52 protein-coding genes, 1 tRNA gene and 3 pseudogenes are annotated in these 55,775 nt (G+C 63.2%); 31 read left to right on the top strand and 25 right to left on the bottom strand.

Annotated features, from left to right (window positions below; translation table 11 throughout):
• The coding region (locus H4I92_RS08550) for an EAL domain-containing protein (RefSeq protein WP_077530181.1) at positions 1-2,109 on the top strand (2,109 nt) is incomplete at its 5' end.
• Here the strand turns inward: H4I92_RS08550 and argH are convergent.
• Complete coding sequence (argH, locus tag H4I92_RS08545; RefSeq protein ID WP_077530180.1) at positions 2,106-3,527, bottom strand: argininosuccinate lyase; 1,422 nt, start codon at positions 3,525-3,527, stop codon at positions 2,106-2,108. The two genes, H4I92_RS08550 and argH, sit on opposite strands and share 4 nt — an antisense overlap.
• 81 nt (positions 3,528-3,608) lie before the next feature.
• Here argH and H4I92_RS08540 point away from each other — a divergent pair, with 81 nt between their 5' ends.
• From H4I92_RS08540 to H4I92_RS08515, 6 genes are all read left to right on the top strand, one after another.
• Positions 3,609-4,658, top strand: a complete 1,050-nt coding sequence (locus tag H4I92_RS08540; RefSeq protein WP_077530179.1) for a sensor histidine kinase — start codon at positions 3,609-3,611, stop codon at positions 4,656-4,658.
• Complete coding sequence (locus tag H4I92_RS08535; protein ID WP_077530178.1) at positions 4,655-5,380, top strand: LytR/AlgR family response regulator transcription factor; 726 nt, start codon at positions 4,655-4,657, stop codon at positions 5,378-5,380. Before H4I92_RS08540 ends, H4I92_RS08535 begins: the two co-directional genes overlap by 4 nt.
• Before the next feature lie 84 nt (positions 5,381-5,464).
• Positions 5,465-6,403 carry a hydroxymethylbilane synthase gene (gene hemC, locus H4I92_RS08530; RefSeq protein ID WP_077530177.1) on the top strand — a complete coding sequence of 313 codons (939 nt, stop codon included), beginning with the start codon at positions 5,465-5,467 and terminating at the stop codon, positions 6,401-6,403.
• A complete protein-coding gene (locus H4I92_RS08525; protein ID WP_077530176.1) occupies positions 6,384-7,178 on the top strand; it encodes a uroporphyrinogen-III synthase in 795 nt (264 codons plus the stop codon). The genes hemC and H4I92_RS08525 overlap by 20 nt, the downstream gene beginning before the upstream one ends.
• A 9-nt stretch (positions 7,179-7,187) precedes the next feature.
• Complete coding sequence (locus H4I92_RS08520) at positions 7,188-8,276, top strand: uroporphyrinogen-III C-methyltransferase (RefSeq protein WP_077530175.1); 1,089 nt, start codon at positions 7,188-7,190, stop codon at positions 8,274-8,276.
• Positions 8,273-9,535: a heme biosynthesis HemY N-terminal domain-containing protein gene (locus H4I92_RS08515; protein WP_077530174.1), complete on the top strand. Its 1,263-nt coding sequence runs from the start codon at positions 8,273-8,275 to the stop codon at positions 9,533-9,535. Before H4I92_RS08520 ends, H4I92_RS08515 begins: the two co-directional genes overlap by 4 nt.
• 4 nt (positions 9,536-9,539) lie before the next feature.
• On the opposite strand, the gene H4I92_RS08510 is transcribed toward H4I92_RS08515, so the two are convergent.
• From H4I92_RS08510 to rho, 3 genes are read right to left on the bottom strand one after another with little or no spacing between them, the layout of a single operon-like run.
• Entirely contained in the window at positions 9,540-10,271 is a 732-nt protein-coding gene (locus H4I92_RS08510) for a ferredoxin reductase domain-containing protein (protein ID WP_077530173.1), read from the bottom strand.
• 33 nt (positions 10,272-10,304) lie between these two features.
• Positions 10,305-11,771 (bottom strand): 4-hydroxy-3-polyprenylbenzoate decarboxylase, encoded by a 1,467-nt coding sequence (gene ubiD, locus H4I92_RS08505; RefSeq protein ID WP_077530172.1) that lies wholly within the window; start codon positions 11,769-11,771, stop codon positions 10,305-10,307.
• A 1-nt stretch (position 11,772) separates the two neighbouring features.
• Positions 11,773-13,035, bottom strand: coding sequence for a transcription termination factor Rho (gene rho / locus H4I92_RS08500; RefSeq protein ID WP_077530171.1), 1,263 nt, complete (start codon positions 13,033-13,035; stop codon positions 11,773-11,775).
• 312 nt (positions 13,036-13,347) lie between these two features.
• On the opposite strand from rho, the gene moaB reads away from it, so the two are divergent.
• Genes moaB through H4I92_RS08480 form a run of 4 tightly spaced genes read left to right on the top strand, consistent with a single transcriptional unit; the run spans position 13,348 to position 15,862 of the window.
• Positions 13,348-13,923, top strand: coding sequence for a molybdenum cofactor biosynthesis protein B (moaB, locus tag H4I92_RS08495; protein ID WP_077530170.1), 576 nt, complete (start codon positions 13,348-13,350; stop codon positions 13,921-13,923).
• Entirely contained in the window at positions 13,923-15,143 is a 1,221-nt protein-coding gene (locus H4I92_RS08490) for a molybdopterin molybdotransferase MoeA (protein ID WP_077530169.1), read from the top strand. The genes moaB and H4I92_RS08490 overlap by 1 nt, the downstream gene beginning before the upstream one ends.
• Positions 15,136-15,396 carry a molybdopterin converting factor subunit 1 gene (moaD, locus tag H4I92_RS08485; protein WP_077530168.1) on the top strand — a complete coding sequence of 87 codons (261 nt, stop codon included), beginning with the start codon at positions 15,136-15,138 and terminating at the stop codon, positions 15,394-15,396. Before H4I92_RS08490 ends, moaD begins: the two co-directional genes overlap by 8 nt.
• Before the next feature lies 1 nt (position 15,397).
• Positions 15,398-15,862 (top strand): molybdenum cofactor biosynthesis protein MoaE, encoded by a 465-nt coding sequence (locus H4I92_RS08480; protein WP_077530167.1) that lies wholly within the window; start codon positions 15,398-15,400, stop codon positions 15,860-15,862.
• On the opposite strand, the gene mobA is transcribed toward H4I92_RS08480, so the two are convergent.
• On the bottom strand, positions 15,848-16,450 hold the full coding sequence (gene mobA / locus H4I92_RS08475; protein WP_077530166.1) for a molybdenum cofactor guanylyltransferase: 603 nt from the start codon (positions 16,448-16,450) through the stop codon (positions 15,848-15,850). The genes H4I92_RS08480 and mobA overlap by 15 nt on opposite strands.
• 41 nt (positions 16,451-16,491) lie before the next feature.
• A complete protein-coding gene (gene trxA, locus H4I92_RS08470) occupies positions 16,492-16,818 on the bottom strand; it encodes a thioredoxin TrxA (RefSeq protein ID WP_077530165.1) in 327 nt (108 codons plus the stop codon).
• Between the two features lie 184 nt (positions 16,819-17,002).
• Between trxA and ppx the strand changes: the two genes are divergently transcribed.
• Positions 17,003-18,517, top strand: a complete 1,515-nt coding sequence (ppx, locus tag H4I92_RS08465; RefSeq protein ID WP_077530164.1) for an exopolyphosphatase — start codon at positions 17,003-17,005, stop codon at positions 18,515-18,517.
• On the opposite strand, the gene H4I92_RS08460 is transcribed toward ppx, so the two are convergent.
• A complete protein-coding gene (locus tag H4I92_RS08460; protein WP_077530163.1) occupies positions 18,508-20,445 on the bottom strand; it encodes an ABC-F family ATP-binding cassette domain-containing protein in 1,938 nt (645 codons plus the stop codon). The two genes, ppx and H4I92_RS08460, sit on opposite strands and share 10 nt — an antisense overlap.
• Before the next feature lie 25 nt (positions 20,446-20,470).
• Between H4I92_RS08460 and H4I92_RS08455 the strand changes: the two genes are divergently transcribed.
• Positions 20,471-20,977, top strand: a complete 507-nt coding sequence (locus H4I92_RS08455; RefSeq protein WP_179105663.1) for a DUF2390 domain-containing protein — start codon at positions 20,471-20,473, stop codon at positions 20,975-20,977.
• Positions 20,977-21,711 carry a BamJ family beta-barrel-assembly machinery protein gene (locus H4I92_RS08450; RefSeq protein WP_077530161.1) on the top strand — a complete coding sequence of 245 codons (735 nt, stop codon included), beginning with the start codon at positions 20,977-20,979 and terminating at the stop codon, positions 21,709-21,711. Before H4I92_RS08455 ends, H4I92_RS08450 begins: the two co-directional genes overlap by 1 nt.
• 9 nt (positions 21,712-21,720) lie before the next feature.
• Here H4I92_RS08450 and H4I92_RS08445 read toward each other — a convergent pair whose 3' ends face one another.
• Both H4I92_RS08445 and H4I92_RS08440 read right to left on the bottom strand, forming a co-directional pair.
• Positions 21,721-22,194, bottom strand: coding sequence for an Rsd/AlgQ family anti-sigma factor (locus H4I92_RS08445; protein ID WP_077530160.1), 474 nt, complete (start codon positions 22,192-22,194; stop codon positions 21,721-21,723).
• A 105-nt stretch (positions 22,195-22,299) separates the two neighbouring features.
• On the bottom strand, positions 22,300-22,812 hold the full coding sequence (locus tag H4I92_RS08440; protein ID WP_143512641.1) for a disulfide bond formation protein B: 513 nt from the start codon (positions 22,810-22,812) through the stop codon (positions 22,300-22,302).
• A 101-nt stretch (positions 22,813-22,913) separates the two neighbouring features.
• Here H4I92_RS08440 and H4I92_RS08435 point away from each other — a divergent pair, with 101 nt between their 5' ends.
• Entirely contained in the window at positions 22,914-23,423 is a 510-nt protein-coding gene (locus H4I92_RS08435; protein ID WP_077530159.1) for a flagellar basal body-associated FliL family protein, read from the top strand.
• A gap of 310 nt (positions 23,424-23,733) precedes the next feature.
• Here H4I92_RS08435 and gshA read toward each other — a convergent pair whose 3' ends face one another.
• Both gshA and H4I92_RS08425 read right to left on the bottom strand, forming a co-directional pair.
• Entirely contained in the window at positions 23,734-25,272 is a 1,539-nt protein-coding gene (gene gshA / locus H4I92_RS08430; RefSeq protein ID WP_077530158.1) for a glutamate--cysteine ligase, read from the bottom strand.
• Between the two features lie 13 nt (positions 25,273-25,285).
• Positions 25,286-27,634, bottom strand: coding sequence for a Tex family protein (locus tag H4I92_RS08425; RefSeq protein WP_077530157.1), 2,349 nt, complete (start codon positions 27,632-27,634; stop codon positions 25,286-25,288).
• Between the two features lie 243 nt (positions 27,635-27,877).
• Between H4I92_RS08425 and H4I92_RS08420 the strand changes: the two genes are divergently transcribed.
• The 5 genes from H4I92_RS08420 to pstB all read left to right on the top strand — a co-directional run bounded on the left by H4I92_RS08420 (position 27,878) and on the right by pstB (position 33,550).
• Entirely contained in the window at positions 27,878-28,960 is a 1,083-nt protein-coding gene (locus tag H4I92_RS08420) for a porin (protein WP_077530156.1), read from the top strand.
• A gap of 140 nt (positions 28,961-29,100) precedes the next feature.
• Positions 29,101-30,117 (top strand): substrate-binding domain-containing protein, encoded by a 1,017-nt coding sequence (locus tag H4I92_RS08415; protein WP_077530155.1) that lies wholly within the window; start codon positions 29,101-29,103, stop codon positions 30,115-30,117.
• A 73-nt stretch (positions 30,118-30,190) separates the two neighbouring features.
• Entirely contained in the window at positions 30,191-31,441 is a 1,251-nt protein-coding gene (pstC, locus tag H4I92_RS08410; protein WP_077530154.1) for a phosphate ABC transporter permease subunit PstC, read from the top strand.
• A 10-nt stretch (positions 31,442-31,451) separates the two neighbouring features.
• Complete coding sequence (gene pstA / locus H4I92_RS08405; RefSeq protein WP_179105662.1) at positions 31,452-32,666, top strand: phosphate ABC transporter permease PstA; 1,215 nt, start codon at positions 31,452-31,454, stop codon at positions 32,664-32,666.
• 71 nt (positions 32,667-32,737) lie between these two features.
• Positions 32,738-33,550 carry a phosphate ABC transporter ATP-binding protein PstB gene (gene pstB, locus H4I92_RS08400; RefSeq protein WP_179105661.1) on the top strand — a complete coding sequence of 271 codons (813 nt, stop codon included), beginning with the start codon at positions 32,738-32,740 and terminating at the stop codon, positions 33,548-33,550.
• A gap of 17 nt (positions 33,551-33,567) precedes the next feature.
• On the opposite strand, the gene H4I92_RS08395 is transcribed toward pstB, so the two are convergent.
• Entirely contained in the window at positions 33,568-33,855 is a 288-nt protein-coding gene (locus H4I92_RS08395; protein WP_077530152.1) for a PAAR domain-containing protein, read from the bottom strand.
• A gap of 184 nt (positions 33,856-34,039) precedes the next feature.
• On the opposite strand from H4I92_RS08395, the gene rep reads away from it, so the two are divergent.
• Positions 34,040-36,055 carry a DNA helicase Rep gene (gene rep / locus H4I92_RS08390; RefSeq protein ID WP_077530151.1) on the top strand — a complete coding sequence of 672 codons (2,016 nt, stop codon included), beginning with the start codon at positions 34,040-34,042 and terminating at the stop codon, positions 36,053-36,055.
• Here the strand turns inward: rep and narL are convergent.
• Both narL and H4I92_RS08380 read right to left on the bottom strand, forming a co-directional pair.
• Complete coding sequence (narL, locus tag H4I92_RS08385; protein ID WP_077530150.1) at positions 36,050-36,724, bottom strand: two-component system response regulator NarL; 675 nt, start codon at positions 36,722-36,724, stop codon at positions 36,050-36,052. The two genes, rep and narL, sit on opposite strands and share 6 nt — an antisense overlap.
• Before the next feature lie 35 nt (positions 36,725-36,759).
• Positions 36,760-38,592, bottom strand: a complete 1,833-nt coding sequence (locus H4I92_RS08380; protein ID WP_218668181.1) for a type IV pili methyl-accepting chemotaxis transducer N-terminal domain-containing protein — start codon at positions 38,590-38,592, stop codon at positions 36,760-36,762.
• A 171-nt stretch (positions 38,593-38,763) separates the two neighbouring features.
• On the opposite strand from H4I92_RS08380, the gene H4I92_RS08375 reads away from it, so the two are divergent.
• The 8 genes from H4I92_RS08375 (at position 38,764) to moaA (ending at position 48,891) form a co-directional block, all read left to right on the top strand.
• Positions 38,764-39,345 (top strand): hypothetical protein, encoded by a 582-nt coding sequence (locus tag H4I92_RS08375; protein WP_077530149.1) that lies wholly within the window; start codon positions 38,764-38,766, stop codon positions 39,343-39,345.
• 155 nt (positions 39,346-39,500) lie between these two features.
• Positions 39,501-43,250, top strand: a complete 3,750-nt coding sequence (locus H4I92_RS08370; RefSeq protein WP_077530148.1) for a nitrate reductase subunit alpha — start codon at positions 39,501-39,503, stop codon at positions 43,248-43,250.
• 1 nt (position 43,251) lies between these two features.
• On the top strand, positions 43,252-44,805 hold the full coding sequence (narH, locus tag H4I92_RS08365; protein ID WP_077530147.1) for a nitrate reductase subunit beta: 1,554 nt from the start codon (positions 43,252-43,254) through the stop codon (positions 44,803-44,805).
• Positions 44,806-44,815: 10 nt separating this feature from the next.
• Positions 44,816-45,547: a nitrate reductase molybdenum cofactor assembly chaperone gene (gene narJ / locus H4I92_RS08360; RefSeq protein ID WP_179105660.1), complete on the top strand. Its 732-nt coding sequence runs from the start codon at positions 44,816-44,818 to the stop codon at positions 45,545-45,547.
• Positions 45,548-45,564: 17 nt separating this feature from the next.
• Entirely contained in the window at positions 45,565-46,248 is a 684-nt protein-coding gene (gene narI, locus H4I92_RS08355) for a respiratory nitrate reductase subunit gamma (protein WP_077530145.1), read from the top strand.
• A 156-nt stretch (positions 46,249-46,404) separates the two neighbouring features.
• Positions 46,405-47,217 carry a peptidylprolyl isomerase gene (locus tag H4I92_RS08350; protein WP_077530144.1) on the top strand — a complete coding sequence of 271 codons (813 nt, stop codon included), beginning with the start codon at positions 46,405-46,407 and terminating at the stop codon, positions 47,215-47,217.
• 218 nt (positions 47,218-47,435) lie between these two features.
• A complete protein-coding gene (locus tag H4I92_RS08345; RefSeq protein ID WP_077530143.1) occupies positions 47,436-47,882 on the top strand; it encodes a hypothetical protein in 447 nt (148 codons plus the stop codon).
• 10 nt (positions 47,883-47,892) lie between these two features.
• Entirely contained in the window at positions 47,893-48,891 is a 999-nt protein-coding gene (gene moaA / locus H4I92_RS08340) for a GTP 3',8-cyclase MoaA (RefSeq protein WP_077530142.1), read from the top strand.
• Positions 48,892-48,954: 63 nt separating this feature from the next.
• On the opposite strand, the gene H4I92_RS08335 is transcribed toward moaA, so the two are convergent.
• The 4 genes from H4I92_RS08335 to H4I92_RS08320 form a co-directional block, all read right to left on the bottom strand.
• A complete protein-coding gene (locus H4I92_RS08335; protein WP_077530141.1) occupies positions 48,955-49,416 on the bottom strand; it encodes an Rrf2 family transcriptional regulator in 462 nt (153 codons plus the stop codon).
• A 68-nt stretch (positions 49,417-49,484) separates the two neighbouring features.
• Complete coding sequence (locus tag H4I92_RS08330) at positions 49,485-49,898, bottom strand: c-type cytochrome (protein ID WP_077530140.1); 414 nt, start codon at positions 49,896-49,898, stop codon at positions 49,485-49,487.
• Between the two features lie 66 nt (positions 49,899-49,964).
• Positions 49,965-50,456 carry a bacterioferritin gene (gene bfr / locus H4I92_RS08325; RefSeq protein WP_077530139.1) on the bottom strand — a complete coding sequence of 164 codons (492 nt, stop codon included), beginning with the start codon at positions 50,454-50,456 and terminating at the stop codon, positions 49,965-49,967.
• A gap of 95 nt (positions 50,457-50,551) precedes the next feature.
• Positions 50,552-50,758, bottom strand: a complete 207-nt coding sequence (locus H4I92_RS08320) for a bacterioferritin-associated ferredoxin (RefSeq protein ID WP_077530138.1) — start codon at positions 50,756-50,758, stop codon at positions 50,552-50,554.
• A gap of 259 nt (positions 50,759-51,017) precedes the next feature.
• Between H4I92_RS08320 and H4I92_RS08315 the strand changes: the two genes are divergently transcribed.
• Positions 51,018-51,094: transfer RNA gene (locus H4I92_RS08315), tRNA-Arg, on the top strand.
• Positions 51,095-51,263: 169 nt separating this feature from the next.
• Positions 51,264-51,551: pseudogene (locus tag H4I92_RS08310) on the top strand (IS66 family transposase zinc-finger binding domain-containing protein); the annotation flags it as partial.
• Between the two features lie 18 nt (positions 51,552-51,569).
• On the opposite strand, the gene H4I92_RS08305 reads toward H4I92_RS08310, so the two are convergent.
• The 7 genes and pseudogenes from H4I92_RS08305 to H4I92_RS08280 all read right to left on the bottom strand — a co-directional run bounded on the left by H4I92_RS08305 (position 51,570) and on the right by H4I92_RS08280 (position 55,681).
• Entirely contained in the window at positions 51,570-52,940 is a 1,371-nt protein-coding gene (locus tag H4I92_RS08305; RefSeq protein ID WP_077531710.1) for an IS5 family transposase, read from the bottom strand.
• A gap of 114 nt (positions 52,941-53,054) precedes the next feature.
• A pseudogene (locus H4I92_RS08300) lies at positions 53,055-53,873 on the bottom strand (RHS repeat domain-containing protein); the annotation flags it as partial.
• Positions 53,864-54,092, bottom strand: a pseudogene (locus H4I92_RS16875) (hypothetical protein); the annotation flags it as partial. The pseudogenes H4I92_RS16875 and H4I92_RS08300, both read right to left, overlap by 10 nt.
• A 224-nt stretch (positions 54,093-54,316) precedes the next feature.
• The gene (locus H4I92_RS08295) at positions 54,317-54,775 is read right to left on the bottom strand and encodes a hypothetical protein (protein WP_077530135.1); all 459 of its coding nucleotides are present in this window, start codon (positions 54,773-54,775) and stop codon (positions 54,317-54,319) included.
• A gap of 3 nt (positions 54,776-54,778) precedes the next feature.
• Positions 54,779-55,039, bottom strand: a complete 261-nt coding sequence (locus tag H4I92_RS08290) for a hypothetical protein (protein ID WP_143512639.1) — start codon at positions 55,037-55,039, stop codon at positions 54,779-54,781.
• Between the two features lie 53 nt (positions 55,040-55,092).
• Positions 55,093-55,314: a hypothetical protein gene (locus H4I92_RS08285; RefSeq protein ID WP_077530134.1), complete on the bottom strand. Its 222-nt coding sequence runs from the start codon at positions 55,312-55,314 to the stop codon at positions 55,093-55,095.
• Between the two features lie 7 nt (positions 55,315-55,321).
• The gene (locus H4I92_RS08280; RefSeq protein WP_143512638.1) at positions 55,322-55,681 is read right to left on the bottom strand and encodes a hypothetical protein; all 360 of its coding nucleotides are present in this window, start codon (positions 55,679-55,681) and stop codon (positions 55,322-55,324) included.
• Positions 55,682-55,775: the final 94 nt, after the last annotated feature.

Raw genomic sequence — 55,775 nt, 5'->3', positions numbered from 1 at the left:
CCCCCCCGCGTTTCCCGCCGGGCCAAACAGAGGGGCGGTCCCGGCATCGGGGAGATGGCCCCGGACTTCAACCGCCTGCACTGGTCTGAGGGCCTGTATCACCTGCTGGACCTTCCTCCGGGCAATCAGCTCGATCCTGAACATGTCCTGTTCTACTTCCAGGAACACCAGAGCCAGGTCCGCCGGGCCATTCTCCAGTGCCTGCGCCAGGGCGAGCCGTTTTCCATGGAAGTGCCCATACTCACCGCCAACCAGAACCACCGCTGGCTGCGGCTCACCGGGCGCAGCCTGGACGAGTCCGGCAAACGCCGCCTGATCGCCGGCAGCGCTGTGGACATCACCGCCCGCCGCGCGGATGCACACTCCGCCCAGGTCTGGAAGTACCGCACCGAAAGCGTTCTGGCGGCCTCGAACGACCTGATCGTCATCATGAACCCGGAGCTGGAGATCGTCGCGGTCAACCAGGCCTACAGCGATGCCTTCCAGGCCGCGTTCGGCATCATCCCCAATGTGGGCGACCAGCTCACGGATCTGCTCGCGGACCACCCGGAAGAGCGGCGCCTCTATGCCCGCCTATGGGAACGCGCCATGAGCCAGGAAGGCTTCTGCATCGAGATGCCGCTGGCCCAATCCGAGGAACAGCAGACCGTCTATGAGATCCAGTTCAACCGGATCTTCTCGCCCGCCGGAGAACTGTTGGGCGCGGCCCACGTCGGCCGCGACAAGCGTGTGGCCCAGCTCGACGGCGAGGATCATGTGCATTACCTCAACCGCCACGATCCACTGACCGGGCTGCTCAACCGCCGCGAGATCCTCCAGCGTCTGCACCGAGCGCAGAACCTGCAGCGCGAGGCCGGCACGCCCCACGCCCTGGTGCACCTGGACCTGGACGGCTTCAGCACCCTCAACGCCCGCTTCGGCTCCGGCGGCTGCGACCGCTATCTGCGGGAACTCAGCAGCATGATGTCGGGCCGCCTGCGTCAGCGCGATGCCATTGCCCGGGTGGCCAGCGACCAGTTCGTGATCATCCTGGACAACTGCGGCACGGAGGAAGCCGTCAAGGTCTGCCACAGCCTGCGCGATGCCATCAGCGTCTTCGAATTTGAGTGGCGGGGGGACACCATCCGGACCACCGTCAGTGCCGGCCTCCTGCCCCTGCACCAGGTACCCGACGAGTCACCGGAACAGTGCCTCACCCTGGCTGGGGATCTGTGCGAGACGGCCAAGGCCACCGGCCCCTGCAGCCTCAACCTCTACCGCACCGGTGCCGAAGGCGGCGACGAAACCGCCACCCGCGAGGACCTGGCGCAGCTGATGTACGCCATCACCACCGATGCCATCGAGCTGCACTTCCAGGCACTGCGCCCTATCGCCAGCGCCACCTGGGGCGACCATGTGGAGGTGCTGGCACGCCTCTACCGGGAGCCGGACGATCAGGGCCAACGCGCGGAGGAACTCTGGCGCCCGGCCTCCTTCATGCCCCTGGCGGAACGCTTTGATCTGGGGTACGCACTGGACCGGCGGGTCATCACCCGTGCCCTGGCCTGGCTGGAGCAGAACCCCCTGATGCAGCCACGGCTCAAGATGATCAGCTTCAACCTGTCCGCCAGCAGCCTCCTGGATGACAGCTTTGCGAACGAGGTAGCGCGCCAGATCGAGGCCAGCTCCTTTGAGGCCACCAGCTTCTGCTTTGAGATCCGTGAAGCCCATGCATGCCGGTACCCGGATGAGGCCCGGCGAAGCGCCGAAGCACTGCGGGCGGTGGGCTGTCGCATCGCTCTGGACGCCGCCGGCGTCAGCGGCAGGACCCATAATCTGATGGGTGATCTGGGGATCAGCATCGTCAAACTGGATGAAAGCCTGGTGCATAACCTGGCGGACAACCCGCTGCAGGTGATCATGGTGGAGGCCATACACCGGATGGCGCTGCTGTGTGAGGCGGTGACCGTCGCCCCCTTCATCGAGGACGACGCCACCCTGCGCAAGGTAAGGGAACTCGGGCTGCATTTCGGTCAGGGCTACCGCCTGACCAGCCCGGAACTCCTGGACCAGCTCGCACCCCCGCCCAGGCCCGGCAGCCGGGGCGGATTCTTCCGGGTACGCAGTTAACCCGCGGCGCCCCCCTGGTTCAGCCTGTCCAGCCGCTGCGCCGCCTCCCGGGCCGCCTCACGCACCCGTGCCGGCGCCGTACCGCCCACATGGGCCCGGGCGCTCACGGAACCATCCAGGGTCAGAACCTCATAGACGTCCTCGCTGATGGTCCCGCTGAACTGCTGGAGCTCGGCCAGCTCCAGGTCCTCCAGATCCCGGCCATCCCTGTCCGCATAGGCCACGGCCTGGCCCACCACCTCGTGGGCGTCCCGGAAGGCCAGGCCCTGGCGCACCAGGTAGTCCGCCAGGTCGGTGGCGGTGGCAAAGCCGCGCCGGGCCGCTGCCCGGGTGTTGTCCCGGCGCACGGAAAGCGCCGGCATCATGTCCGCATAGGCGCGCAGGCAGCCCTTGACGGTATCCACGGTGTCGAACAGCGGCTCCTTGTCTTCCTGATTGTCCTTGTTGTAGGCCAGCGGCTGACCTTTCATCAGGGTCAGCAGGGACATCAGGTGGCCGTTCACCCGGCCGGTCTTGCCGCGCACCAGCTCGGGCACATCCGGATTCTTCTTCTGGGGCATGATGGAGGAACCGGTGCAGAACCGGTCCGGCAGATCCACAAAGCTGAACTGGGCGGAGGTCCACAGCACCAGCTCCTCGCTGAAGCGGGAAAGATGGGTCAGGAGCAGCGCGGCGAAGCTGCTGAACTCAATGGCGAAATCCCGGTCGCTGACCGAATCCAGTGAGTTGGCGGTGGGACCATCAAAGCCCAGCAGCTCGGCGGTGTAATGGCGGTCAATCGGGTAGCTGGTGCCGGCCAGGGCTGCGGCCCCGAGCGGCAGGCGGTTGACCCGCTTGCGGCAGTCCAGAAGGCGCTCATGGTCGCGCTGCAGCATCTCGTTCCAGGCCAGCATGTGGTGGCCGAAGGTCACCGGCTGGGCACTCTGGAGATGGGTGAAGCCGGGCATGATGGTATCCGCCTCACGCTCGGCCAGCTCAATCAGGCCGGACTGCAGGCGGCCCAGTTCAACGGCGATGGCGTCGATCTCGTCACGCAGGTAGAGGCGGATGTCGGTAGCGATCTGGTCGTTGCGCGAGCGCCCCGTATGGAGCTTTTTGCCGGTAACACCAATACGTTCGGTCAGCGCCGCCTCGATGTTCATGTGCACGTCTTCAAGGCTCACCGACCACTCGAAGCGCCCGGCCTCGATATCCGCGTGCACTGCCTCCAGTCCCTCGACGATCTGGCGTTCCTCGTCTTCCGTGAGAACACCAACCTTCGCGAGCATGCGTGCGTGGGCAATGGAGCCGCGAATGTCATGGTGGTAGAGGCGCTGATCAAACCCCACCGAGGCCGTGAACCGCTCCACAAAGGCATCCGTGGGCTCGCTGAACCGCCCGCCCCAGAGTTTGGCCGCCGCTTTCCGCTCGTCGCTCATGGTCTATCCTGTTGTCATGGAATCAAATGCACCCGCAGGCCGCGCAGTATAACAGCCTTCCAATCCGGCGCCCTATTCACCATGAACGCGACCCAGGAGTCACAAAACGACGGCGGCTTCATCCCGGATCTCTGCCAGGTCCGCGCCGTCTTCCTGCTGGTTCTCACCACCGAGCTGGTGGTGCTGCTGTTCGCACTGGCCCGGCCTTCCAGTGGCCTGCTGGACTGGCACTACCTGGGCCTGGCCTCGCTGCTGGCCCAGTGGGTCACCCTGACCGCCGCCGGCCTCATCTGCGCCCTCAGGCGCCAGCTCGAGGCCCTGGGCGTGCCACTGGCCTCCGTCGCCATCACCGTGCTGGTACTGGTGGACACCGCCGCCTTCACACTGCTCGGCCAGTGGCTTCTCCACCCCGCGCTCTCACCGCTGGACGCCCCGTTCACGTTGCTGCGCAACCTGCTCATGGCGGCGCTGATCACCCTGATGGCGCTGCGCTACTTCCACCTGCAGTACCAGCGCCGCCGCCAGGAGGAAGCAGAAGTCGAGGCCCGCATCGCCGCGCTCCAGGCGCGCATCCAGCCCCATTTCCTGTTCAACAGCATGAACACCATTGCCAGCCTGATTGCCTCCGATCCGGAGCGCGCCGAGGAGGTGGTTCTGGACCTCTGCGACCTCTTCCGGGTCAGCCTGAATACCGCCGGGACCCGCCTGATTCCTTTGTCCGAGGAGCTGCGCCTGTGCGAACGCTATCTCGCCATTGAAAAGCTGCGCCTGGGGTCGCGCCTGGACGTGGACTGGCATCTGGATGACAGCGCCAGCGACCTGCCGGTACCGCCGCTGATCCTGCAGCCCCTGCTGGAGAACGCGGTCTACCATGGCATCCAGCCGCTGACCGGCGGCGGCATCATCCGGGTGGAATCGGAACGGACCCGGCGCTGGCTCTACATACTGATCCACAACCCCCTGGCCAGCGACCAGGCAGGCCACCACCAGGGCCAGCGCATGGCACTGGAAAACATCCGTGCCCGGCTGCAGGCCGTCTACGGAGACACCGCGGCACTCAAGGCCAGCCAGGGCGGCGACCACTTCACGGTGACGCTGAGACTGCCAGGCAACAGGGAGGGCGACGCATGACGCAACACCGCATCCTGATCGTGGACGACGAGGCCCCCGCCCGGGACCGACTGCGGCGGCTGCTGGAAGCCATGGAGGACTGCCGGGTCTGCGCCGAGGCCGGCAACGGCACAGAGGCCCTGGAAAAGGCGGCGGAACACCGCCCCGACATCGTGCTCATGGACGTACGGATGCCGGGCATGGACGGAATGGACGCGGCCCGGGAGCTGACGGCCCAGGCCACGCCGCCGGCTGTGATCTTCTGTACCGCCTACGACGACTATGCCCTCAGCGCCTTCCGGGTGGATGCCACGGACTACCTGGTCAAACCCGTCCGCCGTGAAGCCCTCGCCAATGCACTGGCCGGGGCCGCCCGCGTTAACCGCGTACAGAGCCGGCAGCTTGCTCCCGAGGAAAAACCTGCCATCGTGATCCGCAACCAGGCCGGCGTGGAGCGCGTCGAGCTGGACCGGCTCTACTACGCCAGTGCCGACAACAAGTACGTCACCCTGGTCCATGACCGTGGCGAAACCCTGTGCGACTACAGCCTGCGTGAACTTGAGCAGGCCCACGCTGAGCACCTGCTGCGCATCCACCGCCACACCCTGGTCAACCGCCGCTACCTGGAGGCACTGACCCGCACCCAGTCCGGCCACCAGGCCCAGCTTTCGGACGCGGAGGGCACCCGCCTGCGCGTCAGCCGCCGCCACGCCAGCAGCGTGCGCGAGCACCTCCAGGGTTGAGACGGCAACGGGCGACAACGGCCCCTTGAAACGCTACCCTAGGGAACCCCTGACACCATCCACCCACTGAGGAAGTGCCACTCCATGGCCCGAGACACCCTGCGCATCGCCACCCGCCGGAGCCAGCTGGCCCTGTGGCAGGCCGAACACATCAAGAGCCGGCTGGAACAGGCCCATCCAGGGCTCAGCGTTGAACTGGTGGGCATCAAGACCCGGGGCGATAAGATCCTGGATGTGCCGCTGGCCAAGATCGGCGGCAAGGCCCTGTTCGTTAAGGAACTGGAAGAGGCCATGCTTGATGGGCGCGCGGACATAGCGGTGCATTCCATGAAGGATGTGCCCATGGTGTTCCCGGAAGGGCTGGGCCTGATGGCCATCTGCGAACGCGGCGCGCCCACGGACGCCTTCGTCAGCAACCACCATGCGGACGTCGACGCTCTGCCCGAGGGCGCCGTCATCGGTACCTCCAGCCTGCGCCGCCAGGCCCAGCTCGCAGCCCACCGGCCCGACTGCCGAATCGAAACCCTGCGCGGCAACGTCAACACCCGCCTGGCCAAACTCGATGACGGCCAGTACGACGCCATTGTACTGGCCACCTCCGGCCTGCACCGGCTGGGCTTCGACGAACGCATCCGTTACGAGATCCCGCCGGAAATCAGCCTGCCGGCGGTCGGCCAGGGCGCGCTGGGCATTGAGTGCCGCACCGACGATGGCGAGCTCATCGCCATGCTGGAACCGCTGATCCATGCCGATTCCCGGGACCGGGTCCTGGCGGAGCGGGCCCTGAACACACGCCTGGAAGGCGGCTGCCAGGTACCCATCGGCGCCTACGCGGAACTGGAAGGGGATGAGCTCCACCTGCGTGGCTTGGTGGCTTCACCCGACGGCAGCCGGGTTCACCATGTTGAGGGGCGCGCCCATCGACGCGAAGGCGAAGCCCTTGGTCGTCGCCTGGCCGAACAGCTTCTTGAAAAGGGCGCCGGCGCCATCCTGGCCGAGGTCTATGGCTACGAGCCCGAATAACACGCCACTGGCCGGGCGCCGGATCCTGGTGTCCCGCCCCGAACCCAAGGCGGAGGAAACGCGCCAGGCACTTGAGCAGGCCGGTGCCTGCAGCCGTGCGTTGCCGCTGATCGCCATCCAGCCCCGTACGCTGGATGGCCGTGAACGCAGTCTGATTCAGGAACTGGACAACTTCGGTAAGATCATCGCGGTCAGCCCCAACGCCGCCCGTCTCCTGCTGGAGCAGGCGGATGACTGGTGGCCGCAGTGGCCCGTGGGCCTTGAATGGTGGGGGCCCGGCGAGGGCACCGCCCGGGTGTTCCGCGATGCCGGCCTCCCCGGCCAGGCGCCGCCCAACGGCCATGATTCCGAGGCCCTGCTCAACTGCCCCTCATTCCAGCCGGAGGCGGTGGCCGGCGAAAAAGTCCTGATTGCCCGCGGCAACCAGGGCCGGGAACTGTTACGCGATACCCTGACGGATCGCGGCGCCCGTGTTGAGGTCCTCCCGCTGTACGAGCGCACCCCCATCGAATGGCCCGAGGCCACGCTCCGGGAACACCTCACCACCTTTGACCCGGACACCGTGCTCGCGCTTTCCGCGGAAACATTGAAGCGCCTGCTCGAGGTGGGTCAGAATGCAGATTCGAAGCTGCGGGAACGCTGCCTCGTGGTACCGGTGGAACGGGTGGCCCAGCAGGCCCGGGACGCCGGCTTTCGCGAGGTCCGGGTAGCCCCGGCCATGAGCCCGGACGGGCTGATCGACGCCTGCGGGGCGTCCCCCTCAAACGCGGAGTAACGGACACTCGTGAACGACAACAGCAAACAGCTCCCGGCGACTACCACGCCCAACCCCCAGCCCGGCCGCGTACGGCTATGGCCGCTGTGGCTGGTCATCATCCTCCTGGCCGCGGGCCTGCTCGGCGCCGGCTTCATGCTGTGGGAGCAGCACCGCACCCAACAGCAGCTCGGGAACCGCCTCGACACCCTTAACAGCATCGCCTCCGACCTGCGCGAGACTCAGCGATCCGGCAGCGAGGCCCGCGCGCAGCGGCTCAACCGGCTTGAGGGGAAACTCGACGAACAGGCCGATGCACTGGACACCCAGTCCCGCCAGATCGCGCACAACGCCCGCTCGCTGCTCGGACTGGGCCAGCGTACCCGAACCGACTGGCTGCTGGCCGAGGCGGAGTACCTGCTGCGCCTTGCGAACCAGCGCCTGGAACTGGAAAACGATCACCAGGGGGCACTGCGCCTTCTGGAAAGCACCGATGAACTGCTGGCGGGCACCGACGCCGCTGGCGTCCACCCCATTCGCGAGGCCCTTGCCGAGGAGATCCTGGCGCTGCGCACCATGGACCCGGTGGACCGGACCGGAATCCATCTGCAGCTTGAGGCCGCCATGGGGATGATCCCGGAGCTGGGCAGCGCCCAGTCCCTGGATCGGGCCGATACACTTCCCGAGGCCAGCAGCAGTCAGCAGACAGAGGCGAATCTGTGGCAACAGCTTCTTGGCGTTCTTGACCGCATGGTCCGTATCCGTCGGGTAGACGAACCCACCCAGGCCCTGCTCACCCCGGAGCAGGAGACCCAGGCCCAGCTCCATCTCCAGCTGATGTTCGAGCAGGCCGCGGCCGCCCTGCTGCGCGGTGACAACGCCGTCTATAGGCGCTCCCTCGGGCGCGCCGGCGACTGGCTTGAGCGCTGGTACGGCAGCAGCAACCAGACGGCTTCCACGCTGGATGAGCTCATCAGCGACCTCAGGGACGAACGCATCCAGGCCGAAGTGCCGGACATCGGTGAGTCCCTGGAACTGCTCAAGGCCCGGCTCCGGGCTCGCGCGGACGAATCCGGTCCCGCCCAGGCGGACGACGATGATGGGGAGACCACCGAATGAGGAGGCTGCTCATTGTTCTGTTCGTTGCGGTGCTCGCGGGCACACTCCTCAGCCTGGGCATGGCGGAGGACCCTGGCTACATCCGCGTCAGCATCGGCACCTGGCTGATCGAAACCAACTTCTGGGTTGGGATGTCACTGGTGGTGCTGGCCGCCCTGGCCCTGCACTGGCTGCTGGATCTTCTTCGGGGGCTGCGCCTGGGCCCGGGCGCCATGGGTCAGTGGTGGCGCAACAGCGGGCGCCGCCGTGCCCGTCGCCAGACCACACGGGGGCTGCTGGAACTGGCCGAGGGCAACTGGGGCCGGGCGCGCAAACTGCTCGAACAGGGCGCCGGCAACGCGGAAACCCCGCTCATCAACTACCTGTCAGCCGCGGAAGCTGCCCACCAGCAGGGAGACCAGGAGGAAGCCGATCGTTTCCTGCGCCTCGCCTGGGAAAGTACCTCCGGGTCGGATCTGGCGGTGGGCCTGACCCAGGCCCGGCTGCAGCTCAATGCCGGGCGCAATGAACAGGCCCTGGCGACATTGCTGCGGCTGCGCCGCAAATCACCCAACCATCCGCACGTGATGCGCCAGCTCGCCAATGTCTACCGCAACCTCGAGGACTGGCAGGCACTCAGTGAACTGCTGCCGGAACTGCGACGCCAGGCCGCGCTGGATGACAGCAGCCTGACTGTGCTGGAACAGGAGGTCTGGCTCAATGTGCTCGACCAGGCCGCCGAGCGGCTGGAACGCCAGCCCCCGGAACAGCGCAACCTGGATCACCTGGACCGGGTCTGGGACCAGCTGCCCCCGCCCCGGCGCAGGGACGAGTCCGTAGTGCATCACTACGCCGACCACCTCGCCCGTCTGGGCGCGGAATCGCGCGCTGAAAGCCTGCTGCGCAAGGTCCTGCGCCAGAACTGGAGTGACCTTCTGATCAACCTGTACGGCCGCATCCAGGGCCCGCGGGAGGATGAGCAGCTACTCGCAGCAGAAGGCTGGCTCAAGGAGCGCCCCAACAACCCGGAACTACTGCTGGCACTGGGGCGCATCAGCCTGCGCAACCGGCTCTGGGGCAAGGCAAGGGAATACCTTGAAACCAGTCTCGGGGTACGCCACAGCCAGGAGACGGCCGCGGAACTGTGCCGGCTCTACGCCCACCTGGGCCGTTACGAGGACAGTGTCCGCCTGCTTCGCCAGGGCGTTCTGGAGCATCACGGCCTACCCAGGCTGCCCATGCCGGAAGCCCGGCGCCGCAGCGGTACCCCGGCGCGCTGACGCCTCAGTCCCGGGGCGCGTATTGCAGTACGTCCGAATGGAAGCGGGCCGGCTCGAAACCGGCGGGCGTCAGGCCATCCAGCACACTGTACACCATTGCCGGTGAGCCGCTGGCGATGATCGTCACCTGACCCAGGTCATGGCCGTCCGCCAGGATGGCCTCCGCCAAGCGTTCATGATGGCAGTCCGAGGCGGCATCCGCCTCACAAACTACCGGCCGGAAGTGGAATCCCGGCCAGTCCTCCTCCCAGCGTTCGGCGGTCCCGCGTAGATACATGTCCCCGGTATCGCGCGCGCCCCAGTATAGGGTGACCGGCTGACCCATGCGGCTGAAGCGCAGGTAGTCCACGATGCTTTTAGCCTGGGCAAACCCCGTCCCCGCCACGACCAGCAGCAGCGGCGAGTTCGGCGGCTCGTTCAGGCAGGCCTCGCCATAGGGCATGGAGATCCGGGCGCAGCCCTCGTGCCTCAGGTACTCCATCACCTCATGGGCGCTCGCCCATTCCGGAGGCGCCTGGATGTGCAGGGTCAGCTGCTCAGCCCCCGGGGCGCTGGCAATGGAAAACCAGGCTGGATCCCGCTCCGGCAGGTGGATGGCCAGGTACTGTCCGGCACTGAAGGGCACAGGGCGGCCCTGAGGCCACTCGAACCGGACCTGATAGATGTCGTTACCGACCTGCCCAATCTCGCTGAGATGGAACAGGTCTGTCTTCGGCTGTTGCGCGTTGGCGTCCATAGTGTCCTCATACGCGGCGCAGGCGGCCGGAGTTCAATCGAGACCGAGCTGAGGCCAGAGATCGTCCACCCGGCGCTTGATCTCGTCACTCATGGTGATAGGTCGCCCCCATTCCCGGTCGGTCTCGCCGGGCCACTTGGTCGTTGCATCCAGCCCCATCTTGGAACCCAGCCCTGCTACCGGCGATGCGAAATCCAGGTAATCAATGGGCGAGTTGTCCACCAGAGTGGTGTCGCGGGTCGGGTCCATGCGGGTGGTGATGGCCCAGATCACGTCCTGCCAATCACGGGCATTGATGTCGTCGTCCACCACGATCACGAACTTGGTGTACATGAACTGGCGGAGGAAGGACCATACACCCATCATCACGCGCTTGGCATGGCCTGGATACTGCTTCTTCATGGTCACAACGGCCATGCGGTAGGAGCAGCCCTCCGGCGGCAGGTAGAAGTCCACGATCTCCGGGAACTGCTTGCGCAGTATGGGCACGAACACCTCGTTCAGGGCCACGCCCAGAACCGCGGGTTCATCCGGCGGACGCCCGGTGTAGGTGCTGTGGTAGATGGGGTTCTTCCGGTGGGTAACGCGTTCCACCGTGAATACCGGGAAGGTCTCCACCTCGTTGTAGTAACCAGTATGGTCCCCGAAGGGCCCTTCCGGCGCGGTGTCATCCGGGTAGATGTAACCCTCGAGGATGATCTCCGCACCGGCCGGTACCTGCAGATCGCCAACCCCGGTGTTAACCAGCTCGGTCCGGGAACCGCGCAGGAGCCCGGCGAAGGCGTATTCCGAGAGGGTATCCGGAACCGGGGTCACCGCCGCCAGAATGGTGGCCGGATCGGCGCCCAGCGCCACCGCCACCGGAAAGGGCTCGCCTGGGTTCTGCTGTTGCCACTGCTGGAAATCCTGCGCCCCGCCACGATGGGCCAGCCAGCGCATGATCAGGCGGTTGCGCCCGATCCGCTGCTGGCGGTAGATGCCCATGTTCTGGCGTTCCTTCTCGGGCCCGCGCGTGACCACCAGGGGCCAGGTGATGAGCGGCCCCGCATCCTCCGGCCAGCAGGTCTGCACCGGGAGCTGATAGAGATCGACATCATCGCCCTCCAGCACCACCTCCTGGCAGGGCGCTGAACGCTTGATCTTCGGTCCCATCTTCATGACCTGGCGGAAGATGGGCATCTTATCGAAGGCGTCGCGGAAGCCCTTAGGCGGTTCCGGTTCCTTGAGGAAGGCCAGAAGCTCACCGATCTCACGCAGGCTCTCGACGCTGTCGCGCCCCATGCCCATGGCCACGCGCTTCGGCGTACCAAACAGATTGGCAAGCACCGGCATGTCGTGGCCAGTGGGGTTCTCAAACAGCAGAGCCGGCCCTTCCCTGCGAAGGGTCCGGTCGGCGATCTCGGTCATCTCCAGCCGAGGGTCTACCTCGGCGGTGATGCGCTTGAGTTCCCCCTGCTGTTCCAGCTGGCTGATGAAGTCCCGCAGGTCGCGATACTGCATCCTAGCGTTTCTTCATCGCCTGGAAGAATTCTTCGTTGGTCTTGGTATCACGCAGCTTGTCGATCAGGAATTCCACCGCCGCCACATCGTCGTCCATGGAATGCAGGAGCTTGCGCAGGATCCAGACCCGCTGCAGCTCGTCCTCGCTCACGAGCAGATCCTCGCGGCGGGTGCCCGAGCGGCGCACGTTGATGGCCGGGTAGGTCCGGCGCTCGGCGATCCGGCGGTCCAGGTGCACCTCCATGTTGCCGGTGCCCTTGAACTCCTCGTAGATCACCTCGTCCATCTTGGAGCCGGTGTCGACCAGGGCCGTGGCCATGATGGTCAGGCTGCCGCCCTCTTCCACGTTCCGCGCGGCACCGAAGAAACGCTTGGGCTTCTCCAGGGCATGGGCATCCACACCACCGGTCAGGACCTTGCCCGAGGACGGGATCACGGTGTTGTAGGCCCGCGCCAGACGCGTAATAGAGTCCAGCAGGATCACCACGTCCTTCTTGTGCTCAACCAGACGCTTGGCCTTCTCGATCACCATCTCGGCCACCTGCACGTGGCGGGCCGGCGGCTCATCGAAGGTGGACGCGACCACTTCCCCGCGCACCGTACGCTGCATCTCCGTGACCTCTTCCGGGCGCTCGTCGATCAGCAGCACCATCAGGTGGCAGTCCGGGGAGTTGCGCACAATGGACTGGGCCATGGTCTGCATCAGCAGCGTCTTACCCGCCTTGGGCGGAGAAACGATCAGGCCGCGCTGGCCCTTGCCGATGGGGGAAACCAGATCCAGGATCCGCGCCGACAGGTCCTCGGTGGAACCGTTGCCGGCTTCCAGCCGCAGCCGTTCTTCCGGGAAGAGCGGCGTCAGGTTCTCGAACAGAATCTTGTGGCGGGTATTGTCGGCCTTGCCGAAGTTGATGTCGTTAACCTTGAGCAGCGCGAAATACCGCTCGCCATCTTTCGGAGGACGGATCTTGCCGGAAATCGAATCCCCGGTACGCAGATTGAACCGCCGGATCTGGCTGGGCGAGACATAGATGTCGTCCGGGCCGGCCAGGTAGGAGGAATCGGCGGAGCGCAGGAAGCCGAACCCGTCCTGGAGGATCTCGAGCACACCATCGCCGTGAATGTCCTCACCGCTTTTGGCGTGTTTCTTGAGAATCGCGAAGATCACATCCTGCTTTCGCGACCGGGCCATGTTTTCGAGGCCCATCTCCTGGGCAACCTCAATGAGTTCGGGAACGGGCTTTTTCTTGAGTTCGGTCAGATTCATAGATTGTCTGGGATTACGTCTGGATGGATAGGATGAAGTTGGTTGTTATCAGACTGCCGGGGAAGCGAATGTCCGGATTGCCCGGGTTCTGCCGATCGGGGCGATTCAGTGAAACCAGGGTCAGAACGGAGATTCCGGGATTGGCGGATGGGTGGGGCACCTACCCGCCTGCCTTAATCAGGAGTTGTCAAAATACACCATTTTCTCTGGCAGTGCAAAACCCCCGCGTTTACCCCACAGGAGGCATTGGTGCGGCCCCCGGCTGCGCTTATCATGGCAGCATCAAGGAACCCTCACAGGAGACCCGACCCGATGGCCTCAGCCAGTGACTTCGCGCCCCTCAACCTCGCCGTCCTGACCATATCTGACAGCCGGGGGCCGGCCGAGGACAGCTCCGGCCAGTTCCTGGTGGATTCGGCCCTGGAAGCCGGCCACAACGTGGTCGCGCGGCGTCTGCTGCAGGACGACACCTGCCTGATGCGGGCGCTCGTCAGCCGCTGGATCGCGGATCCCGGGATCCAGAGTGTTCTGATCACCGGCGGTACCGGCCTGCAGGAACGTGACAGCACACCGGAATCACTGGGCCCGCTGTTCGACAAGACCATCGAGGGCTTCGGCGAGGAATTCCGCCGCCTCTCCGCCCAGGAAATTGGCAACAGCACCATCCAGTCCAGGGCCCTGGCCGGACTGGCGGAGCATACGGTAATCTTCTGCATGCCAGGGTCCACCGGCGCCTGCCGTACTGCGTGGGAGGGCATCGTGCGTGACCAGCTCGACAGCCGTCACCGACCCTGCAACTTTTCCGCCCTGGTTCAGCGCAAACCCGAGCGTGACCTCAGTGGACTGGACCGGACCATCCCGCTGGATGCCGCCCGGGGAGCGAACTGATGGCGGGAACGGACACACTGATCAGCGTGGATGAGGCCCGGGCACAGCTGATGAAGGCTGCCCGGGTTCTGCCCGAAACCGAAACCGCGCCACTGGATGACGCCCTGCAGCGGATTCTGGCCGAGAGCCCGGTTTCAGCGGTGCAGGTGCCGCCGGCGGACAACAGCGCCGTGGACGGCTATGCCCTGCGCGCGGCGGATGCGGAGGCGGGAACATTGCCCGTTTCCCAGCGCGTACCCGCCGGACAGGCGCCGCAGCCCCTGAAAACAGGTACGGCCGCCCGCATCTTTACCGGCGCCGCCATCCCCGAAAGCGCGGACACAGTCGTCATGCAGGAGAACACCGAGACCCAAGGCGACCGTGTCCGGCTTCTCCAGCCCCCCGACGCCGGCCAGAACATCCGCCCCGCCGGCCAGGACATCGATACCGGCGAGACCCTGATCAACGCCGGCACTAGGCTCGACCCCTGGCACCTGGGGCTGCTCGCCTCCGCCGGACTTGCGCGCATCACCACTTTCCGCCCCCTGCGCGTGGCCATCATCAGCAGCGGCGACGAACTGATCCCGCCCGGCCAGCCACTGGCCCCGGGGCAGATCCACAATTCCAACCAGCCCATGCTGACCGCGCTGGTGCGTGCTGCCGGCTGGGAGCCAGTGCCTTTCCACACCATGGCGGATACGCTGGAGGCAACACGGGAGACATTGGCCCAGGCCGCGGAGCAGGCGGATGCCATCATCACCACCGGCGGCGTTTCCGTGGGCGAGGAGGATCACATCCGCGATGCCATCCGGGCACTGGGGGAGCTGGACCTTTGGCGCATGGCCATCAAGCCCGGCAAACCGCTGGCGTTCGGCCATATCGGCGAGACCCCGGTCCTCGGGCTCCCCGGTAACCCGGCGGCGGTACTGGTGACCTTCCTGGTGCTGGGCCGCCCTTTCCTGCGGGCCTGCCAGGGAGAGGACGGCGAACTCATGCCCCGGCCCTGCACCATGCCTGCGGGATTCTCGATGGAACGCCCCCAGAGCCGGCGCGAGTTCCAGCGGGTGCGCTGCCGCTCCATCGAGGGCCGCACCTGGCTCGAGTCAGCGCCTACCCAGAGCTCCGGCGTTCTCAGCAGCGCCTGCTGGTCGCACGGGCTGGCCATCATCCCGGAGCACCAGACCCTGGAAGTCGGTGATCCGGTATCCTTTCTGCCGTTTTCGGAGCTGCTCCATGGCTGAATCCAGTATCGCAATCCGCTTCTTTGCCAGCCTGCGTGAGCGCCTGGGTACCGGCGAGGAACGACTGCCCGCCGAGGGCATTGCCTGTGTCCGTGACCTCCGCGAACAGCTGCGGCAGCGTAGCGATGAATGGGCTGAACTGCTCAGTGACGACTGGGTGCTCACGGCCGTCAACCAAACCATGGCCCGGGAGGAAACGCCGGTGAACCCCGGTGATGAGGTGGCTTTCTTCCCGCCAGTCACCGGAGGCTGAGATGATCCGGATCCAGAGCGAAGCCCTGGCAACCGAGCCGGTTCTGGCTACACTGGAAAGTGATGCGCCAGCGGTTGGCGCGGTCTGCAGCTTCACGGGCCTTGCCCGGGACCTGGGGGACCAGAGCGGCGTCCAGAGCCTGTTCCTGGAACACTACCCCGGCATGACCGAGGCCGCCATCCAGGCCGTGGTGGATGAGGCCGCGCAGCGCTGGAACATCCATCGCACCGAGGTCGTGCACCGTGTGGGTGAAATCCAGGCTGGAGAACGGATCGTCTTCGTGGGGGTCAGCAGCCGCCACCGACAGGACGCCTTTGAGGCCTGCCAGTTCATCATGGATTACCTGAAAACCCGCGCCCCCTTCTGGAAGAAGGAAATCACCGCGGATGGTCACGGGGAGTGGGTGGAACAGAAAACCAGTGACCGCGAGGCGGCCCAGCGCTGGTCGGAATCAGACGGTCTCTGAACGCGACTCGCTGCCGAGGCGCGCCCGGTCCCCGGGCTCGTTCACGTTCAGGAAGCCCTCCTCCATGGCGCTGCAGTCCATCCACTCCGCCTCCAGCTGTTCAGCCAGCGCAAGTGCCCGGCGCTCACCCCGACTGAGATAGCGCTCAACCCGGCCCAGCAGCGCCACCGGGTAATAGCCGTGCAGCGGATGGCGCCAATCGCCGGTGTCCGAGAGACAGGGAATGGCCGGGCGCCGCCGTGCTGCCTCCAGGATCTGGACCGCCCATATGGGCGGCAGCCGTGGCGTATCACAGGGTGTTACCACCACGCCCTGGAAGCCACGCATACGCGCCCAACGCAACCCTTCCACCAGCCCCGCCAGGGGTCCGGCGTCGGCAAAGGCGCGATCAGGCAGAACGGTATCCGCCCACTGCCCATGAACATCGGCGTTGCGGTTGGCACTGATGGCCACTTCGCAGGTCACGGGAGCAAGGACATCGGCCAGGTGAGCGGCATAGGAACGCCCTTCCAGGCGCAGAAGCCCCTTGTCTTCCCCGCCCATCCGTTCACCGCGTCCGCCAGCGAGTATCAGGCCACCAACCACCATAGCGCATCACAGCACCCCGGCAGGCCCGGGGCGAAAGAGAGTTACAGGTTGCTGTCGAGGAACGCCGTCAGCTGGGACTTGGACAGCGCGCCCACCTTGGTGGCGTCCACATCGCCGTTCTTGAATAGCATCAGGGTCGGGATACCCCGGATGTTGAAGCGCGGCGGCGTCTGCTGGTTCTCGTCGATGTTGAGCTTGGCGATCTTGAGCTTGCCCTCGTACTCATCCGCAATCTCCTCGAGAACCGGATGGATCATCTTGCAGGGCCCGCACCATTCCGCCCAGTAGTCCACAAGAACCGGTACGTCCGACTTGAGAACTTCATCTTCGAAGGTGCCGTCGGTCACGCTCACAATGTTGTCGCTCATCGCCCTACTTCCAAATTGCCGCTGTGTGAATGGGAATTGCCCGCCGTAAACCGGCTGTCACCGGGACACGTCGGAATCCCCTCTGTTACATGGGCCGCTCCACGGGTTAGTATCCAAATCAGAAACCAGCCCTGAACACGGCGCTGTTCAGAATATATGGGCTTTCAGCAGGATTTCAAGACAGGTGACTTCCCCAAACAGCTCCCAGGACGCCCCCCGACTGCTGGCCGCCGTGGACCTTGGCTCCAACAGCTTCCACATGGTCGTGGCCCAGGCGGTGCACGGCGAGATCCGCACCATCGAGAAAATGGGCGAGAAGGTCCAGCTCGCGGCCGGCCTCGACCGCGACAACTACCTCTCCGCCGAGGCCCGTGAACGCGGCCTGGCCTGCCTGCAGCGCTTTGCCCAGCGCATCCGCAGCATGAACGCGGAATCGGTCCGGGTGGTGGGCACCAACGCCCTGCGTGCCGCCCGCAACGCCGACCACTTCATCCAGTCGGCCGAGGAAACCCTGGGCTGCCCGGTTGAGATCGTGGCCGGCCGGGAGGAAGCCCGGCTGATCTACCTGGGGGTATCGCATACCCTCTCGGACGATTCGGGACCGCGCCTGGTGATCGACATCGGTGGCGGCAGCACCGAGTTCATCATCGGCGAGCGCTTCGAGGCCTACGAGACCGAAAGCCTTCATATGGGCTGCGTGTCGTTCCGCAACGATTACTTCCCGGACGGCAAAATCTCGCGCAAGCGCATGGATGGCGCCATCACCCACGCGCGCCAGGAGCTGCTCAATATCCAGCAGCGCTTCCGCCAGCGTGGCTGGAGCAGCTGCGTCGGGTCTTCCGGTTCCATCAAGGCCATTGTCGGGGTCGTGAACGAGCTGAACCTGGCCCGCGAGGGCGTGACCTGGGAGGCCATGAAGGCCCTGCGCAAACGCCTGATCGATATCGGCAAAACCGGCAAGCTTGACGCCATCGGCGTACGCGAGGACAGGCGCAGTATTTTTCCGGCAGGCTTTGCCATCCTGTACGCCGCCTTCGAGGCCCTGGGTATCGATTCCCTGAGTTTCGCGGACGGGGCCCTGCGCGAGGGCGTGCTCTACGATCTGATGGGGCGAGACAATCACGAAGACGTTCGTGAACGCACCATCCAGGCCCTCCAGGACCGCTATTCCGTGGACTTGGAGCACGCGGCCGCTATTGAAGCCACGGCGACCCACGCTCTGGAACAGGTCCGCCCCGAATGGGAACTGGAAGACAGCAGCTACGCGAACCTGCTTTGCTGGGCCTGCCGGGTGCACGAGATCGGGCTGGCCATCAGCCATACCCAGTACCACAAGCACGGCGCCTACCTGATGACGCACTCGGACCTGCCGGGCTTCTCGCAGGATGACCAGCGCGCACTGGCCACACTGGTGCGCACCCACAGGCGCAAGTTCAACAATGGCCTGTTCAAGCATCTTTACCCGGATGAGATCCAGCCGATCACACGTCTTGCAGTCCTTTTGCGGCTGGCAGTGCTTTTCCAGCACGGACGCACCGGTGCGGCACCACCACCCTTCAGCCTCAGCGCCAACGGCAGCCGCCTTACGATTTCACTGCCGGATGAGTGGCTGAGCGCGCATCCGCTGACCTACGCGGACTTGGTCAGCGAACGGGAATGCCTGAAACAGGCGGACATCAGCCTGGTGATTCAGGAGTAGGCGTCCGCCTCTAGTGACTCCAGGGCCTCGCTGGCCTCCACCCAGGCCACCTCGGCCTCGGATTCCCGGCGCGCCAGCTCCGCCTGGCGGTCCAGGAGCTGCTTCAGTTCGTCCTTGCGGTCGGCGTCATAGAGCCCGGTATCGCCGAGGGCTTCTTCCACCTCGGCCTTCTCTTGCGCAAGGCGTTCAAGCTCTTTTTCACAACGCTCGACTTCCTTTTTCAGTGGCGCCATCTTCTGGCGCTGCTCGGCGGCGGCTTTCCTGCGTGCCTGCTTATCGGCCGCGCTTTCCTTCACGGCGGGCTGGGGAGCGGATTCCCGGGTGGCCGACTGTTTTCCCGTTCCGCCGGAAGCACGCTCCCCCCCATCGGCAAGCCAGCGCTCGTACTCGTCCAGGTCCCCGTCAAACTCCGTAACGGTCCCGTCCGCCACCCGCCAGAAGGTGTCCACGGTGTTGCGCAGCAGGTGGCGGTCGTGGGAGACCAGCACCATGGCGCCATTGAACGACTGCAGTGCCATGGTCAGGGCCTGGCGCATCTCCAGGTCCAGGTGGTTGGTAGGCTCGTCCAGAAAGAGCACATTGGGCTTCTGCCAGGCGATGATGGCCAGTGCCAGGCGTGCCTTCTCACCCCCGGAACAGTTGCGGATGCTGGCCAGGGCATCATCCCCTCGGAAACCAAAGCCACCCAGGAATTTACGGATGGACTGATCCGACGCCTCGGGCGTCAGCCGCTGCAGGTGCTGGAATGGGCTGGCGTCCAGATCCAGCTCATCCAGCTGGTGCTGGGCAAAATAACCCGGCCGGAAATGTTCCCCGGTAACACGTTCGCCACTGAGCAGCGGTGTGGCCCCGCGCAGCATGCTGATCAGCGTGGACTTGCCCGCGCCATTGACCCCCAGAAGACCAATACGGCTGCCCGGCAGCAGGTGCAGGTGAATGCCGCTGAGCAGCGGCGCACCGTCATAGCCCACGGCGCCACCCCGCACGGTCAGCAGCGGGTTGGAGACCTTGTCCGCCTCCGGGAAGCGGAATTCGAACTGGGAGTCCACGTGTGCCGGTGCGATGGTTTCCATGCGCTCCAGCGCCTTGATACGGCTCTGGGCCTGCTTCGCCTTGCTGGCCTGGGCCCGGAAGCGGTCGATAAAGGACTGGATTTCGGCAACCCGTTTCTGCTGCTTTTCATACTCCGCCTGCTGGCGTGCCAGCCGTTCCGCCCGCTGGCGTTCAAAGGCGTGGTAGTTGCCTGCGTAATAGAACAGCTTACGGTGTTCGAAGTGGATAACGTGGGTCGCCACCCGGTCCATGAAATCCCGGTCGTGAGAGATGAACAGCAGTGTGCCCTGATACTGCTTGAGCCAGTTTTCCAGCCAGTAGCAGGCCTCGATGTCCAGGTGGTTGGTGGGCTCGTCCAGAAGCAGCAGGTCCGAGGGCACCATCAGCGCCTGGGCCAGGTTGAGGCGGATACGCCAGCCGCCGGAGAAGCTGTCCACCGGTCGGTCCATGTCCTCATCGGTGAAGGCCAGGCCGCGCAGCAGCGCCTCAGCCTGGCGCGGCGCATCCCAGGCCTTGAGGTTGTCCAGCTCACCATGGGCGCGGACCATCTCGTTCTCATCGCCACTGGCCTCGGCCCGGGCCAGACGCTCCTCAAGCCGCCGCAGCTCGGCGTGACCATCCAGCACAAAGTCCCGTGCCGTGCGCTGGCTGCCACCCACCTCCTGGGCCATGTGGGCGATGCGGCAACCGCCGGGGACCTGGATCTCCCCGTTTTCCGGCGCCAGTTCCCCCAGGATCATTTGAAAGAGACTGGACTTGCCGGCACCATTACCGCCAATAAGGGCGACACGCTGCCCCGGCTGGATGGTGGCGGAACAGTCCTCGAGCAGCCACTGGCCGCCGCGCTGAAGTGTCAGGTTATTGAATGCGATCATGGCGGCATTCTACAGGAAAGACCCCATGCCACGGCAGGAGCCCCCCGACAATCTGTTACTGGACAATCCTCTCTGGCAGTACGTACTGACCCTCTGGCGTTATGACCCATTCGCACGCCAGTGCCTTGAGGCCCAGAACCAGGGGCAGGCGGTGACGCCCATCCTGGTGGCCCTGTTCTGTGCCGCCCATGGCCGCCATGTGCCGGAGACCGAACCCCAGGGCATCCACCAGTGGCGCACTGGCGTCACGGCCGAGCTGCGTACCCTGAGAATGAACCTGCCCAGGGGCAACGATACCGCCGCATCATTGCGTGACACCGTCAAGCAGGCGGAGCTGGCGTCCGAACAGGTGGAGCTGGCTTGGTGGTGGCAGCATCTGGCGGATGACGGATCCGTCACGCAGCCGGACCTTTCGCCCACGGCCCTCGCCCGTCATAATCTGGACAGCCTCCTCCCGGGGCTCGAGCCAGCCCTTGCCGCATCGCTGGCTGGGCTGTGGCGGGAGATCAAGGAAGCCAACGGAGAACCATGATGACGCGACGCACTTCTCTCGCGCTGCAGCGCAGCACCATTGCCGGCGCCTGCCTGATGCTGGCGGTCGGCTGCAGCGCCGAATCCGATGTAAACCTGGAATCCGAGGACCAGCGGCTCGGCTATGCCATGGGCAAGCTTTTTGCCGACCGCATCCAGCAGGATATGCAGGATCTCAACAGTGATGCCTTTATGGCCGGTGTCCGTGACAGCATGGAAGGCAACGAGGCCCGGCTCTCCGACGAGGCGATCCAGAAGGCCGTCAGCAACTACCAGAAGCGCCTGCAAGATGAAGCCGCCGGCAACAGCTCCGGCCAGCAGGGCGGTACCAGTAGCGGCGGTGATGCCGAGGACAACCTGGCCGCCTCCAGGGCCTTTCTGGAGAAGAACCGCCAGCGTGATGGCGTGAAGACCACCGACTCGGGGCTCCAGTACGAGGTGGTCGAGGAAGGGGATGGTGAATCACCGGCCAAGGACGACCGCGTTACGGTCCACTATACCGGTGAGCTGATCGACGGCACCGTCTTCGACAGCTCCCGGAAGCGCGGTGAACCCGCCACCTTTGGCCTGCAGCAGGTCATCCCGGGCTGGACGGAAGGGCTCCAGCTGATGAACGAGGGCGATCGCTATCGGCTCTACATCCCGCCGGAAATGGCCTATGGCGAGAACGGTCCACCTTCGATCGGCCCCAATCAGGCGCTGATCTTTGACGTGGAGCTGATCGAGGTCCAGTAAGGGCCCCGGTCAGGCCACCTGGTCGGCATGCGCGTTGTGGAGGTTCTCGATCAGCAGATCCTCCAGCTCGAAACGCTCCTCCATGATCTCACCCAGGCGTGAGACACGGGCGTACATGGCGCGCATGTCTTCCTCACTCTTCTCGCTCACCTCAAGCAGATCGTTGAAGGCCAGCATCTCCTGTGTGGTCTTGCTGATCTTCGGATAGACCCGGTTAGCCACCTCGATACCGCCGTCATCGAACTCACGGGCCTCGTTCATGAGCTGCTCATAGACCTCGAAATGGCCGGCGGACACATAATCCAGAAGCTGCTCGCAGAGAGAAGAAAGCTGCTCATAAAGCGGCTCCGTCTGATTGAAATCCGGGCTGTTGCTGAGCCCGCAGTACTGGACGATGAGCTGCTGGCGTGCCTGCAGCCAGCGGTCAACCAGCTCCGTGACGCCGCCCCAGCGCTCCCGGGCATTCTGGCAGTCTTCCAGCATAATTCCCTCCCCTACAACGAATCAGGTGTCTGCGGAGGCCCTTCGTCAGGCCCCCTAACAGTTGTTGTTCAACACCGTGTGCGCTTTCAAATTACCGGAACATTGTCAGTCCAGCAACCCGCGCCGCCGCCGACCGCCACCAAACACCAGCAGGCCGATGCCCGCCAGTGCGGCAAGCGCGAACAGCACAAAACTCCACCCCGGAATGCTCAGCCCCAGGAACTGCCACTGGATCTCGGCACAGCTGCCGGACCCCTCCAGCGCCATCTGGATCACCTCCATCAGCGGGAACGTCTCCCGCAGGTAGTCATAACCCGGTCCACAAGGCGGTACCTGATCGGCGGGCAGGTTCTGGAGCCACAACTGACGTCCAGCCAGGCCCACACCGGCCAGAGCCGGGATCACCATGAAGCCACCACCCAGGCGCACGCCCCAGCCGGTGGGACCGATCAGGGCCGCCAGAAGCGCCACCAGCCCCACGCCCACAAACGCCATGCGCTGGAGCATGCACAGCGGGCAGGGTTCAAGGCCCATCATGTGTTCCATGTAAAGCGCCACCCCCAGCACCGCCACACAGGCCAGCGCAATCAGGGTGAAAACAATCCGGTTGAATCGCATGCCTACTCCTGTGCCCATTCCACGGGGCCGGATGCACAACCGCAGCCGGCCGCCTACAATGGGGTGTAAGTTATCACCCACAATCACGGACAGCATCCCTCATGCGTCAATTCACGGTATTGCTTCTGGCTCTCTGCGCCCCTGTCGCACTCGCTGCAGGAGGCGGAGGGGACGACGGACCGCCGTCCACCTATCTGGAACTGTCTCCCGCTTTCGTGGTCAATATCGGCGACGAGGACGAGGCGGGCAGCTACGCCAAGGCGGAGGTGACGCTGCGCTTCCATGAGGCGGAAGCCCGTAAAAAAGCGGAAGCGCACAAACCCTGGCTGCGCCATGAGGTGGTAATGCTGATGAGCGATCGCTCCGTGGATGAGCTGCGCAGTGCGGAAGGGCAGGACACACTGCGCTCGGATATCCGCAAGGCGGTGAGCGAGCGGCTTGTCAGTGAGGTCCCGGAACTGGAACAGGCTTCAGGGAAGGATCAGGCGGACAGTGAAGAAAATGACGGGTCCAGTGAGGCTGAGGCTGAGGATGAAGCTGAGGGTGAAGCATCGTCCTCCGGCCTGGTGCGGGAAGTGCTGCTGCCCAACTTCATCGTGCAGGCCAGGTAACCGTCCTCCCAGCCCGCCTCCCAGGCGGCGCGAATCACGTCCGTCCAGTAAGGGCAGCGTGACGGCTCCATGTGAACGGACGCCGCCATGTAGCCATGCTCATAGGCCTTGTTCAGCGACTCCAGATCCCATCCCAGCTCCCCACTCCTGGCCATGACCCTGTTCCTCCGGATGCGGTTTATCGGCCCCGGTAACATTCCGTTACCCTCTGCAAAGGACGGTAACAGCCTCAATACTGTCCAACAACTGGACATGCTGGAACTGTGCGCCACTGCCACCCAAGGGGCGGACGCGCTTCACAGGGTTGCACTCATTCCGCCAGATAGCGCGCGAGAAAGGTCTCGAAGTCTTCGCTCTCGCCGTCTTCCACCGCCTTCTGGTCAGCCAGTGACTGGCGAGCCTGTTCCGTCAGGTGAGTATCCCAATCGTCCGTGGCTCGGCCGCGCAACTGCGCCTGCTGGGCAGTAGCCATGCCGAGCCCCCAGTCCACCAGCTCCCGACCTTCTTTAAGCTCACTGAGCAAGCGACCCGAGGGTGTCTGTGCGGGGTCGTCCAACCGAGCGCGCATGGTGGCAAGAACCGCCCGATAACGTTCAGCACCCGGCAGAACCGCGGCTAGCTCTTCCATCCGGTCCAGGATCCGATGCCCCGCCTGCGCCAGCGGTTCCGCGCCCGCACCGAAACAGAAGCGGGCGCCCGGGTCGCGCCCATGGCGAACCACATCCTGAAAGGCATTATCCAGGCTGTCGCACTCGTTATCGTCGATCAACGGGCTGTCGCTGACCAGGCAGTGCAACAGGAACAGGTCCATGAAATCCAACTGGTCCTCGTTCACCCCTACCGCCGAGAACGGGTCGAGGTCGAGGCAGCGCACCTCCACATATTCCACGCCCCTTTCCTGGAGGGCATGCAGCGGCTTCTCGCCGGATTCGGTGGTGCGCTTGGGGCGGATGGCGCTGTAGTACTCGTTCTCGATCTGCAGCACGCTGTCGTTGATCTGGATGCGTTCGCCGTCGCGGAACAAGCCGATCTCCTGGTAGGGCGGCCAGGTAGTGTGGATGGCGTTGTCCAGGGTGTCGGTGTAGGTCTCGAGCCGGTTAAAGCAAATGTCCAGAGAGGACTGGGCCTGGTTGTTGTAGCCCAGATCGCTCATGCGCAGGGACGTGGCGCCCTGCTGGAAAAGTGTGCGGTCACCGAGCGGTGCCAGGCCGGAGCGCCTGCCGTTCATGAAGCTGGTGTCCAGCGCCGGCGAGGCGCCAAACAGGACCATCAGCAGCCAGCTCTGGCGGCGGAAATTGCGGATCAGCCAGAAGTACTGCTGGGTACGGAAGTCCCCCAGCGGGCCGGGATCACCCAGCTGCTGCTGCCACTGCCGCCAGAAGGCGTCGGGCAAAGAAAAATTGTAGTGAGTACCCGCAATGCTCTGCATGATGCGCCCGTAGCGCCAGGCCAGGCCGCGACGGTAGACGGTCTTGAGCATGCCGATGTTGGAGGTGCCGTACTGCGCAATGGGGATGCTCTGCTCGCCGTCCAGGCGACAGGGCATGCTCAGGGGCCAGAGCATCTCGTCACCCAGATGGCGATGGACATAAGCATGGATGCCCTCGATGGCGGCCATCAGTTCACTGGTGGACTCGCACACAGGGGTAACCAACTCCAGCAGGGACTCGGAATAGTCCGTGGTAATCGCCGGGTTGGTAAGGGCGGAACCCAGTGCCTCCGGGTGCGGCGTCCGGGCAATGGCGCCTTCGGAATCCACCCGCAGCCCCTCTTTTTCCAGCCCCTTGCGGAATCCCGGCCAGTCACCGCCGGCAATCGACTCCAGGGCCCTGAAACGGCGTTCCCCCATGCAATACTCCCGGTTAATGCTGTTTGTCGGACTGGCGGGCGCGGGCGAAGGCATCCGCCATGGCGCCACCGGCTTCCGGCTTCTTCGGTTTCGACCCGCGACCGCCGGAGCTGTTACGCCGCTCCTTACCGGCGGGTTCACCCTTGCCGCTGTTTTTCGGCTTTGCGCTGCCCTGAGTGGCCTGCCCGGGCTCATCACCCATGCGCATGGTCAGCTCAATGCGCTTGCGATCCTGGTCCACGGACAGCACCTTTACGGTCACCACGTCCCCGGCACGGACCACATCCCGCGGGTCCTTCACGAACTCATTGGACAGCGCGGAGATGTGCACCAGCCCATCCTGGTGGACGCCAATGTCCACGAAGGCGCCGAAGTGGGTGACGTTGGTGACGTTGCCCTCAAGCTTCATGCCCGGCTCCAGGTCCGCCAGTGTTTCCACGCCCTCGCGGAACTGCGCGTATTCGAATTCCGGGCGCGGATCCCGGCCGGGCTTCTCCAGCTCGTTCAGGATGTCGCGGACCGTGGGTTCACCGAAGCGCTCGTCCGCGATTCTGGCAGGGTCCTGAGCCCGGGTGAATGCGTGATCACCGATAATCGCGCCCAGGGAACGGCCCTCCTTCTTCGCCAGGGCCTCAACGAAGCCGTAGGCCTCCGGGTGCACCGCCGAGGCGTCCAGAGGGTTTTCTCCATCCATGATGCGCAGGAAACCGGCAGCCTGTTCGAAGGTCTTTTCCCCCAGCCGGCTGACCTCCATCAGCTCCCGGCGGCTGCGGAACATGCCCTTCTGTTCGCGGTGGCGGATGATATTCTCCGCAATGCCCGTGTTCAGCCCCGCCACCCGGGTCAGCAGCGGCACGGACGCGGTGTTGAGGTCCACACCCACGGCGTTCACACAGTCCTCGATCACCGCGTCCAGGGTGCGCGCCAGCTGTACCTGGGAGACATCGTGCTGGTACTGGCCCACGCCAATGGACTTGGGCTCAATCTTGACCAGCTCTGCAAGAGGATCCTGCAGGCGCCGGGCAATGGAGACCGCGCCCCGGATGGTCACGTCCAGGTCCGGCAGCTCCCGGGAGGCGTACTCGGATGCCGAGTAGACCGAGGCTCCGGCTTCGTTGACCATGACCCGGGTCACGCCCAGCTCCGGATAGCGTTTGATGAGATCTCCGACCAGCCGGTCCGTCTCCCGTGAAGCGGTGCCGTTTCCGATGGCGATCAGCCCCACACCGTGCTGGCGGCACCAGCCGGCGAGCTGCTCAATGGACTGGTCCCACTGGTTCCGGGGCGCGTGCGGGTGAATGCTCCCCTGATCGAGAAATCGGCCGGTGCCGTCCACGATCGCCACCTTCACCCCGGTCCGCAAGCCCGGATCCAGGCCGATGGTCGCCGTCTTGCCGGCGGGCGCAGCCATGAGCAGATCCTTAAGGTTGCTGGCAAAGACCTGGATGGCCTCGGATTCGGCGCGTTCGCGCAGGCTGCCCATAAGATCCGTCTCCAGGTGGGTGCTCAGCTTGACCCGCCAGGTCCAGCGCACCACCTCGCCCAGCCAGCGGTCTGCCGGGCGCTCCCTGTTCTGGATGCCCCAGTGCGAGGCGATCATGCCCTCGCCCGGGTGCGGTGCGCGGCTGTCCGCCTCCGGGTCACCCACCTCGATGCTGTACTGCAGAACGCCCTCGTTGCGGCCCCGGAAGATGGCCAGGGCGCGGTGTGAGGGCACCTTCTTCAGCGGTTCCCGGTGGTCGAAGTAATCCCGGAAGCGTGCACCTTCCTCTTCCTTGCCACTGACCACCTGCACCCGGAGCTGGCCGTCCCGCCACAGGAAGTCACGCAGCCGCGCCAGCAGGTCCGCGTCCTCGGCGAATCGCTCCATCAGGATGTAACGGGCGCCATCCAGTGCCGACTTCACATCCCCGATGCCCGCTTCGCTGTTGAGGTAGTCGCCGGCCAGCACTTCCGGATCCTGGTTCGGGTCATCGAAAAGCGCATCCGCCAGCGGTTCCAGCCCCGCCTCCCGGGCGATCTGGCCCTTGGTGCGGCGCTTGGGCTTGTAGGGCAGGTAGAGATCCTCCAACCGGCCCTTGGTGTCCGCCGTATTGAGGCTGGCCAGCAGTTCGTCGGTCAGCTGGCCCTGCTCCCGGATGGTTTCAATGATGGTGGCGCGCCTGTCCTCCATCTCCCGGCGGTAACGCAGCCGCTCATCGAGCTGGCGCAGCTGGCTGTCATCCAGCGAGCCGGTGACTTCCTTGCGGTAACGGGCGATGAAGGGAACCGTGGCGCCTTCGTCCAGCAGGGCAACGGTGGCATCCACCTGGCGCTGGCTGATGCCCAGTTCATTGGCAATGGCCTGATTGATTGAGCTCATGGGGAACCGTTTCCGGTGGGTTTGAAGTCCGGGCGACATTATAGCGGTGCGGCCGGACAGGTACAGGCCTCAGTGCGCATCACTCTCTTCCCGTCACTTCCTAGCCCGTAAAAAAAATGTCACAGTTTTGCAACTCAGGATGCTCTGTGTTCATCGCTATTCCGCTGGAAGCGGCGTAAGCGAGCACAGCAGGCATAGCCTTACAACAACCTTTTGATTAACCCATTCATCAGAGACCAAACCATGACACGCAAGCACCTTCTCGCCGCGACCATTGCCGCAACGCTGACCGCCCCCAGTGCCCAGGCTATTGAATTTACCGCTCAGGAAGGCCTCAGCCTGGCGGAGAACACCACCTTTAATCTTTACGGCACCGTTGAGCCCAAGGTGATCTCCGAAAAGAACGGAGCTGGGGATGCTTCCACAGAGCTGGATGATGAGGACTCCACCCTCGGCTTTGCTTTCGAGACCCGGGTCAGCAACGCTGTGACCGCCTTTGGTCAGGTCGAGCTGGAATACAGCAGTGACGACAACAGCAGCGGGCTCGACAACCAGGACAGCGCCTTCCTGGGTGTAAAGGGCGACTTCGGCAAGATCCAGGCCGGCAACTTCGACAGCGTCTACGAGGATCTGATCATTGATGCCACTGAAGTCGCCGAGGATGCCGAAATCTCGGATGAAGCCTTCGCTGGCGAGGACAACCAGATCGCCTACTACAGCCCGGACTGGAACGGCTTCAGCTTCCGCACCCAGGCGCGCGTTCAGGGGCGTGATGAGGGCCCGAGCAGTGAGGACAGCAACGAGGTGGGGCTCTCGATCGCCGGCGGCTACACCGGGGATAACTGGGGGCTATATGCCGGCTATGATGACCGTGCAGCCGACACGACGGATGAAGTTTACAATGCCAACGGTGATCAACTGTACGTTGATAACAATGGCAACCCCATCACCACTGACAATGGCGACCCCCTGAAAAGTTACGTCGGTGAAAATACCTACGGCGTATCCGGCATCTACGGCATCGGACAGCTCGAATTCGGCGCCAAGTACTCGATCCAGGATAACCTGGACGGTGATCCCGCCGGCGACGAAACCACCTTTACCGCCCTGCGCGGTACCTTCAGCCAGGGCCGCACCGAGTACTACGGCGCTGTCCAGCGTGTCTCGCCGGATGACGAGACAACCGTAAACGAACGCGATGAGATCACCCTGGGTGTTTCACACCAGCTCTACGAGCCGCTGAGCATCTGGGCGGAAGCCGGTCAGTACGACCGCGTTGAGGATGAGGGCGACCACGTCATGGTCGGTGCCATCTTCAGCTTCTGAGTCTCAGCCTCAGCCCCACGGTGGCCAGGGGCAAGCCCCTGGCAGCCATCCCCTGCCTCTCTCCACTGTCACATAACTGTCATATAATTCTCATAAAGTGACACTTGATTCAATCAATGGGGCAACCAAGGAGTCGCCTGATGCAGACCTGGAAAAAATCCTCCATCGCATTGGCCGCGCTGGTAAGCGCAAGCACAGCTTCTGTCGCCCAGGAGCGCGACCAGATCCGGATTGTTGGTTCAAGCACGGTCTACCCGTTTGCCAGCTATGTCACGGAAGAGTTCGGCGCCACCACGGAATATCCCACCCCGACCATCGAGTCCACCGGCTCCGGCGGCGGCATCCGGCTGTTCTGTGAAGGGGTTGGCGCTGGCACGCCGGACATCACCAATGCTTCGCGCCGCATGAAGGTCAGCGAGTTCGAGCGTTGCCAGGAGAACGGCGTTGAAAAGATCACGGAAGCGATGATCGGCTCCGACGGCATCGTACTCGCCCAGAACGGCGATAATGATGACCTCACACTGAGCCGCGAGCAGATCCTGCTGGCCGTGGCTGCAAAGGTCCCGCAGGACGGTGAGTTGGTCGAAAACCCTTACGACAACTGGAGCGACATCGATTCTGATCTGCCGGACCGGGAAATCGAGGTGCTCGGCCCTCCGACTACGTCGGGTACCCGTGATGCCTTTGAGGAACTGGCAATGGGCGCGGTCAGTGAAGAAGCCGGCTATCCGGGAGAGTACACGGATATCCGTTCCGATGGCGCCTACGTCGACTCCGGTGAGAACGACAACCTGATCGTGCAGCGTATCCAGGAAAACGAAGCTGCCATCGGTATCTTCGGCTACAGCTTCCTGGAAGAAAACCGCGGCAAGATCAAGGCGATCGCTGTTGACGGGGTTGAACCAACCACCTCGAATATTTCCAGCGAAGACTACCCGATCGCCCGCAGCCTCTGGTTCTACATCAAGAAGGCTCACGAAGGCACCGTAGCACCGGGCATCGACGGCTACGTCAGCCTGTTCATGGACGATCTGATGATCGGCCCGAAGGGTCTGCTCGTTGAAGAAGGCCTGATCCCGCTGGACGACGAAAGTCGCAAAAAGTGGCAGGAACACGTCGCCGACCGGATTGAGCTGAAGCGTAGCGATCTTGAGTAATGTCTGATAGTTTCCCGGCTGATTCCGCTCGCTGCGGACAGTCGGGATTTTTGTATTAGAGGGGGAGGCAACAGTGAGCGTAGGTCAGACCACGCTGTTACTGCTCGCGGGACTGATCCCGCTGGGCTACGCCGGATTCTTCCTGGGGCGCCGCAAGGCACTGAACACCCAGGCCGAAGGAATCCGGCTTCACTCAAGACCCCAGCAATACGGCTGGTATTCCGTGGTTTCCATGGCGGTGCCCGCCATGGCTGTAGCCTTTATTGCCTCCCTGCTCAATCTTCTCGGCTGGATTGCCTTGCCGTCGGAGCTGGTGCTCATCATGACACTGGTCACCGCGGCAGCCGGTTTCGGCTTCGGCCTCCGGGCGATCCAGCCCAGCCTCCGCGCCCGCATCAAGCTCGATAACCTTATGCGCTGGCTGCTGCTGGGCGCGGCCCTGATTTCCATCATGACCACGGTCGCGATCGTACTGTCGGTCATTTTCGAGGCCATGCGCTTCTTCCGCGAAGTCAGTGTCTGGGAGTTCATAACCGGAACCACCTGGTCTCCCGGGGATTCCTTCCTCGAGGCCGCCGGCCGTGGCGATGAAGTGGGTGAAGGCGGCGGCGGTGTATTCGGCTCCGTACCGCTGTTCGCGGGTACCTTCATGGTCACTGCCATCGCCATGGCGGTATCACTGCCGATCGGGCTGCTGTCGGCCATTTTCATGTCCGAATACGCCTCACAACGCATTCGCGGCATCGTCAAACCCCTGATTGAGATCCTGGCCGGCATTCCCACGGTTGTGTACGGCTTCTTCGCCGCTGTCACCGTCACCCCGATCATTGTGGATATTGCCGGTTTCTTCGGTTTGGATGCCTCCTACAGCAACATTCTCTCGCCCGGCATTGTCATGGGCATCATGATCATTCCCTTCATATCCTCGCTGTCGGATGACGTCATCAACAGCATCCCGCAGAGCCTGCGCGAAGGTGCTTTCGCTCTGGGCACCACCCGCTCCGAAACCATCCGGAGCGTGGTGGTCCCGGCGGCGCTGCCTGGGGTGATCTCGGCGTTCCTGCTGGGCGTCTCACGGGCACTGGGCGAAACCATGATCGTGGTGATGGCCGCGGGCGTACGTCCGAACCTGACCTGGAACCCGCTCGAGGACATGACAACGGTCACCGTCAACATCGTCTACTCGCTGACCGGGGACCAGTCCTTCGACAGCCCGCAGACGCTCTCAGCTTTCGCCCTGGGGCTGGTGCTGTTCATTGTGACCCTGACGCTGAACGTCATCTCCACGGTGATGGTGCGGCGTTTCAAGCAACAATACGACTGAGCGAACCGACATGAGCACGCGCAAACTGACCGGCTCCGCCAACAACCCACAGATTCGACGGCGCTACCGCGCCGAGAAGCGTTTCAAGGCTTACTGTATTGGCGCGGTATCCATCGCCTTCGCCATCATCATCGCGTTCTTCACGGACATCATCAGCCAGGGCTACACCGCCTTCTGGCAGTATCAGGTTCAGGTCACCATTGATTACAATGACCGCGCCGAACGCCTGGGCCAGTTCGCCCTGGACCGCGACATGCGTGAGGTCGCCTCCCGGGGAGCAACCCGCTCGATTCCGCGGGCCATTGACCGCAATCCGGACCTCCTCGGGACCACCGAGGAACGATGGGTTCCGGTAAAAGCCGAGATCGACCAGTACCTGAAACACGGACGGGACATCCTCGAGGCAAAGCACGAGGAAGTGGCAGCAGCTCCCGAGCTCCCCGACAAGCTACGCAAGAAGGTGGATGCTCTGATTGACGAGGGCCGCATCGAGAGCGCCTTCAATACGCGTTTCTTCACCACTGGCGACTCCAAGCTGCCCGAACTGGCCGGTATATTCTCGGCCGCCGTGGGTACGCTCTATGTGCTGGGTATCACCCTGCTTTGCGCCTTTCCCATCGGCGTCATGTCCGCGATCTACCTGGAGGAGTTCGCCCCGGACAACAAGCTGACCCAGACCATCGAGGTCAACATCAACAATCTGGCGGCGGTGCCGTCGATCATCTTCGGCCTGCTGGGTCTGGCCCTGTTCATCAACTTCTTCGGCGTGCCCCGATCCTCGGCACTCGCCGGGGGCCTGACCCTGGGACTGATGACACTGCCCATCATCATCATCAGCACCCGTGCGGCCCTGCGCGCCGTTCCGGACCCCATCCGCCAGGGCGCCTTCGCCATGGGCTGCTCCCGCTGGCAGGTGGTGCGCGACCATGTGCTTCCGTCATCGCTGCCGGGCATACTGACCGGGACCATCATCGGCCTGGCACAGGCCATGGGCGAGACGGCGCCGCTGATCATCGTCGGCATGATCGCCTACATTCCGGAGGCCCCCTCCGGCGTCTTTGAAGCCGCCACCGTGCTTCCGGCACAGGTCTTCACCTGGGCTTCCGAGCCCGAGCAGGCCTACGTGGAGAAAACGGCCGCCGGCATCATGGTGCTTCTGGCAGTGCTTCTGACGCTTAATGCCACGGCCGTCTTTCTGCGGCGCAAATTCGAGCGCCGCTGGTAGCGCTATACGAGGTGCGTATGTACTCTGAAGCCACAACCGAACCCCCAGAAACCACGGAATCAGTAACCCCTATGACCGGGCAACCCGAGACCAGTGCCCCGGCCCAGACGGCCGGCACCGCCGATAAGAACGTCAAGGTAAAAGCCGAGAACGTGAACCTGTGGTATGACAAGACCCAGGCGTTGCACGATCTGGACCTCAATATCTACGAAAACGAGGTGACGGCTCTGATCGGCCCGTCCGGCTGCGGCAAGAGCTCGTTCCTGCGCTGCCTCAACCGCATGAACGACCTGATCCCGAGCGTCCGGATCCAGGGCCAGATCACGCTGGACGGCGAGGACATCTACCACCCGGACGTGGACGTGGTGCAGCTGCGCAGCAACGTGGGCATGGTCTTCCAGAAGCCTAACCCCTTCCCCAAGAGCATCTACGAGAACATCGCCTACGCCCCGCGACTGCACGGCATCGTGAACGGCCGCCGGGATCTGGACGAACTGGTGGAGCACTCGCTCAAGCGCGCTGGGCTGTGGCGGGAGGTCTCGGACCGGCTGCAAACGCCGGGCACGGCCCTTTCTGGCGGCCAGCAACAGCGCCTGTGCATCGCCCGCGCCATTGCCGTTAACCCCGAGGTCATCCTGATGGACGAGCCGGCCTCCTCACTGGACCCGCTGGCCACGGCGACCATCGAGGAGCTGATCGACGAACTGAAGGACCGCTACACCATCGCCATCGTCACCCACAACCTCCAGCAGGCGGCCCGGGTGGCCGGCTACACGGCTTTCTTCCACATGGGCGAGATCGTGGAGTTCAACGACACGGATACCCTGTTCACCAACCCGCGTGAGCAGAAGACCGAGGACTACATCACCGGTCGGTACGGCTGAAGCTGGCGGTACCAGCCTCAGCCGATCAGCACGGTCGGGTTGCCGACCACCAGCTTGCCGCCGTGGGCGGTGGCACAGCCCAGGGTGGCGGCGGGCCTGCCGTTGATGAAGACGGTCGGTGAGCCCTCGCTGACCGTATCCGGCGGTCCCACACAGACGGCCTTATCCCCCTGACGCACGGCCGGTCGACCACCGATCAGCACATCCGGTGAACCCTGCACGGCAGGACCGCCCACATGGGGCTTGGGGCCATCAAACTGGGGACAGGTGTGAAAATCGCCGAGGGTAGCGGCTGGTTTGCCCATGAACGTCTCCCTGTTCCTGTTTCCGTTTCTGTTCCGTTCCTGAATCCTGCGTTGCCGATGCCGGTTGCAACGCATTCCCTGTGTGCCTGCGGGCGCAGACAGTCGGATTAAATCACTGCTGCCCACGCCAATCAAGCAACGGCCTCTCAATGCTACACTACGCTTCCATTCAGGAGGACAGCCCGTGGCCGATCTCAACCCTCGCCAACGCGAAGCCGTGAAGTACCTGGACGGCCCGCTGCTGGTGCTCGCCGGCGCCGGCAGCGGCAAGACCAGCGTGATCACGCGCAAGATCGCCCACCTGATCGAGTACGCGGGCTACCCCGGGCGCCACATCGCCGCCGTGACCTTCACCAACAAGGCGGCGCGGGAGATGAAGGAGCGCGTCAGCAAACTGGTGGACCGGCGCGCGGCGCGCGGTCTGACCGTGGCCACCTTTCACAATCTGGGGCTGACCATCCTGCGCGAGGAGCACGATGCCGTGGGTTATCACCCCGGTTTCTCCATCTTCGATGCCGAGGACGCCCGTAACCTGCTGCGCGACCTGCTGGCCGAGCACGCCCCGGACACCGGACTTGAAGTCGGTGACCTGCAGGCGACGATCTCGAACTGGAAGAACGCCATGCTGCTGCCGGACCAGGCGTTGAGCCGGGCCAACGACGCCCGCGAGGAACGCTTCGCCGTCATCTACCAGCACTACGCGGACTACCTGAAGGCCTATAACGCCCTGGATTTCGATGACCTGATCCTGCTGCCGGTGCTGCTGTTCCGCAACCACGAAGAGGTGCTCCAGAAATGGCAGCGCCGCATCCGCTACCTGCTGGTGGACGAGTACCAGGACACCAACCTGAGCCAGTACGAACTGGTGCGCCTGCTGGTGGGCCACCGCCAGGGCCTGACGGTGGTGGGCGATGACGACCAGTCCATCTACGCCTGGCGCGGCGCGCGGCCGGAGAACCTGGCCCAGCTCAAGGAGGACTTCCCCTCGCTGAAGATCGTCAAGCTGGAGCAGAACTACCGCTCCATGCGCCGCATACTGAGCACCGCCAACACCGTGATCGCCAACAACCCGCACGTCTTCGACAAGGCGCTGTGGAGCGAACTGGGCGTGGGCGATCCCATCCGCGTGCTGCGCTGTCGCAATGAGGAGGGAGAAGCCGAACGCATCGCCTCCGAGATCCTCGACCAGCGCCTGCGGAGCCGGTCGGAATACCGGGATTTCGCCGTTCTGTATCGGGGCAACCACCAGTCGAAACTGCTGGAGATCAAGCTCCAGGCCTACCAGGTTCCCTATAAGATCTCCGGAGGCACGTCCTTCTTCGCCCGCAACGAGATCAAGGACGCCATGGCATACCTGCGCCTGCTCACCAACCCGGATGACGACGTCGCCTTCCTGCGCGTGGTCAACGTGCCCCGCCGCGAGATCGGCCCACGCACCCTTGAGCAGCTTACCGGCTACGCCCGCCAACGACAGATGAGCCTGGTCCGCGCCCTGGACGAGGTCGGCGCCGAAAGCCACATCCAGGGCCGTGCGCTGGAGAAGCTGCGGCGCTTCACCCACTTCCTGCACGACATCCGCCGACAGCTCGAAAACGGCGACGACACCCTGGGCGTGATCCGCCGGATGTTCACGGACGTGGAATACGAGGAGTGGCTGCACCAGAACGCCTCCAGCGCCAAGCAGGCGCAGAAGCGCATGGAGAACGTCTGGTACCTGCTGGACTCCATCGAGCAGATGGAACCGAACGAGGACGACGGCGACACGGAGCAGACGCTGGAGGAAGCCGTCAGCCGGCTGGTGCTGCGCGACATCCTGGACCGCCAGGAGGAAGAGGACGACAGCGACCGGGTCCAGCTGATGACCCTGCACGCCTCCAAGGGGCTGGAGTTCCCGAACGTCTTCATCATGGGTCTGGAGGAGGAGCTGCTGCCGCACCGCAGCAGCATCGAGTCGGAAACCATCGAAGAGGAGCGGCGGCTGATGTACGTGGGCATCACCCGTGCCCAGCGCTGCCTGACCCTGACCTACGCCGGTCAGCGCAAGCAGTACGGCGAGGTCATCGAGCCCATCCCCAGCCGTTTCCTGGATGAGATGCCGGATGAGCACGTGGAGCGCGAGGGCGACTCGGACAGGGACCCCGAGGCCAACCAGCGCCGGGGCCGCGCCACCCTGTCCGCCCTCATGGACGACCTCTCATGAGCTTTCGGCGTAGCCCTCATGCACCGCCCAGACCGCGGCTTCCACCCGGGAGCGCAGCCCGAGTTTCTTGAGCAGGTGCTTCACATGCACCTTGACGGTGCCCTCGCTGATGTCCAGCCGCCGGGCCACCATCTTGTTGGAGAGCCCTTCCGCGATGTGGCGCAGGATGTCCTTCTCACGCGGGGTCAGACTGGCGTAGTCCGGCCCCTCCGCCTCCGGGGTGTGCTGATGGCGCAGGGCATCGGCAAGCAGGGTCGTGAGCCGGTCGCTGATCACCAGCTTGCCCACGGCGGCCTGATGCAGCCGGCTCATCAGGTCCTCGGGCTCCATGTCCTTGAGCAGGTAACCATCAGCACCCGCGCGCAACGCCGCAACCACGTCATCCTCGGCATCCGAGACAGTAAAAATCACAATCCGGCCAGGGAAACCGTCCTCCCGCAGCTTACGCAGCGTCTCATGCCCATCCGTTCCCGGCATGTTCAGATCCAGCAGAATCAGGTCCGGATCCAGCTCCCCGGCAAGGCGGATACCCTCCTGGGCATTGCTGGCTTCCCCCGCCAGGGTCATGCTGTCCTCCATGTCCAGCAGCTGGGTAATGCCCCGCCGCAGCAGGGGGTGGTCGTCAATCAGCAGAATCCGCGCCGGCGTTTTTTCGTCTGTCTGGGTCATAGCATCATTCCGTTACTATTCGCTCACCAAGGGGATCAGGAAGCCTGAATCAGGCCGGAGTTGTTCTGGGGAATCATCAGGCGCACCTCGGCACCACCCTCCTCCCTGTTGCGCATACTGAGTTCACCGCCAAGTGTCTGGCTGCGATCGCGCATGATCACGATGCCGTAATGGCTCGGCGGCACCCCACCGTCGGGCAGGCCCACGCCGTTGTCCCGCACCACCACCCGCAACGAACCATTACGCTGGTAAACGCGCACCGAGGCCTCGGTAGCCTGAGCGTGTTTGAGCACATTGGCCAGCGCCTCGCGCACGATCTGGAGCACATGGATTTCCTCATTCGGAGAGAACATGCGCGGTGGCATGTCGTACTCCAGGGATACCGGGTAGCCCAGCCGGTCACTGAACTCACGGACAGTGCGGTGGAGGGCCTCTTCCAGGCCCGGGGAATCAAACTGCAGGCGGAAGGTGGTCAGCAGTTCGCGCAGCTGGCGGTAGCCGTTGTTCAACCCGTTGCGCAGTTCCTGGATCACCTCCTCCTCACGGGCGTCGACGTCACGGCCGGATTCCTGCTGCAACTTCTGCAGACGCGCCACCTGCATTTTGAGATAGGACAGCGACTGCGCCAGTGAATCATGCAGCTCACGGGCGATCACGGTTCGTTCCTCCATCAGGGTCAGCCGCTGCTGCTCCGTCATCCGGCGGTTCAGGTAAACGGCGGTACCGAGCTGGTCCGCCAGGGTCTCCAGAAGCTGGCGTTCGTGATGCTCAAGGGTCCGGTCACGCTCGTACCAGACCTCCAGGGTTCCCACCAGGTCATCACCGGTGCGCACCGGCAGAAGCAGCCGCTTGCGGTGTTCCTCGGGCTGGTCCTCAAACGTATGGCAGCCAGTCAGGCAGGCATCGCAGTTAAAGGAACGGCAGTGCTCCGGGCGTGCCTGGGCGAAGGTGGTCACCGCCTCAAACGAGGACTCGTTCTCCTGCTCGTGCAGATAGAGGCTGACCGGGCCGATTTCCAGTAGCCCTTCCAGCTGCTGCAGCAACGGCACCGACCCCTCGCACAGGTCCGAGGAACCATAGAGCGAGCGGCTGGCGCTGTGCAGAAGCTGGAGTGCGCGGTGACTGCGCTCAAGCTCATCGGTGCGCGCCGCCGCCTGTGATTCCAGGTCCGCGTAGCGCCGGGAAAGGGATTCACTCATCTGGTCGAAGGTCCGGCCCAGCACAGCCAGCTCATCCTGCCCGCGGAAGCCGGTGCGCTGGCTGAAATCCTGGCGTGCCGCCGCCCTCGCCATGGCCAGAAGCCGGTTCAGGGGCTCCACCACACGCCGGCGCACGTCCAGGAACAGTACGACCACCACCGCCAGGGTCAGGATCAGGGAGAGCACCTGGACCATGCCAAGAAGCGCAATACGCGACTCGGCACGTGCTTCCAGCGCTGCCACCAGCGCATCCACCTCCTCAATAAAGGTAGTGGTCCCGCGCAGTGGCAGCAGCGTGGCGGTTCCCCCGAGTGCTTCCGAGTAGACCGGTCGGATCAGGGCCAGCCAGGTCAGCCGCACATGCTGGTACTGCTCCGTCACCGGATGAGCCAGCCCCGGCATGGCACTGTTGAGAAGAGGGCTTTCAAGGCGGGCGGTGATCTGCTGCATCTGCTCCTGGATGCGCTCTGGGGCGGCCTCCGCCTCCCCCAGGGTCACCAGCCGCTGCAGCTCCATGCGCACCAGTCCCGAATGGTTGATGGCGGCGGCATCGCCGCGGGCACTGGCGGAAATGGCCAGCGAAACCGCAATATTGATCAGTGCCAGTATCACAACGGCGGCCAGGGCCATACCGATACGGGCAATCAACGAATCCCTGAAAAGGCGCATCTGGTTCTCAGCAAGCGTGTCGGACTGGGCGTATATCGAAAGTAATAGACATGTTACACCAATTCAATAACGGCTACCCCTAATGACCTTTTGACCGGCATGGCGGTTGGGCGGACACTCAAGCCACTGAAATCACGATGCTCATCCATCATGCATGAGGTCCCGCATCCAATGCAGCCCGCAGACAAGAACTGGAACCTCTCCAGTTCCCTGCCACTGGCCACACTGGTACTGGCGCTGGCGGCAGGCAGCTGGGGCGTTTTCGGGGCACTCGTGACCCTGGTAGCCCAGACTTTCGGACTCACCGGCTCCCAGTTCAGCCTCATCCTGCTGGCCCCGGCAGCCGTCGGTATCCCGCTGCTGTGGCCGCTGTACCGCTGGGCTGCCCATGCCACCAGCCCTGGTACCGTGCTGCTGGTGGTCTTCCTGGCGCTGATCCCGGCCCTCGCCGGTCTGGCTCTGGCAGCCCACTTCAGCCACCTGCTGCTGGTGGGCGCGGGGCTCGGCGTGGTTCCGGGCTGCTTCGCCTCGGGCGTGGTCTACCTGCACCGGCTTACCCGTATCCCCTGCCCAGCGCTGACAGCCGTACTGCTGGTTCTGTGCGCTCTGGGAGCCGCCTTCGCCTATGTGTCCACCCCCCTGATCACTGATGCCTTCGGCTGGCGCTTCACGCCCCTGATGAGCATCGGCCTTATCCTAATTGCCGCCATCCTCCTCGCCACCCTTGGTGAACCCACTGAATCCAGCGTGTAATCCGTTCCTATCCCTTGGGGGGTAGACCCCGATTATCTCGTGGTATCCATGCAGACCTTATACTTCTTTTTGCCCAGAATGGGACCTATCAGCCTGAGCATTGAGAAAGCTCAACATTCAGGCAGCGCGGACAGGGCAACCCTGAGGAGATCACGATGAGTAACTTTCTGGACCGACTGACGTTCTTCAAGCGCCAGAGGGAACCCTTTGCCGACGGCCACGGCGTGAGCGTAGACGAGGACCGGCGCTGGGAGGACGGCTACCGTTCCCGCTGGCAGCACGACAAGGTGGTGCGTTCCACCCACGGTGTGAACTGCACGGGGTCGTGCTCCTGGAAGATCTACGTGAAGAACGGCCTGGTCACCTGGGAGACCCAGCAGACCGACTACCCGCGCACACGCCCGGGCCTGCCCAACCACGAGCCGCGCGGGTGCGCCCGGGGCGCCAGTTTCTCCTGGTACATCTACTCCGCCAACCGCCTGAAGTACCCCATGGTGCGCCGTCATCTGGTGGAGCTCTGGCGGGATGCGAAGAAGCAGCACAGTGACCCGGTGGAAGCCTGGGCCTCCATCGTCCAGGATCCGCAGAAGGCCCACGCCTACAAGTCCCGCCGCGGCCTGGGCGGTTTCGTACGTGCCGACTGGACCGAGGTTCAGGAGATCATCGCGGCCGCCAACGTCTATACCGCGCGCGACTACGGCCCGGACCGGATCATCGGCTTCTCCCCGATCCCGGCCATGTCCATGGTCTCCTACGCCGCCGGCACCCGTTACCTGTCGCTGATCGGTGGCGTCTGCATGAGCTTCTACGACTGGTACTGCGACCTGCCGCCGGCGTCCCCGCAGACCTGGGGCGAGCAGACGGACGTGCCGGAATCCGCGGACTGGTTCAACTCCACCTTCCTGATGATGTGGGGCTCCAACGTGCCGCAGACGCGGACCCCGGACGCCCACTACATGACCGAGGCCCGCTACCGGGGCACCAAGACCGTCACCGTGACCCCGGACTACTCCGAGGCCTCCAAGTTCGGCGACATCTGGCTCAACCCCAAGCAGGGCACCGACTCGGCGCTGGGTATGGCCCTGGGCCACGTCATCCTCAAGGAGTGGCACGTCGAGGGCCGGAGTGACTATTTCGACGACTACGTGCGCCGCTACACGGATCTCCCCTACCTGGTGATGCTGGACCAGGAGAACGGCAATACCGTCCCCGGCCGCTTCCTGCGCGCGTCGGACCTGGCGGGGAACCTGGGCGAGGACGAGAACGCCGACTGGAAGACCATCGCCTGGGATGAGAACAGCGAGAGCATGGTCGCGCCCACCGGCTCCATCGGCTTCCGCTGGACCGAGAGCAAGGGCAAGTGGAACCTGGAACAGAAGACCGGCGACGGGAAGGACATCCACCTGCGCCTGAGCCATATCGAAAGCTCGGACGACGTGACCGACGTGGCCTTCCCCTACTTCGGCGGTGGCGGCAACCCGCATTTCTCCCACACCAGCCATGACCCGGTGCAGAAGCGCCGCGTGCCCATCCGCACCATCACCCTGGCCGACGGCAGCACCGCGCGAGTCGCCAGCGTGTTCGACCTGATGGTGGCCAACTACGGCATCGACCGGGGCCTGGGCGGTGACCACGTGGCCAGCTCCTACGATGACGACGTGCCCTACACCCCGGCCTGGCAGGAGACCATCACCGGCGTACCGCGCGAAAAAGTCATCACCGTGGCGCGGCAGTTCGCGGAGAACGCCCACAAGACCCAGGGCAAGTCCATGATCATCATCGGTGCCGCCATGAACCACTGGTACCACATGGACATGAACTACCGGGCCGTCATCAAGATGCTGATGATGTGCGGCTGCGTGGGCGTCTCCGGCGGCGGCTGGGCGCACTACGTGGGCCAGGAGAAGCTGCGCCCGCAGACCGGCTGGGCGCCGGTGGCGTTCGCGATGGACTGGCACCGTCCGCCGCGGCACATGAACTCCACCTCCTTCTTCTATGCCCACACCAGCCAGTGGCGCCACGAGACGGTGAAGATGGATGAAATCCTGTCCCCGCTGGTCAACGCGGACGACTGGAACGGCTCCATGATCGACTACAACGTGCGCGCCGAGCGCATGGGCTGGCTGCCCTCCGCGCCCCAGCTCTCGCGCAACCCGCTGCAGGTGGCGCGCGAGGCGAAGGAAGCGGGCATGGAGATCAAGGACTACATCGTGCAGTCCCTGCGTGACGGCAGCCTGCAGTTCGCCAGCGAGGATCCGGACAACCCGGCCAACTTCCCGCGCAACATGTTCGTCTGGCGCTCCAACATCCTGGGCTCCTCGGGCAAGGGCCACGAGTACTTCCTCAAGTACCTGCTCGGCACCGAGAACGGCCTCCAGGGCAAGGACCTGGACAGCATCCCCAACGCGGAGAAGCCGGAGGAAGTGCAGTGGCGCGACGCGGCCACCGGCAAGCTGGACCTGCTGACCACCCTGGACTTCCGCATGTCCACCACCTGCATGTACTCGGACATCGTGCTGCCGACCGCGACCTGGTACGAGAAGCACGACATGAACACCTCCGACATGCACCCCTTCATCCACCCGCTGACCGCGGCCGTGGACCCGGCCTGGGAGTCGCGCTCGGACTGGGACATCTACCGGGGCATCGCGAAGAAGTTCTCCGAGCTGTGCCAGGGCCATCTCGGCGAGGAAACCGACGTGACCACCCTGCCGCACATCCACGACACCCCGGCGGAAATGGCCCAGCCCAAGGACGTGAAGGACTGGAAGAAAGGCGAGTGCGAGCCCATCCCCGGCAAGACCATGCCCAACATGGTGACGGTGGAGCGCAACTACCCCGAGACCTATAACCGCTTCACCGCCCTCGGTCCGCTGATGGACAACGTGGGCAACGGCGGCAAGGGCATCACCTGGAAGACCAACGACGAGGTGGAATTCCTGGGCGATCTCAACGGCCGCGTGACCGAGGACGTCAGCACCAAGGGGCGTCCGAAGATCCGCACCGCCATCAACGCCTGCGAGACCATCCTGAGTCTGGCGCCGGAGACCAACGGCCATGTGGCGGTGCGCGCCTGGGATGCGATGAGCGAACAGACCGGTCGCGAGCATGCGCATCTTGCCCGCCACCACGAGGGCGAGACCATCCGCTTCAACGACATCGTGGCCCAGCCGCGCAAGATCATCTCCTCGCCCACCTGGTCCGGCATCGAGTCCGACAAGGTGAGCTACAACGCGGGCTGGACCAACATCAACGAGCTGATCCCCTGGCGGACCCTCACCGGGCGCCAGCAGTTCTACCAGGATCACCTCTGGATGCGCGCCTTCGGCGAGACCCTGTGCGTGTACAAGCCGCCGATCGACATGAAGACCATCGACCCGATCATGAACAAGAAGGGCAATGGCAACACCGAGATCGTGCTCAACTTCATCACGCCACACCAGAAGTGGGGCATCCACAGCACCTACACGGACAACCTGCTGATGCTGACCCTGTCGCGCGGCGGCCCGATCGTGTGGATGAGCGAGACCGACGCGGCCAAGGCCGGGATCGAGGACAACGATTGGATCGAGGCCTTCAACGTCAACGGCGCCATCACGGCCCGTGCGGTGGTCAGCCAGCGGGTGCCCGAGGGCATGTCGATGATGTACCACGCCCAGGAGAAGATCGTGAACACCCCCGGATCCGAGATCACCGGCAACCGGGGCGGCATTCACAACTCCGTGACCCGGGCCGTGCTCAAGCCGACGCACATGATCGGCGGCTACGCCCAGCAGAGTTACTTCTTCAATTATCACGGAACCGTGGGTTCCAACCGCGACGAGTTCATCGTCATCCGGAAGATGAGCAACATCGACTGGATGGACGAGGAATCGGGCGATGCCATGCGGACAGAGGGGGCATGACATGAGGATACGCGCACAGATCGGCAAGGTGCTGAACCTGGACAAGTGCATCGGGTGCCACACCTGCTCGGTGACCTGCAAGAACGTCTGGACCTCCCGCGAGGGCATGGAATACGCCTGGTTCAACAACGTTGAGACCAAGCCCGGCGTCGGCTACCCCAAGGAATGGGAAAACCAGGAGCGCTGGAAGGGCGGCTGGAAACGCCTCGACGACGGCACCATCCAGCCGCGCATCGGCGGGCGCTGGCGGGTCCTGGCGAACATCTTCGCCAACCCGGACATGCCGGCGATCGACGACTATTACGAGCCGTTCGACTTTGACTACGCCCACCTGCAGAAGGCCGGCGATTCGAAGACCATGCCCACGGCCCGGCCTCGCTCGCTGCTGACCGGCAAGCGCATGGAAAAGATCGAGTGGGGCCCGAACTGGGAGGAGATCCTCGGCACGGAATTCAAGCACCGCTCGAAGGACTACAACTTCGAGGGCGTGCAGAAGGAGATCTACGGCCAGTTCGAGAACACCTTCATGATGTACCTGCCCCGGCTGTGCGAGCACTGCCTTAACCCGACCTGCGTGGCCTCCTGCCCCAGCGGCGCCATCTACAAGCGGGAAGAGGACGGCATCGTACTGATCGACCAGGACAAGTGCCGTGGCTGGCGCATGTGCGTCTCCGGCTGCCCGTACAAGAAGATCTACTACAACTGGAAGTCCGGCAAGTCCGAGAAGTGCACCTTCTGCTACCCGCGCATCGAAGTGGGCCAGCCGACCGTGTGCTCCGAGACCTGCGTGGGCCGGATCCGCTACCTGGGCGTGATGCTCTACGACGCCGACCGCATTGAGGAAGCGGCCAGCACGCCCAACGAGCAGGATCTGTACGAAGCCCAGATGGACGTCTTCCTCAACCCCCATGATCCGGAGATCGAGGCCGAGGCACGCCGCCAGGGCATTCCGGACGACTGGCTGGAAGCCGCCAAGAACTCCCCGGTCTACAAGATGGCCATGGAGTGGAAGGTCGCCTTCCCGCTGCACCCGGAATACCGGACGCTGCCCATGGTGTGGTACGCCCCGCCGCTGTCGCCCATCCAGTCCGCTGCCGAGTCCGGCCGCATCGGCTACAACGGCGCGATCCCGGACGTGGACCAGCTGCGCATCCCGGTCCGTTACCTGGCCAACATGCTGACCGCCGGTGAGGAAGAGCCCATCACCCACGCCCTTGAACGGATGCTGGCCATGCGGGCCTTCATGCGCGGGCGCAACGTGGATGGCGTTGAGGACACCGAGGTGCTGGAGCGGGTTGGCCTGGACGTGCACACCGTCGAGGAGATGTTCCGCTACATGGCCATCGCCGACTACGAGGACCGCTTCGTGATCCCGACCAACAAGCGCGAGTACGCCCATTCCATGTACGACGGCCAGACCGAGCGCGGCGGCTGCGGCTTCAGCTTCGGCAGTGGCTGCAACGCCGGGGGTGGCGAGGACGCCGATGTCTTCGGCGGCAAGCCCAACAACAAGCGCCAGTTCTTCTCCGTTCGCGTTGAGAAGATGGGCAACTGAGGAGATCATGATGAAAACACTGCGCGCTATCGCCCATCTCATGGCCTATCCAACAGGGCCCATGCAGGAAGCCCTGCCGGAGCTGGCCGAAGTCATCCGCGGGGAGTCACGCCTCACGGGCCAGGCCCGTGACGGACTCCTGGCCCTGATCGACGACCTGGCGGCCCGCCCGCTGGGTGAGATCCAGGAGAATTACGTCAGCCTGTTCGATCGCGGCCGGCACCTCTCACTGCACCTGTTCGAGCACGTGCACGGCGAGTCCCGGGACCGCGGCCAGGCCATGGTCGACCTGATGGAGCACTACCGCCTGCACGGCTACGAGCTGGATGCCCGGGAACTGCCGGACTACATCCCGCTGTTCCTGGAATTTCTCTCCACCCAGGACGAAACCGAGATCACCGACATGCTCGGTGACGCCATGCCCGTCATGGTGCTGCTCGGCGCCCGCCTGGAGGAAAAGGGATCCCCCTATGCCGCTCTCTTCCACGCGCTGGAAGCCATTGGCGGCAGCTGCGAACAGGCCCGCGACATGCGGGAGCTGGCCGCCAACGAGGGCCCGGATGAATCCATCACCAGGATGGACGAGATCTGGGAGGAGGAACAGGTCACCTTCCTCGGCAATAACGACCCGGCCGGCGGCGGCTGTGGCAACACCAGCCCCGGCCCCGCCACCACACCCACGGACGAGATTCCTGTGCGCTGGGTGGACAACCCCGGCGCCCAGGCCGCCGGCCAACGCTGATTCAGGGGAGAGACACCATGGAAACCTACATCAACCAACTGATCTTCGGCGTCGGCCCCTACCTGGCCGGCACCATCTTCCTGCTGGGCAGCTTCCTGCGCTACGAGCGCGGCCAGTACACCTGGCGGGCCATGTCCAGCCAGACACTGAGCAACCCGCCGGCGTTCCGCTGGGCGAGCATCGCCTTCCATGTGGGCATCCTCCTTCTGTTCTTCGGCCACCTGTTCGGCCTGCTCACGCCCACGGTGGTCTACACCTCACTGGGCATGACTCCCGGCGCCAAGCAGATCATGGCCATGGTCGCCGGCGGCCTGTTCGGCCTGCTGTGCTTCGCCGGCCTCAGCTACCTGGTGTACCGGCGGCTGTTCAACGCCCGTGTGCGTGCCAACAGCAGCCCCATGGACACCTTCATCATCTGTCTGATCTACCTGCAGCTGATCACCGGTCTGTGCACCCTGTTCGTCTCCATGGACCACCTGGACGGCGCCGTCATGCTCGAACTCGCCCACTGGGCCCAGGGCATCGTCACCTTCCAGGCCGGCGCATGGCAGTACATCGTGGACGTGCACTGGATCTACAAGACCCACATCTTCCTCGGGTTACTCATGTTCACCGCCTTCCCGTTCAGCCGGCTGGTGCACATCTGGAGCTGGCCGGTGGAATACGTGGCCCGGCGGTACCAGATCGTAAGGCCGCAGTAGAGCCCGACATCATAGGGCGGCCGATGCCGGGGATGCTCGGAGGGAAACTCGGTGACCATGGATGGTCACCGCGTAGCGCACAGGGATGTGCTCGTAGCGGTTCCCGGAGAGCATCCCCGGCAGCGGCCGACCTGCAGCAGACACAGAGGTAGCAGCATGCAAGCCATCCCCATCCAACAGGTCGCCGGCGGCGAAATCCTGATCAACGGTCGAACCATTACCGAAGAAGCGATCAACCAGGAGATTCAATACCACCCGGCCCCGTCCCTGGAAGAAGCCCGAAAAGAAGCCGCCAAGGCCCTGTCCATCCGCACGATGCTGATCACAGAGGCCGAACGCCAGGGCATCACCGGTGAAGACCGCCAGACCGCGGAAACCCAGGAAGAAGCCCAGATCCGCCAGCTCCTCGACCAGGAACTGGACAACCCGGAACCGGACGAAGCCGCCTGCCGCCAGTACTACGAAAGCAACCGCGAACGCTTCCGTTCACCCAGCCGGTACCACGTCTCCCACATCTTCCGTCCGGCCCCGGCCGACGACGCCGACGCCCGCGTCAGCGCCCGCGAACGCTGCCGCCGCATCATCCGCGTCTGCCAGGCCGACCCGGGGCGCTTCACACGGCTGGCGTTCAAGCACTCCAAATGCCCCTCCGCCGAAGCCGGCGGCGACATGGGCACCGTCGGCCCAGGCGACACCTCACACGACTTCGAAAAGGCCCTCGACCGCCTCCCCGAAGGCGAACTCTCCGCCCATCCACTGGAAACCCGCTACGGCTTCCACGTGGTCTGGCTGCACGAACGCCAGCGCGGCGAACAGCTGCCCTACGAGGCCGTGACAGAAAAGATCGCCACCTATCTTAAGGAATCCGTCTGGCGCCGCTCCGTCAGCCAGTACCTCCAGATCCTTGCCGGCCGCTCCAGAATCGAGGGCATTGACCTCAGCAGCGCTGACAACCCTCTGGTGCAATAAATGGTGAACATGTTGCGATTGGTGGAATCAGCGACTCCTTCGGGGTTTAGAGCATTGATGCAGGGGACCCCTTTCAGGGAGGCTCGATGACAGGATGTCATCGCGCCAGCGCCCATGGATGGGTTCACAGCGGTCCCTGAAAGGGGTCCCCTGTAGCAATGCCGGCAGCAACACTACAGTCTGGTGACAGACGCCAAACAACCGGAAGAGCCCAGATCATGACGGTAGAAACCTTCACCCCGGAACCAAGAATCACCACCTTCGACGACCTCGCCCGAATGTCCGAAATGGATGGCCCCGGCACCAAACTCCTGGTCGTCCTCATCCACGTCCAGCGCCTTCAGGAAAAAACCGCCAGCGGCGAACACGCCGAAATGGACGACCAGGGCACCCTCATGCCCCTCATGGTCCGCGACTTCCCCTTGACACCCCAGACCCGCCTCAAGGACATTGTCGAAGAAGCGGACCAGGTCAGCACCAACTGGGAATTCCTGATGACCGCCATCCTCCCCGGGCGCAACGGCGAGCCCGCAGCCGAGGACGAGACCGAACAACACCTCACGCGCATGGCCCAGACCCTCACCACCGGTGAAAACCTGGACCAGTTCGCCATCTTCACGCGCGACGGCGAACCGGTGCAGCTCCAGGTCATGAGCGAGCAGTAAGGAGAACACGATGTCCGAACCGCAAAAGGCACTGGTCGACCAGTTCGGGCGCACCATCACCTACGTGCGCATCTCCGTCACCGACCGCTGCGACTTCCGCTGTGTCTACTGCATGAGCGAGGACATGGAATTCCTGCCGCGCCAGCAGGTGCTCAGCCTGGAGGAGATCGCACGCATTGCCCGCATCTTCCGCGAGCTTGGTGTTGAGAAAATCCGCCTGACCGGGGGTGAACCCCTGGTGCGCAAGGGCATCGTGAAGCTGGTGGAAGACATTGGCGGTCTCGGCCTGAACGACCTGGCCATGACCACCAACGGCAGCCAGCTGCCGCACATGGCCCACGACCTCAGGGCCGCCGGCATGGATCGGCTCAACATCAGCCTGGATTCACTGGACGCGGAAAAGTTCCGCAGCATCACCCGCACCGGTGACCTCAACAAGGTGATCAGGGGCATTGATACCGCCGTAGAGGCCGGCTTCAAGGGCATCAAGCTCAACAGCGTCATCATGAAGAACAGCAACGACCATGAGGTACTGGATCTGGTCGAATTCGCACGGTCACGCGGCATTGATATCAGCTTCATCGAGGAAATGCCCCTGGGCGAGATCTCCGACCATACCCGGGACGAGACCTTCTGCTCCAGCGACGAGGTCCGGGAGATCATCGAACAGCGCTACGACCTTATCCCCAGCACGGCGGATACCGGCGGCCCCTCACGTTATTTCCAGATGCCGGACTCACCGAGCAAGGTCGGCTTCATCTCCCCGCACACCCACAACTTCTGTGGCGACTGCAACCGCGTACGCCTGACCGTCGAAGGCCGCCTGCTGCTGTGCCTCGGTAATGAGCATTCCAAGGATCTGAAGGGCCTTATGCGGCGTTACCCCGAAGACGATGAGCCCATCCGCGAGGCCATCATCAGCGCCATGGACCTGAAGCCGAAGGAGCACCACTTCACCACTGACGGTGATGTGCAGATCCTGCGGTTCATGAATATGACCGGGGGCTGACGCTGAGCCGGGTGACTCCAGAGCTTGCCCAATCGCGACCGGGGGTCGCTCCTACGGGGCAGGTCACCCGGCAGTAGCAGGCTCTTCATCGGGGATATTGAGAAGACGGATCAGCTGGGGAACATCCTTTCCGGGAACGATATCGGCCAGGGTATAGCGGTCAAGGGTCGCCAGGAAGGCATTCAGCGCCTCGCCCAGAACGCCCTTGAGGGAGCATACCGGTGAGATCACACAGGTGTTGTCCGGGCCGAAGCACTCCACCAGGTTCAGGTCCGGCTCCATCTCACGCACCAGCACACCAAGGTTGATCTCTGATGGGCTGAGACGGAGACGGATACCGCCCTTCTTGCCCCGGACACTGTCCAGGTAACCCTTGCGGGTCAGCTGATGGACCACTTTCATGAGATGGTTCTTGGAGATCCCATATCGGTCGGCGACCTCCTGAATCGTCGCCAACCGGTCACCCTGAAGTGACAGGTAGATCAGAACCCGGAGGGAATAGTCTGTATAGCCAGTAATTCGCATTGACCGCTCTCACTGTCTGAGACAACGCGCGCGGCACCCCGAGTCCCTCCCGGGTTGAGCAGCGTGGTTTACTCGCTCTCCGCGGTCATGTAGTCGACCGCATTCTGTATTTCCTCATCGGAACAGCCACTGCAGCCGCCCTTGGCAGGCATGGCGTTGAAACCATTGATCGCATGGTCATAGAGGGTTTCGTCGCCCTTGCTGATACGATCCGACCAGGCGCCACTATCACCGAGCTTGGGGGCGCCAGCAGCACCGGAGTCGTGACATGCGGAACAGGCGTCGGCATAGACCTCTTCACCACCGCGCGGTCCAGTGGACTGCTGCTGGCGCTGCTGGCCTTCTTCACCCGCAATATTCACATTGCCGGTGGGCTTGATGCGCTCCCTGATCTGGTCCTCGACGGCCGCCAGTGTGAGCGCGGAACCGCCCAGCGCCAAAACGAGAGCGAGACTTGCGAAAATTCGGGTCAGCTTGTTCATTACCACACCTCAGTCGTCAGAAGCGGACGTATTGTACCCGCTCCCGGCCGATGATACGAGCCTGCGTTATTCGCCGCCTTCCTCGGCAGTGCCACTGGACTGCAGCTGGCAGTAGTTCTCGAGACCCATGCGGTCGATCATGTCGAGCTGTGTCTCAAGGAAGTCCACATGCCCTTCCTCGTCCGCCAGCAGAGTCGCGAGCAGGTCGCGCGTGCCGTAGTCCTGGACGGATTCGGCGTGCTTGATTCCGGCCCGATAGATGGCGATACCGTCGTGCTCGGCCTTGAGGTCACACTCAAGGATTTCCTTGACGTTTTCGCCGATCAGCAGTTTGTTCAGATCCTGAAGGTTCGGCAGCCCGCCGAGAAACAGGATGCGCTCGATCAGCTGATCGGCGTGCTTCATCTCGTCGATCGATTCGTCGTATTCGATCTTGCCCAGCTTATCGATGCCCCAGTCCTTGAGCATGCGCGCGTGGAGAAAGTACTGGTTGATGGCGGTCAGCTCTGCGGCCAGCGCCTGATTCAGATACTGAATGACCTGTTTATCGCCCTTCATGGGAATGCTCTCCTGATCCGGTGTCTGTGTTTTAATTACGCAAAACTACCACACACGGATCAGGGGCGGCCAGTCAGTGACAGGGGGAAAAGCCGTCAGGCGGGGCGCGCCAGCGCATTGATCAGATCCAGATCCACGCTGTTATGGTGCTCATCCAGGATTTCCCGGGCCATGGTTCCACAGCGGCCACACTGGGTAGCCACACCGAGCTCGTTCCTGAGCTGACGCATGCTGGAGCAGCCATCCTCTACCGCCCGGCGGATTTCGTGATCAGTGATTTGATTACAGAGACACACGTACATGATAACTCCTGCATGGCAGCTAACGAGCACCTTAATGCTAATTATTCTTATTTCCTCAAAAGAATGCAAGCGTTTTGCGTAAAAAATGTTCTCATTGAAAATTGGCACAATAATCAGCGGTCTTTAATTGCCGAAATGTCAGCGGGGGATGGACGTGCAGGCCAACGGCCCTTATCATACCGCCCCTGTTTCGGTGGTGTTGCTCACAAGGCATCGGCCGCCGGACCGACACCGGAGCCATCCATTCCGGTGTCATTCTCCGCCCGTAGCTCAGCTGGATAGAGCGCTGCCCTCCGGAGGCAGAGGTCATAGGTTCGAATCCTATCGGGCGGGCCATTTTCCCCCGCATCCACGTCCTGTTTGGGACAGTTTTGGGACAACCAGCCTAGCTTCAGGGACGACCCAAGCGGTATGCGATAGCGACCTTTATCTCGCTGCTTACCAGCCACGCGGTCATTAGTCGTCCTTGCGAACCCCGCCTTTCAGTAAGCGGTCCACGAACCCCATCTTAGAAGCGGAGCAGCAGTGTCCCAATGATGGCGCCCAGCGCGTTCGCATCGGCGAGGAAGTCACCGAACAGCTGGATGTGATCCCCGCCCGCGTTCAGGTGATCCGACACATCCGCCCGAAATACGCCTGCCGCCAGTGCGAGGACGGTGTCGCCATCGCGCCGGCTCCGGCGCAGCCGCTGCCCAAATCCAATGCCAGCGCCAACCTGCTGGCCTACTGCCTGGTGGCCAAATACGTGGATGCGCTGCCGCTGTACCGCCAGCAGCAGGCGTTCAAACGTCGCCCTTGCGAAACCCGCCTTTCAGGCAGCTCCCGGTGTGAGCTGTTGCTGTGATCGGGCAACACCCACCCCGGATTGATGGATTGCGGCCAGCAGTGCCCGGAGCAATTGAAGCCCAAAAAGCTGCGCCAGCCGGCGCAGCACCTTCCTCAGGTTGAACCCGACCGCGCACAGCACCGCGTGGACCCGATCGCCTTCGCGCCCGCGCAGGTGGCAGCGATCCAGCAGGCCTTCGTGTTTCATGTGGCCGATGATCGGCTCAACGCTGTTGCGCCGGTGCTGGTAGCGGGCGTGGGCGGTGCCGTTGCCTTTCTTCTTGCCGGTGATGTGCACGTTGGTCAGCGGTGTGCTCTCGCTGCCGCGATAGCCCCGGTCGACCAGGGTGTTCACCGGCAGCTGGCCGCAGTGTTTATGCACCCGTTCCAGCCCCTGGTGCAGCGTGTGGCCATCGTAGGCATTGCCGCGCAGGGCCTGGCAGTCGAGCACAAAGCCCTCCCTGGCGGTGGTGATCACACTGACCTTGCTGCCGAACTCATAGGGGGTGCGGGCCTTGCCCTTGGCGATGCAGGCCACCTCCGGCTCGTGCAGGCTGTAGAGCTTGGGCCGGTGTTGAGGCTCGGCGTACTGGCGCCACAGGTACAGTGCCTGGTAAAGCGCCTCATCCAGTCCCTGGCTGCGCTGGCCATGAGGTTGCTGGCGGCGAACGTCATTGCACACACGGCCCAGATAACCATGGAGCTTGCGAAGCCGTTTGTGCATGCGCCGGAACTGGCGGGCGTGGGCGTAGCGCCCGATCTGGATGACCAGCCCATCGAGCGAGCGCTCGTAGGTCTGGCGGAACTTCACACCGTCCGCTTTGGCCCGGCTCACCAGGCGCCGGTGCGCGCGCACCATCAGCCGCGCTTCGCTGGGGTGCTCGATGGCCTTGGGCATCACGGTTGTATCGGCCACCGCCACTCGGAAACTCTCGGGAGCAACCGTGCCCGTGCCTTCACCCAACTCCACCGTCATCTTCAAAAGCGCTCGCGCGCCATCTTCGCCAATACGACGACGGAACCGGCCCATGGTGGACTCGTCCATCGGCGGCTCATGCTTGAACACCGACTCGCCGCAGAAATACTGCCAGTACGGGTTCTCCACCCACTGATCGAGCAGCTCGTGGTCGGACAGCCCCTGCATGTGCTTGAGCATCTGCAGCCCAACGTGAAGCCGGATGGGATGGCCTGGGCGACCGTTATCCGGACACCAATAGGGACCGAACTGTTCTTCGCACTGTTGCCAGTCGATGCGTTCGGCCATGCGCACCAGTGGATGACGCAGGTTGATCATGTCTTCGAGATAGAGCTCAAAGAGCCCTTTCTGGGGCTGCTGGCGGTCGTCGGTGGGAATCATGGCGATGAAAACTACACGGTTTTGGGTCTGTGGGTGCATTTCCGGGGAGAAATTATACCGGAAAACGCGCCCAGGGTCCTGTTTTTCCTATCAAATTGGGTTTTGCAGGGGCGACTAATTACCTCTGCCTAACGAAATAACCGTATTGGCGGCATCAGGTGCTATGCCGGCCCCTGGCACTAACCCTGCAGCGCTCAACATATCCTGGGTACGATCAAGCCCCGGTGTTGCCTGCGATGCGAGACGACGCGCTTGCGCCTTCGCGAATCCAGCGGCCAGATCCTCGAAGCCAGGCTTGCTACCGGCCACCCCGTCTACAATATGATCAGCGGCCTTCGCTAGATTCATGGCCGCACCACCGGTGGACAGCACTTGAAGAGCGGCGGGAAACAGGATCTCGCCTTCCGGGGCGACGTAGCTCGTCGGGTTGTGATTGGTGTAGGCGTAGGCGTGGTAGCCGCCAGCCAGGCCCAGCGGGTCCGGGCGCAGGTAGGTGCCCGTGGCTGGGTCGTAGTAGCGTTGCTGGTTGTAGTGCAGGCCGGTTTCGGGGTCGTGGTACTGGCCTGGCAGCCGGACCGGGAAGGTCACCTCGGACTGGACTACCTCTGTTTCGCCAAAGGGCGTGCGCCGGGCGGACCAGGCTACGTCGCCGGCCTCGTCGGTGAGCATAACCGGGGCACCGAGGTGGTCCAGGTGCACAAAGTACAGCTCGTCGTTGGCATCCACCATGGCGAACAGCTCGCCCTGGGGCGTGTACAGGTACTGGCGGACGACGGTGCCGTCGGCGCGGCGTTCCTGCAGCAGCCGTCCGTCGTCGTTGTGATAGAAATACAGGGTGCCGTCGGCGGTTTCCTTGCTGATGCGCTTGCCCTTGGCATCGTAACGGTAGCTGGCCACCCATTGGCCTGCCTTGTAGACCTCCGTCAGCCGCCCGGCGGCGTTGTACTGGTATTCCCATTCATCGGTGCGGACGCGGTTGCCGTCGGCGGGGTGCTCTTGAGCATGCCGGCACGGCGTTTCTTCTTAAGCCGGTAGCTCTCACCTTTGGTGTTGACCTGCTCACTGAAGATCTTGCCCCGAGTCGGCGAAGGACTTGTTGGAGGCCAGGATCATCGAGGCCTTCTTGTAACGGCGGTTGATCAACCGGAAGAATCAGCGGGGCGATCAGACCGGCTGCTGCCCTGGCGTCAGGAGGGGCGATTGCCGCGTCGTTCGTGGATCGATTGCGCTCGGTCAACATGCCGGCACTTCCTCATGCCCGGCAGAAGTATTAATTTTTAAAGAGCTGTCCAAATCAGGTTGACATGTCCGGCCTTCGCGATAGGCCGTCAGCCATTCGTAAATGTGCGGCCGGCTACACCAAAGTGCTGTGGTTATTATCTGAACTCAGGTTCAGAGGAATCTACCATCATTAAAGATTCCTCGTAATCCTCCAAGTCATCCGCCAGCCAACGCTCGCCAGACCGCTGCACGTGAAATTTAACTTTGAAAGTTAACTCGTCCATCAATAATATCGCAATCAACTTCCGATTCCCATTAGATTCGTTCCAGTGATTAAACACACTACGTACAAAACGTATCCCCTGCTCTAAGTAGAAGCTTTCAATATAATCATCTATGTTTACTGAATTAATAAAGCATTCATAGCCTGTTTTGTCAGGAAAGTCGTTGATTTTTGCGTTTGTATCAATTTCTGCGCATTTTCTTATAAGGAAGCAACCATTCTTGCTGCTAAAGCCAGACTCGGCAATCTCTCTGAGACCACGATCTAATTCAATACTGTGTTTTGATAAGTTGCTGTAAGCTTTTATCATTTTTGAGTTCATCGTGATCATATTTTACTCTCCAAGGTATTTGGTTATTGCTTTATCAATCGCGGCCTTAAATTTTTTGTCTTTCAGCATTTTATTTACAGATTTAGGTGCATCTGGGAAAGAGTTCGTTTTTGGATCATAGAGGTACTTGTTGTTATTGTTGTCCTGATAATGAACTTGTCCAGGTCTTTGTCCTGGATTAGGGTTCTCTACATCGATTCTTTCTTTGCCTCTACCTTTCCACAAAGTTTTACTAGCTGTTTTAGTGCCGTTAGCACCCAGCATTGTACCTTTTGTAACATTGAAATTTGGTGCTTAGCCAAAATTTTTTAGGACGCTTACTCCTTCCAATCAATCACCCACTGTGATTCTTCGAAATATCCCTTGAGCGAATCCATGTTTTCTACCCAGTCATCATAACCATCTTCAAATGATTCTTTTTCAGAGGTGACCACCAAATAGCCACCCGTATTCTCAGGATCATCTAGCACTTTCACGAATGAACCGGCATCATCCCCCTCTAGTATTTTCCCTACAGTATTTAGCTTAATCGTATCCATAGGTTTATCAGTCCACAAAAGGTATATGATTATTTACAGTAGGCTTATTGGAGCCTGGCTTATAAGTTTCAAGATGCACGTGCGGTTTGTTTGGTGCATGACTACCAGATAGAGAGCCGTTATCCATCCTAAACTGACGTGTACCATCAGCACTTCTAAATACCCCACTACCTGGCTTTCCAATTTCCTTGTAATTGTCACCAAGGAATTTTTGGCCAGCGTTCAATGCATCATCGGCGGTCAACGTGTGCTGGCTAGTAATGTTCTTCTTGTTAGCAGTTAACGTCTCTTTGATAACGTCATCTGCTTTGTTTGTAACAAGTTTCCCACCTGTAGCCACTTGTCCAAACGCAGGGATCATAGCCATTGCATTGACGCTGGCATCCCCGTAATTCCCTCTGCCTAAGGAACCTCTGAAAAAGCCCCCGGATTTGCGACAATAGCGCCAGAGCCACCAATCG

It is taken from the genome of Vreelandella halophila (assembly GCF_019903425.1).
In the GTDB taxonomy this organism is placed as follows: Bacteria; Pseudomonadota; Gammaproteobacteria; order Pseudomonadales; family Oleiphilaceae; genus Halospina; species Halospina halophila.
Note: the sequence above shows the minus strand (reverse complement) of the source record. Positions and strands in the feature narration are given on the sequence as shown.

Coding starts and splice junctions, on each gene's coding strand:
- argH (WP_077530180.1), bottom strand. CDS start 3,527: ATGAGCGACGAGCGGAAAGCGGCGGCCAAACTCTGGGGCGGGCGGTTC.
- H4I92_RS08540 (WP_077530179.1), top strand. CDS start 3,609: ATGAACGCGACCCAGGAGTCACAAAACGACGGCGGCTTCATCCCGGAT.
- H4I92_RS08535 (WP_077530178.1), top strand. CDS start 4,655: ATGACGCAACACCGCATCCTGATCGTGGACGACGAGGCCCCCGCCCGG.
- hemC (WP_077530177.1), top strand. CDS start 5,465: ATGGCCCGAGACACCCTGCGCATCGCCACCCGCCGGAGCCAGCTGGCC.
- H4I92_RS08525 (WP_077530176.1), top strand. CDS start 6,384: ATGGCTACGAGCCCGAATAACACGCCACTGGCCGGGCGCCGGATCCTG.
- H4I92_RS08515 (WP_077530174.1), top strand. CDS start 8,273: ATGAGGAGGCTGCTCATTGTTCTGTTCGTTGCGGTGCTCGCGGGCACA.
- H4I92_RS08510 (WP_077530173.1), bottom strand. CDS start 10,271: ATGGACGCCAACGCGCAACAGCCGAAGACAGACCTGTTCCATCTCAGC.
- ubiD (WP_077530172.1), bottom strand. CDS start 11,771: ATGCAGTATCGCGACCTGCGGGACTTCATCAGCCAGCTGGAACAGCAG.
- rho (WP_077530171.1), bottom strand. CDS start 13,035: ATGAATCTGACCGAACTCAAGAAAAAGCCCGTTCCCGAACTCATTGAG.
- moaB (WP_077530170.1), top strand. CDS start 13,348: ATGGCCTCAGCCAGTGACTTCGCGCCCCTCAACCTCGCCGTCCTGACC.
- H4I92_RS08490 (WP_077530169.1), top strand. CDS start 13,923: ATGGCGGGAACGGACACACTGATCAGCGTGGATGAGGCCCGGGCACAG.
- moaD (WP_077530168.1), top strand. CDS start 15,136: ATGGCTGAATCCAGTATCGCAATCCGCTTCTTTGCCAGCCTGCGTGAG.
- H4I92_RS08480 (WP_077530167.1), top strand. CDS start 15,398: ATGATCCGGATCCAGAGCGAAGCCCTGGCAACCGAGCCGGTTCTGGCT.
- mobA (WP_077530166.1), bottom strand. CDS start 16,450: ATGGTGGTTGGTGGCCTGATACTCGCTGGCGGACGCGGTGAACGGATG.
- trxA (WP_077530165.1), bottom strand. CDS start 16,818: ATGAGCGACAACATTGTGAGCGTGACCGACGGCACCTTCGAAGATGAA.
- H4I92_RS08460 (WP_077530163.1), bottom strand. CDS start 20,445: ATGATCGCATTCAATAACCTGACACTTCAGCGCGGCGGCCAGTGGCTG.
- H4I92_RS08455 (WP_179105663.1), top strand. CDS start 20,471: ATGCCACGGCAGGAGCCCCCCGACAATCTGTTACTGGACAATCCTCTC.
- H4I92_RS08450 (WP_077530161.1), top strand. CDS start 20,977: ATGACGCGACGCACTTCTCTCGCGCTGCAGCGCAGCACCATTGCCGGC.
- H4I92_RS08445 (WP_077530160.1), bottom strand. CDS start 22,194: ATGCTGGAAGACTGCCAGAATGCCCGGGAGCGCTGGGGCGGCGTCACG.
- H4I92_RS08440 (WP_143512641.1), bottom strand. CDS start 22,812: ATGCGATTCAACCGGATTGTTTTCACCCTGATTGCGCTGGCCTGTGTG.
- H4I92_RS08435 (WP_077530159.1), top strand. CDS start 22,914: ATGCGTCAATTCACGGTATTGCTTCTGGCTCTCTGCGCCCCTGTCGCA.
- gshA (WP_077530158.1), bottom strand. CDS start 25,272: ATGGGGGAACGCCGTTTCAGGGCCCTGGAGTCGATTGCCGGCGGTGAC.
- H4I92_RS08425 (WP_077530157.1), bottom strand. CDS start 27,634: ATGAGCTCAATCAATCAGGCCATTGCCAATGAACTGGGCATCAGCCAG.
- H4I92_RS08420 (WP_077530156.1), top strand. CDS start 27,878: ATGACACGCAAGCACCTTCTCGCCGCGACCATTGCCGCAACGCTGACC.
- H4I92_RS08415 (WP_077530155.1), top strand. CDS start 29,101: ATGCAGACCTGGAAAAAATCCTCCATCGCATTGGCCGCGCTGGTAAGC.
- pstA (WP_179105662.1), top strand. CDS start 31,452: ATGAGCACGCGCAAACTGACCGGCTCCGCCAACAACCCACAGATTCGA.
- pstB (WP_179105661.1), top strand. CDS start 32,738: ATGACCGGGCAACCCGAGACCAGTGCCCCGGCCCAGACGGCCGGCACC.
- H4I92_RS08395 (WP_077530152.1), bottom strand. CDS start 33,855: ATGGGCAAACCAGCCGCTACCCTCGGCGATTTTCACACCTGTCCCCAG.
- narL (WP_077530150.1), bottom strand. CDS start 36,724: ATGACCCAGACAGACGAAAAAACGCCGGCGCGGATTCTGCTGATTGAC.
- H4I92_RS08380 (WP_218668181.1), bottom strand. CDS start 38,592: ATGCGCCTTTTCAGGGATTCGTTGATTGCCCGTATCGGTATGGCCCTG.
- H4I92_RS08375 (WP_077530149.1), top strand. CDS start 38,764: ATGCAGCCCGCAGACAAGAACTGGAACCTCTCCAGTTCCCTGCCACTG.
- H4I92_RS08370 (WP_077530148.1), top strand. CDS start 39,501: ATGAGTAACTTTCTGGACCGACTGACGTTCTTCAAGCGCCAGAGGGAA.
- narH (WP_077530147.1), top strand. CDS start 43,252: ATGAGGATACGCGCACAGATCGGCAAGGTGCTGAACCTGGACAAGTGC.
- narJ (WP_179105660.1), top strand. CDS start 44,816: ATGAAAACACTGCGCGCTATCGCCCATCTCATGGCCTATCCAACAGGG.
- narI (WP_077530145.1), top strand. CDS start 45,565: ATGGAAACCTACATCAACCAACTGATCTTCGGCGTCGGCCCCTACCTG.
- H4I92_RS08350 (WP_077530144.1), top strand. CDS start 46,405: ATGCAAGCCATCCCCATCCAACAGGTCGCCGGCGGCGAAATCCTGATC.
- H4I92_RS08345 (WP_077530143.1), top strand. CDS start 47,436: ATGACGGTAGAAACCTTCACCCCGGAACCAAGAATCACCACCTTCGAC.
- moaA (WP_077530142.1), top strand. CDS start 47,893: ATGTCCGAACCGCAAAAGGCACTGGTCGACCAGTTCGGGCGCACCATC.
- H4I92_RS08335 (WP_077530141.1), bottom strand. CDS start 49,416: ATGCGAATTACTGGCTATACAGACTATTCCCTCCGGGTTCTGATCTAC.
- H4I92_RS08330 (WP_077530140.1), bottom strand. CDS start 49,898: ATGAACAAGCTGACCCGAATTTTCGCAAGTCTCGCTCTCGTTTTGGCG.
- bfr (WP_077530139.1), bottom strand. CDS start 50,456: ATGAAGGGCGATAAACAGGTCATTCAGTATCTGAATCAGGCGCTGGCC.
- H4I92_RS08320 (WP_077530138.1), bottom strand. CDS start 50,758: ATGTACGTGTGTCTCTGTAATCAAATCACTGATCACGAAATCCGCCGG.
- H4I92_RS08305 (WP_077531710.1), bottom strand. CDS start 52,940: ATGATTCCCACCGACGACCGCCAGCAGCCCCAGAAAGGGCTCTTTGAG.
- H4I92_RS08295 (WP_077530135.1), bottom strand. CDS start 54,775: ATGATCACGATGAACTCAAAAATGATAAAAGCTTACAGCAACTTATCA.
- H4I92_RS08290 (WP_143512639.1), bottom strand. CDS start 55,039: ATGCTGGGTGCTAACGGCACTAAAACAGCTAGTAAAACTTTGTGGAAA.
- H4I92_RS08285 (WP_077530134.1), bottom strand. CDS start 55,314: ATGGATACGATTAAGCTAAATACTGTAGGGAAAATACTAGAGGGGGAT.
- H4I92_RS08280 (WP_143512638.1), bottom strand. CDS start 55,681: ATGGCTATGATCCCTGCGTTTGGACAAGTGGCTACAGGTGGGAAACTT.